The following is a 57,671-nucleotide window of genomic DNA, read 5'->3' as shown; positions in this document are numbered from 1 at the left end:
GAACGGCTGGCCTTCAAGTGAGCGGTTTCATGAACACAGTTGTCATCACCGGAGCGGGGTGTGTGTCACCGTTTGGTGTGGGTCGAGCGCTTCTTTGGGAGGGGTTGGCCACAGGACAATGTGCGATCGCACCAGTGCCTCGTTTGATCGACGTTGTCGGCGGCACATGTAACGCGGGGGCGTTGCCGGGGGATGCACTTGATGGCCTGTTCACGGCCAATGAGTTGTTACTGTTAGACCGCGCGAGTCAGTTTGCACTGCTGTCAGCGGCAGAGGCGCTGGCCATGGCCGGTCTGAACCCGGCAACGGTTGACCCCTACAGGTGCGCGGTCTACATGGGCACCGCCGTGGGTGGCAGCGAGTCGTTGCACAGCGCCTATCTGGATCTCTATCAGGCCGGCAGCGCTACACTCGCGCCGTGGACGGTGCCCCGGGTCATGGCGAATGCCGCAGCCAGTCACATAAGCCTAAAATACGGTTTCAAGGGCCCGGCGCTCACCGTCAGCACCGCGTGTGCCTCTTCCACACAGGCGATTGGCGAGGCTTATCGGTTGTTGCGATGCGGTGATGCAGACCTGGTGATGGCAGGTGGTACTGACGCATGTCTTAACGCACTGGTCTGGAAAGCGTGGGAGGCGTTGCGAGCCATGGCCCCCGATACCTGCCGGCCATTTTCCGTTGGCCGGCGTGGCATGGTGCTGGGCGAGGGGGGCGGTGTATTGGTTCTGGAGACCCTGGCGCATGCCCGAGCGCGCGGCGCACCGATACTGGCTCACGTATTGGGGTATGGGGTCAACAGTGACGCTGGCGACCTACTCAAGCCATCCGTGGAAGGCCCTGCTCAGGCCATGCGCCAGGCCATTGCCGACAGCTGCTTGCCCGTCGAGGCATTCAGTTACATCAACGCCCATGGCACCGGCACTTTACTCAATGACCGGTGCGAAACGGCGGCGATCAAACAAGTATTCGGCGCTCATGCGTCTTCGCTGGGCGTGTCATCCGTCAAGTCCTCGATAGGTCACCTGATGGGCGCTGCGGGCGTGGTCGAGTTGATTGGGGGGCTTATGAGCTCGATACACAATCAGATTCCCGGAACCCTCAATTATCTGGGGCAGGATGCCGAGTGCGACTTGGACTATGTGACTGGGGGCGCGCGCGAGGCCAATGTGAAAGCGTGGCTGAAAAACTCCTTCGCGTTTGGTGGCCTTAATGTTTCCTTGGCTCTGGCTGCGCAGGGCGCTCAATGATTCTGGTCACCGGCGCCAGTGGATGCCTGGGCAGTCATATCGTGCGGGAGCTGCTGGAACAGGGTGAGAACGTGGCAGTGCTGGTCTTGCCGAACGATCCAGCCGCAGCGTTGCAGAGCCTGCGCGAAGGTTTGGTCTGGCGCGAAGGCGATCTTCTGGATCCCGCCAGCCTCGGGTCCGCGCTTGAAGGCGTCACACAGATCTACCATGCCGCCGGTTTGGCGCTGCCTTACGAGTGCGAGCGCAAGCGTATGTTTGCGGTCAACGTGCAGGGAACGGTGAATTTGCTGCGGGCCGCTCGCGACGCGAGGGTCGAGCGCATCTTGCACGTATCGTCCATTGCTGCCGTTGGCTATCCGGCCGAGGAAGCGGACGAGTCAATGATCTATAACGGCGATGCATTTCGGCTGGCCTATATGCACAGCAAGCGTGATGCAGAAGATCAGGTCCGTGGCTTCTGTGCGTCGGGCATGGATATTGTCATTGCGTGTCCCTCTGCGGTCATCGCCTCCAACTGCGATGTGCTGCATGGATGGGGGAAGGTCATGCTTGATCTGCAGCTTCGACGCCTGCCGTTTATCCCACCCGGCGGCATTGCGGTCATCGGCGCGCAAGATCTGGTGAGGGGGCTGCTGGCCGTCATGGCCAAAGGCAAGAGCGGGGAGCGATATATCCTGAATGCTCATAACGTCAGCTATCTCGAATTATTCACCTGCATGGCCGCTGCGATGGCCGTCGAAGCACCGCGCTGGCAGCCTCGCACATTGGGATGGATCGTCGCCCTTTTGCGGCCGTTGGACGTATTGCTCACGAGAATACCCCTTAGGCTCTCGGCCGATGTCGTTGCGTTGCTGGGCAGGCAGGTTCATTACCGAAGTGACAAGGCTCGTCGGCAATTAGGCTTCGCGCCGACACAATCACTGGAGCATATGGTCCATGAGGCTGCAAGCTGGTTGACGAGTCGATAGGAGATTAGTCTTTGAATGCATGGATGATGCTTGATCCTCAAGCACGGCAGGACACGCCTGCTGTGACTGAGTTGAATGCATGGTTGCAGGACTGGGCGAAACGCCTGGACTTTCGCCTCATGGATGAGCGCCGTTGCCTGCCGCCGCACTTGGTGCTGGCAGTCGGGAACCGGGGTTTACTGGGAATGCAGGTGCCCGCCGACTATGGCGGCCGGTTGTGCTTGTCCAACTTCGAATTGCTGCGAGTACAGCGTCAATTGGGCGCCATTGATCTGACCTTGGCTTTTTTTATCGGTCTCAACAACGGGCTGGGTATCCGTCCTATTCAACGCTTCGCGGCGCCAGCCATCAAAGAGCGGTACCTGCCGCAACTGGCGAATGGTCGAATGCTCGCCGCGTTTGCGTTGACTGAGCGGGTGGCGGGCTCCAACCCGTTGGGCATGGCGGCCTGCGCGCAACGTGAAGGCAATGTGTTCAGGCTTGATGGGACTAAGTCCTGGTCAGGTTCGGCTGCATGGGCGGGCGTCATTTCGGTATTCGCCCGGCATATTGATGACCAAGGGCGTGAGCTCGGCTATTTGGGACTCTGTGTAGATGCAGAGCAACAAGGTATGCGCCAGGGTAGCGAAGCGATGACGCTTGGCCTCAAAGGCATGGTGCAGAACCAACTGCATTTTGAAGCTGCGCTGGTCAACCAGGACCGAGTCCTGGGAAGTGCCTATGCAGGCCTGGCTGTGGCCAGCGACACGATGGCGTTCGGCCGGCTGGGAATTGCCGCTACCTGTGTCGGTGGGTTATGGCGGTGTGTTCAGTTGATGATCCGCTATAGCACCCGACGTAGCCTGGGCGGTCACCGTCTTTGGGATCATGAGCATACTCAACGTGTGGTTGATGACGCGCTCTGTGCAGCGACTGCAATTGGTAATTGGGTCGATGACCTGGCGCTACGACTGGATCAGGGCTTACCTGACGCTCCCCCCGAGGTCCTGGCAGCGACGAAGTGGTTGGCCAGCGAGGTGCTTGGGGAGGTCAGTGATAGCGCGCTGCAGATGCTAGGGGCTCGCGGCTATTGCGATAACAATCCCATTGGACAACTCTGGCGCGACGCTCGTATTACGCGTTTATTCGAAGGGCCTTCGGAAACGCTGGCGGCTTTCATCGGCCAGCGCGTGCTGGAACAACCCAGCACGGTCATCGCCTACCTTGACCAGACTGCCCATGGCGAAATTACCCGAGCACGAATCCTGGAGTGGACCGCCGAAGAGGTGTCCGCCTCGCGTTTATCTGCGGGTACGCTCAGGTTGGGGGAATGTGCTGCCTGGTTGATGCTCTCGTCGCAACCGCTGGATGAATTCTGTCGCCGTTGGGTGGACTATCGACTGGAGAGGGCGCTGCACGCGTGGGAAAGAACACGTTTACCTATCAGAAAAACGAATTACTCAAGCGATTGGGCAACGATTGATGCAGGTCTTCAGGATTGCATCCAGCCCGGTGAAGAGCGCGAGATCGACCCTTTGCTTGCCTCACAGGTGAGCCTATGAACGTACCGGCAGTGAAGGTTGGCCTTGCATTAGCAACACTGAGTAATGTCTGTTGCGGCGCCGCTCTCGACGCACTCGATTTCAATGGTCGTCTGGAAACCCGACAGGCGTTGAACCGCGAAGGCGAGTGGGGGCTCAACGAGTACTCCGCATTGTTGGGGGGGAGCTGGCAGGATGCATCTGGCTGGCGCTACAAGTTGCAAGTCAGGGCTTTGCAGGAAAATAAACTGGACGGCGACTATCACGAAGTCGAGCCCCGTGAACTCTTCGCTGAATACCAAGGCGAACGATGTACCTCCACGCTGGGGATACAACAAGTCGTCTGGGGCAGCGCTGACCGGCTCAGGGTCCTGGACGTGATCCATGCGTTTGACCGTCGCGAAGGCTATTTCGGCGACTATGTCCAGCAACGACGCCCATTGGCCATGCTCAACAGTGAATGCTCGGTATTCCAGGATCAATCCTTACAACTGCTGTTGATCCCCCAGACGCGTAAGGACCTCCTTCCCGATAGCGGTGCCCGTTTTGCTGAAACCAGGGTCAGCGATTATTTGGGCAATATCCCTCAAACCGAAGCGGATGGTCCGGATTGGCGTAAACCTTCCGACTGGACACCCGCCTTGCGTTGGAGCGGCAACGCCCATGGGGTGGACTACTCCCTGAATGGCTGGCACGGCTGGCAGACTGAAGAGACCTACTCCGCCCGGCTGACACCCGCTGGCCTGAGTTATCGAGAAGCACTGAAGCGTCGCACACTGCTTGGCGGCTCATTCGCGATGCCGATAGGGCCGGTGGTATTCAAGGGGGAAGCGGCCTTCGTACCTGATGCCTATCGTTACTCCCAGGCACAAACCGGCATCGTTGAGCTGAAGAAGAACCGTGAGAAGCAATTGCTGCTGGGCGTGGATTACTTGAGTGGAGACTGGTTCTTCGGCATGCAGTACTACAACGTCTGGAAGGATGCCGTGGCGCATGCCGTCGATCAGGATCGCACGCAAATGATCAGCTTGGCGGTACGCCGCGAGCTGTGGCAGGGCCGGCTTTACCTCACCGCTTACGTTGCGCAGGACCTGCGCCTGGATGCGCAATATGCTTCTTTGGAAATGCGGTACGACGTTGATGCTCACTGGCAGCTACGTACGGGTGTGGACATATTCGAGGGAAGTCAGCGCAGCTTCGGTTATTTTGATGAACAAAGCCGGTGGATCAATGCTGTGCGTTATTCCTTTTAGCGTGGGCATGCGCTGCGTTAATGTCATTTTTGCGGGCGATGGCGACTCAGTCTGCAAATCCCTGGTGGTTCGATGAGTCGATATGCGAACTACTTAGCCCGCCGAGATGAGACATATGGTGTGACATCTCTGTCTTCTACAGCCTGAAGCTCGAAGAACTGCCCTTTGGCAATTGGTCGGTGTCTGGTAGCTCAGCGGAAAACTTGACCTGGCGTTGGCGTTGAAAGCCTCCGCCACTGGCCGAGCCTATTCGGTTAAATGTGATGTGGGCGAGCAGGACTACTTCCATGGCCTGAACCTTCTATGTGAGTCTTACTTCTTTGTCGTAGGGGGCAGCGTCAAGGCCAAGTGCCCCCCTGGGTTCTTTCTAATTTGCACCCAACAATGATTTACCGATTGCGTTAGGTGCGATAATGATGCGCTTGCCGTGAGGCGTTGGCCACACGAACTGACGGATCTCAAGTGGCGCAAATGTAAATCACCAAAACGCTCTCCTCTTCTGGTGAGGTGGTGGCCAGGAGTGGCAGTGACCCGATGAAGAACGCATAAATCACCTCCCTCGATGCCCGCTGCCAGAATCCAACCTTGTCCTAGGTTTTCAGTAGCAAACGCATGTACCCCATCTGCGCTACTACCGGCTCGGCAAGCAGAAGCGCATCTCCTTGGGCACCTATCCTGAGATTGGTCTGCGTGAAGCACGCACCTTGCGTGATGAAGCCCGGGCGCTCCTCGCGAAGGGTATCAATCCCATGACCGCAAATATGCTGCGGGTGTGAACAACATCTGGGCAAGTGAGCAGGCAAGTAAGCTAGGCTGTTCGCACGACAGGCCGTCGGTATTCGATGGCCTGAAAATAAAGGCGCTATCAATGTCGAAGCATTTGCTGTTGGGCTGGACCCGTTCCTTGTGCGTGCTTGCTGCCTTGAGCGGCGGGGCTACCATGGCAGTTGCTGCCTCGCCTGAAAAAACTGCTACGGCGGAATCGGACACCCAATCGGTGTCCCTGGCAGGCGGCAAGCTGAAGTTCATGTTGAAAGGCGTCGAGGCCCGTACCTTGAACAGCGAGAACGGCGGCACGATGTACTTCGATCCGAAAAGCGAGCAGGCCATCATCGTTACCGAAGGACCGGCGCCGACTGCGGGCACCACCCCGGACGCTGCGTTTCGCCTTGCCGTGGATACCTTGAAGGAAAAGCAGCAAACCGCGTCACCCAACTTTCGCATGACTGGCGAGAAGACCATTCAGGTGAACGGCTTGAAGATGTACCGCCTGGACGGCACCGACGATTTCAACGGCCTGAAACTACTGATGGCCTCGTTGATGACGATGAACGATCAGAAGATCACCATCATCGAAGTGATGTCCAGCGAAAACGACCCGGCCGGCCATACCGCTGCGTTGAAGAACATTCTGGGCAAGTAAACCGCAGGTTTCCGGATAGTCAGCCACATCGCGGCGCGCGCCGCGGGCAATAGTGGACCGAAATTAACAATAACTGATTGTTATAAAACAGGTTTATGGAATTTACTGGAACTCCATTACAAGCTATCGGGGTCCCCGAAGAACATCTGAATCCGCGAACGCAACCAGCGTTCACCCGGATCATTGTCCTGAGAACCCCGCCAAGCCATGTGCAGTTCGAAGCTGCGCACCGGTATGGGCGGGTCTTCGGCGCGTACGCCACCGGCGGCGGTCAGCGCGTCGGCGGTGTAGTCGGGCACGGTGGCGATGATGTCGGTGCCCGACAGCAGGGTGCTCAAGCCATTGAACTGCGGCACGGCCAACACCACATGGCGCTTGCGGTCGAGCTTCGCCAGCTCTTCATCGATGAAACCGCTCAGGTCACCGGCGAAGGAGACCAGGGCGTGGGGGCGGGCGCAGAACTCGTCCAGGGTCAGCCGTCCCGGCGCGGTGTCAGCCCGCAACACTTTGGGCAGGCTGCGCCGCAGGACCTTGCGCTTGGCGTTGGCCGGGAGGTCGTCGGTGTAGCTGACGCCGATGGAGATTTCACCGGACGCCAGCAGGCCCGGCATCAGGATGTAGTTGACCCGGCGCACCACCAGCACAATGCCCGGCGCTTCGGCCCGCAGGCGTTTGAGCAGCATGGGCAGCAGGGCGAATTCGGCGTCGTCCGACAGGCCGATGCGAAACACCGAGGTGCTGGTGGCCGGGTCGAATTCCGCGGCGCGGCTGACTGCCGTGGAAATCGAATCCAGGGCTGGAGAGAGCAGGGCGAAGATCTCGACCGCCCGGGCCGATGGTTCCATGCTGCGGCCGGTGCGCACGAACAGTGGGTCATCGAACAGGCTGCGCAGGCGCGACAGTGCGGCGCTGATGGCTGGCTGGCCAAGAAACAGCTTCTCGGCCGCGCGAGTCACGCTGCGTTCATGCATCAATGTTTCGAATACGATCAACAGGTTCAGATCGACACGCCGCAGGTCATTACGATTCATCTGGGGTCCTGGCAGATTCGGTAAGCTTGACGTGAACGGCCATATGGGAACAATGGCCGGCATGAATCTTACGGGGAAAGGCTGGTACTCTGCACCGGCTAATTGAGTTTTCTCAGGTTAAGTCCTACAGGAGTGGTTGGTTTTTCTTGCTGCGGAATCAATGACAGGCATGTCGACTATTAATAGCCACTGATGGTCTTGGCCACAAAGCCCGGATAGAGTTCGTGGCATTAGAGGTTACTTTGACGAGGTTTGCGATGTCCCGCACGATCCGTTTTCACAAGTTTGGTGGTGCCGAGGTGCTCAAATGCGAAGAGCATGCGGCGGCTCTTCCTGCGCCAGGAGAAGTGCAGGTCCGCGTCGAAGCGATCGGCATCAGTTGGTACGACACCTTGTGGCGCCAGAACCTGGCGTCCTCCCAGGCGCGCCTGCCTTCGGGCCTGGGCCATGAAATGGCCGGGGTGGTCACGGCCGTCGGCGACGGCATCGATGACTTGGCCGTGGGCGACAAGGTTGCCAGTTTTCCGGCCGAAAGCCCGAACGATTATCCGGTGTACGGTGAAGTCATCGTGCTGCCCCGCACCGCGCTGACCCGTTATCCCGACGTGCTCAGCCCGATCGAAGCCGCCGTGCATTACACGCCGCTGCTGATCGCCTATTTCGCCTACATGGACCTGGCGCGGGTCAAACCGGGGCAATTCGCCCTGGTCACCGATGCCAGTCATTGTGCCGGCCCGTCCTTTGTCCAGTTGGGCAAGGCCTTGGGAGTGCGGGTGATTGCGGCCACCAAGACAGCTGACGAGCGTGAATACCTGCTGTCGCTGGGCGCCGAGAAAGTCATCGTCACCGAAGAGCAGGACTTGCTGATGCAAATCAACAAGCTCACCGACAGCCGTGGCGTCGACGTGGTATTCGACGGCCTTGGCGGGCCGCAGATGTCGCTATTGGGCGATGTGCTGGCACCCCGTGGCAGCCTGGTGTTGTATGGCTTGCAGGGCGGCAACCAGACGCCGTTCCCGGCCTGCGCGGCGTTCCAGAAGAACATTCAGTTCTTCGTGCACTGCATCGGCAACTTTACCGGCAAACCGGAACTGGGCATCCTCCAGGACCACGTGGCGCTGCAGCGAGCATTGCGTGATATCAACCAACTGACCGCCGATCGCGTGCTGTTGCCACTCAAGACTCGGGTCTTCCCGTTCTCCGAGTTTGTCGAAGCGCACCGGTACATGGGTGAATGCCCTTGCCGTGAGCGCGTTGCCCTTCAGGTCGTCGACCCCGCCTGATAGCTGTCTTGCGCAAGAGTCATCGCCGGGCTCTTGCGCTGCCTCCGGTTCGATCCCTATCCCTCCTTTCCCACGCACTGGCGCCTGACGGCGGTGCGTTCGTGCCTCGTAAGGCCCCCCAAGCAACCTGTCCCGGTTCTCTTGAAGCAGAAACGGTTTACCGGTTAACAATCTGAACTGGTTTTTGCCCTCAATCTGTATCTTCTAATCATTATTTAAGTCCTGATAATTGAACGCTGATTTCCATATCAAGGAAGAAGTCGTGGTGCGGTGTAACTTTTTCGAAGGCTTTCATCCTTCAAGGCGCATTCAAGGTACAGCGAACGTTAATTGGCACGGGGCTATCTATCGATCCCGGAGAAAACAGGGTGAGGTACAAGGTCAAATAAAGTTCGGTAAGTTCCTTATTTCTCGTACTCATTGTCTGTGGGACGTTGTCGGAATTCTCCTAGGACGTGCCGCCAGCCCGGCAAGGCCCCGTATTTTCAAGGGTTGCAGCGACGGCACCCAGGAGCACGGGATGACTTTTCGCGTATGTATCAAATAATGACGACAAGCAACGCTTGGGCGTATTGCTAATACTCTTTGAGTACTAGAACGATTCATTCAGACCAACACGTCGCGCGGTCACGTTGGTGCGGGTGCGGCGCCGATAGTTGAATTTCAGGTAAATGGCTATGAGTGCAATTCATGAGCAGGCAATGACTCACGTATATCAACAGATACTGCAACGATTGTTGGGTTTTTATTCCCGGGCCGAACGGACCGCGTTGCAGCTTTTGATCCAGCGCTTGATTGTCGCCGCCGGAGGCATCGATCGGATTGGCGATTATCGTGTGTTGACGGTCCAGAACGGGAGCCGGGAGAGCTTTTATGTACTGACCGCCTTGCGGGCCGCCCAGTTGAGCATCGCCGGCCGGCATCCGGTGACCTTCGCCTTGCGCGTCGCCACGCCGCGCTTGAGCGAGACCACCCAGGCGATGCTGGAGAACATCCACCGCTGCTACAGCGCACTGTTTGTCTACGACGATCCCCGGGTCGAATTGCTGATGGCCGATAACCGCGAGGTGTTGCCGTTCAATCACCGCCAGCCCTTGTCGGTGGCGGGGCACGAGGCCAATCGCATGGACCTGCTGGCCTTGGGGCACCTTCGCTCGGTCGACAGTCCCCTGGAAATCGGGAACGACGGTTACCTGGCGATGGCCGAATTCTATCGGCACATGGCCCGCTGGGAGTCTGGCGTGGATTCGATGGTCAGCAGCGATACGCCGCGCCAGCAAAAACAGTTCATTTCAGGCCTGCGTCGCGCGGCCCGAAAAATCGGTCTGCCGACCGACAATATCGGTTGTTTCGACAGCCTCTTCGCGCACCTCGATACCTTGAGCAGCGACCTCTACGAGCATTTCTACGGTCCCGAGCGCCTCGGCGCCTGGAAGCCCGAGGGGCATTTCGAGGCCTGCCGGCGGATGAGCCACATCGGCATCGACGACCTGATCGTCGACCGCCTCGAGGGCACCAACTGGCCGCTTTTCAACGAATTCCTGCGGGTGCAGACCGACGGCCTCATGCCCTCGGCGATTGAAAACGAATACCTCAGCCCATTGCTGTCGGCCCATTTGCATGGCCTGCAGGCCTGCTACGTGCAAGGGCGCAGCTACGAAACGGGATACAGCGACTACGTACAGCGGGCGATCATGATCATGCATCGCAAGCAACTGCCAGAACACGCCTGCGAGCAGGCTCGGGCGTTGTTCGGCTCGCCTTCGGCGATTCCCGAGCGCCGCGCCTACGCCGCCCTCGAAGCGCAAAAGGTCCTGGGGCTCAGCGAAACGCAACTGGTGTGCATGCTGTTCGCGCCATTCGTGGGGCAGGGCGCGGGCCTGGAACACTTCCTGCGCTGTTGCCACCCCGGCATGCTGGTGGCGATGCCGGATCTGCACAAGGCCATGCAGGGCGCGGCGGTCGCCGATCAGATCGCGCAATGGATGATCGACGTCAGTGGCCTGCCCATCGATATCCTTGGCAAGCTGTACCGGGCGAGCGTCACGGTACCGGAACAACCGGAAGCGGTTCCGGAAGCTGATCTGCAGCAGACCCTCGACGACGTTGACACCGAAGGAGCCGGGCAGGCCGCCGACGAGTCGCACGAACGCTCGGCAAGGCACTGAGGAACGAGGTTTGATGGATTCGTCTACCTCGTCCCTGGTCGTGATGCCCGGCGTTGCGGCCTGGCCGACTGCAACCTTTTCGCCTGGTGTGATTCCATGAAAGGTTGCCGGGAGACAGACTTCGCCTACCAGGCGGTTTATCGCTACCTGACCACGTTGATCAACGAACTGGAGGTGGATGCCCGGGTGCGCCTGCCTTCGCTGCGGCAATTGGCCGAGCGTCTGAATGTGTCGATATCGACCATCCAGTACGCTTATTCGTTGCTGGAGAAGGAGGGGCGGGTCTACTCGATCGCCAAGTCCGGCTATTACGCGCTGCCGGCGCCCAGCATGACGACCCTGGAGGGCGGGGACGATTTGCTCGAGAGCCTGTACGTCAATGCCCGGCGGCCCGGCATGCTGGTGCTCAGCGCGGACGAACCGGCGTCGATGCAGCCGTTGGACAGCCCGATGCTGTTGCTCGAGCGCGAGCTGCTGCGCCAGTACCCACGTTCCTCGCAGACGCCCTCGCAACCCTGGGGCGAGCTGGAACTGCGCACGGCGCTGGCGGCCCGCTACACCTCTTCGCCGGCCCGTTGCTGGAATGCCGATGACGTCTACATCGGTGCCGATCTGCAGGGCGTGCTGGAGATCCTGATCGCCGTGCTTGCACTCAGGGGCGCCACAGTACTGATCGAGTCGCCCTGCGACTGGGCGGTGTTGCGCCTGCTGCAGGCAGCCGACATCAAGGTCATTGAGCTGCCTCTGGCCGGCGAGGGGATCGACATCGAGCAGTTGGAGCAGTTGCTGGAGAGCGAAGCGGTACGCCTGGTGGTGCTGTCCTCAGTCCTGAACATGCCAACGGGTTCGCTGGTTCCTGAAGAGAACCGTCGTGCCATCGCCCAATTGCTGGAACGGCATGGCACGTGGGTGCTGGAGAACGACAGTCATACCGACCTGGCGTTCGAGGCCGGGACGACACCTTTTCGGGACTTGCTCGACCCGGACCGGTTGATCGTCTATTCCACGTTCGAGAAGACCATCGGCCCAGAGGCGCCATATGGCTACGTGTTGTCGCGCCAGATGACCCTGCACCTGCAACGACATTTCCTGCTGCGGGCGTTTCGTCTGTCGCCGATTCGCCAGAAAGCCATCGCCCGGCTGTACAGCAACGGTCGGATTGACCAGCATTTGCTGGTGTTGCGGCGCCTGCTGCGCGAAAGCGCGGTTTCGACCGCACAATTGCTGCGCGAGCGGCTGGGCGATAGCCTGCAATGGACGGAACCCCAAGGTGGCGCGACGATCTGGATGCGCTCGACGCGACGGGTTGATTTACGGCGGGTTTTCCATCGGCTGCTGGCCCAGCGAATCGTCATCGCACCGGGGGAGTTGTTCAGCCTTCATGGCCTGTATGGGCAACATATGCGCCTGACCCATGCGCTCAATGGGCCCCAGGACCTGGATGCCGCACTCTGCGCGCTGGCTGACGCCCTGAGGCTCGAACAAGCGTAATTGGCGGCGATGGATCGAACCCGTCGCGCCATGGTCGAACTGTCAGTAAACTGCACCCCATTTCCCGAGCCACTCCACTCAGAGGTTTTGCATGACAGTCAGTCCATTTGCGGGCAAGCCGGCACCGGCAGAGTTGTTGATCGATATCCCGCGACTGGTGACGGCCTACTACACCGGCCGACCCGATGCCTCGGTTGCGACCCAGCGCGTGGCTTTTGGCACCTCCGGCCACCGTGGCAGCTCCTTCGACCTGGGCTTTAACGAGTGGCACGTGTTGGCAATCAGCCAGGCGATCTGCCTGTACCGCGAAGCCCAGGGCATCAACGGGCCGTTGTTCGTCGGTATCGATACCCATGCGCTGTCGACCCCGGCGGGCGCCAGCGCGCTGGAAGTCTTCGCGGCCAACGGTGTGACCGTCATGATCGCCGAGGGGGATGAATACACCCCGACGCCGGCGGTTTCCCACGCCATTCTCTGCTACAACCGTGGCCGCACCTCGGGCCTGGCGGACGGTATCGTCATCACGCCGTCCCACAACCCACCGCAAAGTGGCGGCTACAAGTACAACCCCACCAACGGCGGTCCGGCCGATACCCACATCACCAAGTGGATCGAAGCCAAGGCCAATGAACTGCTGGCCAACCAGCTCGTCGGCGTCAAGCGAGTCAGCTACGAGCAGGCCCTGAAAGCCGATACCACCCACCGTCACGACTATGTCAACACTTACGTGGCGGACCTGGTCAATGTCATCGATTTCGATGCCATCCGCACCGCCGGGTTGCACCTGGGCGTCGATCCGCTGGGCGGCGCAGGCGTGCGCTACTGGCCGGCCATTGCCGAGCATTACCGCCTGGACCTGGACGTGGTGAACACCCACGTGGATTCCACCTTCCGCTTCATGACCGTCGACTGGGATGGGCAGATCCGCATGGACCCATCCTCCAGCCACGCCATGCAAGGGTTGATTGGCCTGAAGGAGCGTTTCGACGTGGCCTTCGCCTGCGACCCGGACCATGACCGCCATGGCATCGTGACGCCGTCCGGCGGCCTGTTGGCGCCGAACAATTACCTGGCGGTGTCCATCGACTACCTGTTCCAGAATCGCCCGCAATGGCGTGCCGATGCCGGCGTGGGCAAGACGGTGGTCAGCAGCGGCCTGATCGATCGCGTCGCCAAGCGCCTGGGGCGCCGTCTCTATGAAGTGCCGGTAGGCTTCAAGTGGTTTGCCGACGGCCTGTTCGATGGTTCCCTGGGCTTTGGCGGTGAAGAAAGCGCCGGTGCTTCGTTCTTGCGCAAGGACGGCGGCGTCTGGAGCACCGACAAGGACGGCCTGATTCCGGCGTTGTTGGCGGCTGAAATGACGGCGCGCACCGGTCGCGACCCGAGCCAGGCCTACCGCGCCTTGACCGACGAACTGGGTGAACCGTTCTCGGTACGCGTCGATGCCAAGGCCAACCCGCAACAGAAGGCACTGCTGAGCAAGCTGTCGCCAGATCAGGTGACCTCTACCGAACTGGCGGGGGAGAAGATCCAGAGCATCCTCAGCCATGCACCGGGTAATGACCAGGCCATCGGTGGCCTGAAGGTCATGACCGAAAACGGCTGGTTCGCGGCGCGTCCGTCCGGCACCGAGGATATCTACAAGATCTACGCCGAAAGCTTCATTGGCGATGCGCACCTCAAGCAACTGGTGGCCGAGGCGCAAACGTTGGTGGATGGGGCGATCACCAGCAAGTGATACCTGTGATGTGAGCTTGTGGCGAGGGAGCTTGCTCCCGCGCCACAAGAGCAGCAGTGCAGCGATGTGGGGTTAGGCGAGGTCCACGAGCACGATTTCGCTGTCATCGATCGCGGTCACCCGCAATATCCGTTCATCTTCAATCGCAACACCGTCTCGAGCTTGTGCACGCAACCCATTGATTTCTATCAATCCTGTCGCTGGCACAAGATACGCTCGTCGTCCGGTGTCCAGCCGGTATTCCGCACTTTCACCCGCCTTGAGATTGGCCGCCACCAGGCGCGCGTCGGCGCGAATGCGCAGGCTCTGGTCGTCGCCGGCCTTGCCACTGGCCAAGGTCACGAAGCCTTCGCGCGAGTCCTTGGGAAACGGTTTGGCGCCCCACGACGGTGCCAGACCTTCTTCATTGGGAATGATCCATATCTGGAAAATGCGTGTGGCCGTCGATTCCAGGTTGTACTCGCTATGGGCGATCCCGGTGCCCGCGCTCATGACTTGTACGTCGCCAGCCTCCGTACGGCCCTTGTTGCCCAGGTTGTCTTGGTGGCTGATCGCGCCTTCGCGCACATAGGTGATGATTTCCATATCCCGGTGCGGGTGCTGGGGAAAACCGCTGCCGGGGGCGATGACATCGTCGTTCCAGACGCGCAGGTTGCCCCAGTGCATGCGTTGCGGGTCGTAATATTCGGCGAACGAAAAATGGTGGTGGGCATCCAGCCAGCCGTGGTTGGCGGCGCCCAAAGTGGCGAAGGGCCTGAGTTCGAGCATGTTGGTGTCCTTTTCGCTGGGAGCGAAAGCAATGGTTGATGGCGCTATTCTCGCGAAGGAAATCATCGACAAAAAGCGTAAAAAACGCGTCAAACCTATCGACTAACCAGATATGAAATCGTGAGCCAACTTTCACTTCATCGCCTAAACCCATGACTTAAAAGCTTTTGGGTGGAACCTGGCAGCAAATACAGACACCATAGCCGGCATGGTTCATGAACACCGGAGTCCCCAGCGTGTCGCAACACACTCCCGATCTTCCCCCCGAGCTCCTGCCCCTGGCCCAGATGCCCTTGCTCAAGCGCCTGGCCGCCCGACTCTTCGGCCATGGCCTGACGCGTCTGCGCGCCCAGCACCGAGCCTCCTGGCTGCACGGCCAGGCCGACGGCTTCCGCAGTGGTCATACCGCCGGTTTCGACTATGGCTACAAGGAAGGCCGAGCCGAAGGGCTCGAGGAGGGCCGCCAGGTCCTGTTGATCCGTGATTCGCGCAGCACAGAGCATCCGGCACCGCAGGTGGATGATTTACTGTTCGATGACTGGCGCCTGCCGCTGACCACCGAGCTGAAGAAACGTATCAAGGCGGACGTCGCCCGATTGTTGCCGGCCCATGCACAACCGAGTGCCGCGCAATGGAAGATGATTTTCAGCGACACGCCGTCTACCTCGGTGGTCGCCGGGGCGGGTGCGGGCAAGTCGACGACCCTGGTGCTGCGGATCGTGTTGCTGTCCCACTACCTGGGCTTCGAACTGGACTCAATGACCGTGGTGACGTTTACCCGGGAATCGCGCAAGGACTTCATTCAGAAATTGATCGAAGTGTTTACCCTGTGGGGGCGAACCGTCAGCCTCAAGCAAGCGCGTGATTTGGTGCGCACCTTCCATTCGCGTATCTTGCCCATGGTTCGCAGTCTGCCCGGGTTCGAGCGGCTCCAGGCCTTCGAGACCCTGAGTCATCGCGCCGAAGCGGACGACGACGCCCAAGGCAATCCCTTTGAATTGCGCATCAACGATGTCCAACGTCAGCAACTCAACGCCTGTTATTACAACCTTTACCAGCGGGACGCGCGTTTCCGTGAGCTGATCCAGCCGTTGTCCCGCCATGCCCTGCAACTCAAGGAGCTGGAGCGCGATCACCCGGATGTGCAAAAACGGGTGGCCGTGACCGAATTGGCGGCCCAGCGCGACGAAGAGTTGTGCGATGCCGTCGAAGACCTGTGGTTTCGCGCCGGTGCCTGGCCAATCAAGGGGATCGAGCCAAAGCGACAAACGTTCGAAATCAATGGTTCGACATTCCACTGCCATGGCTATGCGCCCTCACTGGATGCCTGGGTGATGCTGGGTTTCGATTCGCGGGAAGACGCCCGGCTCAGTCGTCCGGGCGCCAAGCTGAGTATCCGTGCGGAGTGGGCGGTAAAGCGCACCTTGTTTCAAGCTTTCTGTCGTAAACCACTGATATGGCTTGAAAGTTACGAGGCATCAAAGCGTGTGGTGGCATCCCTGGCCGGCGACGCCAGTGCCGGCCCCGGGTTCGACTATAAGGTCAAGGGTGAACTGGGTTCGGCGCCATTGTTGGACTGTTTTGTCGCGGCGGCGGGCTTTATCGAGAACCTTGGCCTGGACGTCCCGGACGCCGTGGGCCGGATGTCCTTTGCCCAGGATGACCCCGATCGGTATTTCTTCGAGGCGCTGAGCCGTTACTGGCGGGCATTCGAAGACCATTTGCTCGATCAATCGCCGCCGATCATGACCTATAACCGTATGTTCGCGCTGTTCAGCGAACACTCACCGGAAAACTTCAAGTTGCTGGCCGATGCCTTGCTCAGGCCGCTTTCGCACCTGATGATCGACGAGTTCCAGGACGTATCGCCGCAGATCGTCTCCTGGCTTCGCGCCAGCCTTCGGGAGGTCCGCAGCCGTGGCCCTGCGCTGCACGTGGGGCGCGGCGCCCAACGTTCTTCCTTGTTGTGTGTCGGGGACGACTGGCAATCGATCTATGGCTGGCGCGGCAGTTCACCGAGCTACTTCATGGCATTCAACAAGCAATTCCCGTCACCGGCGACAACTCGGGTGATGCTCACCGACAACTACCGTAGCCACCAGCACATCATCGACGCGGCCGAGCACATCGTGCGCGCCGCTGCGGCTATCCCAGGCAAAAAAGCCAAGGCCAGTGGCGCGCCCCGATCGCTGAGCCCGGTCAATGTGCTGGATCGAGACGACGAAGGGTTGGCCCAGCGACTGGATGAGCACTATCGCAAAGGCGATTCCATCTTGATGCTGTATCGAAAAAGTAGCGATAAAGTACTGATAGAAAAGCATATTAATCCAACAGTTAATGTCGATTCTAACTTGCCGTACGACGCCCGACGGCTCAGGCAAATGACCTACCACAGTGCCAAAGGGCTCCAGGCGGATGCGGTGTTCTTGTTGGGCGACTGCCAGCACCTGAGCAGTTCGCCCTACAAGAACCAGGTCTATCGAATGGCCGGGCTAGGTCGGGATGGAGATGCCGAACCCTACGACACGGCGCAAAAAGACGAAATCCTGCGCCTGGCGTATGTGGGCATCACGCGCGCGGTGCAGCACTGTTACTGGTACGTCGATGGCCAGGACGGCCAGGCGATCAACGCGCCTAAGGCATCGGATCGTATTGCGGCGGACAAGCCCTTTTTCGCTGACCATCGCCGTGCCCGCAAAGGATGAAGCAAACAGAAACACCGAGTGGCGGGGCAAAAGCGTACCGCAGGCCATAGAAAAACGGCGCCTTCCCTGGAGAGGAAGGCGCCGCTTTCAAATGGTAAGCACTGTTCCCTGTCAGGAAGCGAACCGCCGCAACCCTACCGGTGGCACAAACGCTTCCAGCTCGGCCTCCACGGCCTCGATTATTCGTTCCACATCCGGCGCATTCATTACCGTCGCGCAGGGGATCCCCGCAATGGCGATCATCGTCTCGCCGCTGGCACGGTCAAACAACCGGGCAACCATACTGCCAGGCGCATCCATGCTCGCCTCGAATCCCATGGGATGGAAGTGCCAGCGCATCAACTGGCAAGCGTTGGGGAACGTAACCTTGCTGAAAGATCCTTTATTCATGTGTTGCCCGCCTTCTTCAATCGAGCGCTTCCTTTTGCTCATGTCAGGAAGGAAGAGCCATCATGGCTCTACCAGTGAGAACTAAAAATAGCACCTGAAAATGAACCTCATGTGGATTTTTTCAGTCCGTTTTGCGATTGGTTCACTTTTTTTGATTTGGATCACGACTTAAGCGGTGATGCTCAGAATGCCATCACACCTGGCCAGGCGTGTCCTCGACTTCGTCCAACCGCTCTGGCACGCGGCATTTCAAGGCAATGACCACGGCCAGGACCGCCATCGCCAGGGCGGCGGCGAAGGTGGTGTGCAGTCCGTTCGTCACGGCCTCGGGGCTGGCGTGGGTGATGCCATTCGTCGCCGCTGCGCTCGCAAACACCGCGCCGAGCACGCAGGCTCCAGTGAAGAAACCCAGGTTGCGCGACAGGTTGAGCAGCCCGGCGATGACGCCTCGCCTTTGAGCGGCCACATCGGCCATGACGGCCGTGTTGTTGGCGGTCTGGAAAAACGCATAGCCCAGGGTCGTCACCACGATGGCGCTGATGTAGCCGGCGCTGCCAAGGGCAGGGGGAACCAGTGACAGCATCAGGCAGCCGAGGGCCATGGTCGCCAGGCCGGCGAACCGCATGGGTTGCACACCGAACCGACCCGCCAGGCGTCCGGCAGGCACCCCGGCCAGTGCCGCGACGGCCGGCCCTGTCGCCAGCGCCAACCCGACGAAGGTCGCTGGTAGCCCAAGGGTAATGGATAAGTAAAAAGGCCCGACCAGCAGCGTCGCCATCATGATCGTTGCGACCAGGGCGCTCGTCGCCAGGCCCGAGACCAATGACTTGTCGCGAAACACGGCCAAGGGAATCAGCGGCGACACGGCCCGGGACTGGACCCGAACGAACAGCGCGCCGCCCACGAGCGCGGCCAGTAGCAGTGCAATGTTCAACCCGCCAAAGCTCCCGCGCCCGACGGTCATGGCCAAGGCATAGGCGGCGAGCGTCAACGCCAAGAACACCGTGCCGGTGATATCGAAGCGAATCGTTTGCGCCTTCGGCGGCACTTGCCGCACCGGTAGCGAGTACCACGCCAGCCATAACGTCAGCAGGCCGAGGGGGATGTTGACCAGGAACAAGGCCTGCCAGCCGACCCCACTGATCAGCAGCCCGCCAAAGGACGGCCCGAGGGCCGTGCCCACCGCCGACAGCGTTGCCAGCAGCCCCATGGCGCTGGCGGTTTTTTCCTGGACGACTGTTTCGCCGACCAAGGCCAGGGTCAACGTCATCATGACAGCGGCCCCCAGGCCTTGCAGCGCCCGACCTGCAATCAGCAGCCAGAGCGAGGGGGCGAGGCCGCAAAGCAGCGAGGCCAAGGTGAACAAGGCGATGCCGACCAACAGCAGCTTGCGACGGCCCATCAGGTCACCCAAGCGGCCGACGCTGACAATCAGCGTGGTCATGGCGAGCAGATAGGCCAGCACCACCCATTGGACCTGCTGGAAGGAGGTATCGAGGGCCTGGGCCAGCGTCGGCAGCGCCACGGCGGCCACACTGGCGCCCAGGGAGGCCAACAGCGTCGAGAGTGCAAGGCTGGCCAGGGCCCAACGAGGTGAAGAGAACCGGCTCGCGGGTGCGGTTGCCGGCCGGCTGGGTTGCGTGTGGATGGGTTTCATCGTCTCACCTGTATCCGTGGCGCTCGAAATGGCGCTGTCAGAACGTTACAACCCGGCATAACATGGCGGAAGACGCAGCGTTTGCAGGTTATAGCTGCGCCAGACGCCATCTATTGAATCGAGACTTCTCCATGCCTTCGCCTGATCTCAATCTACTCGTCACCCTCGATGTGCTGCTCTCGGAAGGCAGTGTGGCCGGCGCCGCACGGCGGCTGCGGCTCAGCCCGTCGGCCATGAGCCGGGCACTGGCGCGGTTGCGGGAAACCACCGGTGACCCGCTGCTGGTTCGGGCCGGGCGAGGGTTGGTGCCGACACCCCGTGCGCTGGAGTTGCGTGAACAGGTCAGTCAGTTGGTGCAGCAGGCCCAGGCGGTACTTCGCCCGGTGACGACGCCGGATCTCGGGCGCTTGAGCCGTACCTTCACGCTGCGCACCCGCGAGGGGTTCGTGGAAAACTTTGCCATCGACCTGATCGCCCGTATTCACGAGCAAGCGCCGGGCGTGCGGTTGCGCTTCATGGAAAAGACTGACCGGGACAGCACGGCGCTTCGCGAAGGCACCGTGGATCTGGAGACCGCTGTCGTGGACAAGGACACCAGCCCGGAGTTGCGAACCCAGGCGCTGTTCAGCGACCGTTTGATTGGCGTGGTGCGCATGGGTCACCCACTGAGCCACGCGACGGTGAGCGCCGCCGGCTATGCGGCGGGTGGGCATGTCGGGGTCTCGATGCGTGGGTTGGACCATGGCCTTATCGACCAGGCCCTGGCGGCGCTGAACCTGTCCCGGGAAATCGTCACCACCGTGCCGGGTTTTTCCTCGGCGCTGGGGCTGGTCCGCGCCAGCGACCTGATCGCCAGCGTGCCTGAGCGCTACACCACCAGCCTGCGGGTCGGTCTGCACAGTTTCGCGTTGCCGTTCCCGGTGCCTGGGTTCACGATCGCCATGCTCTGGCATCCGCGAATGGATGCCGACCCCGTGCATCGCTGGTTTCGAGGCTGTTTGCGGGAAGTGTGCGCAAGTAAAGCGTAGAGGCTTAGTAGATATTCATTAATAGCACTTCACTGGCATTTAGTTGGTGAAAGTGCGACGTCGTCAGCAAATGGCTAGTTATCGCTATTTAATATTTAAATAGAGTTTTGTCCGACAATCTGCAACTCGGGCAGTTGAGTGCGCGCACTAGCTAGGCAGAAACCTATTGTTTATGGGCGTTAAGGGGCAGGGCGTGAAATTGAACAAAAAAAATGACTAGACGTTTGATTTCCAATTGTGTCAGGTTTCTTGCGTCCTCATTGGGCGAGTGATAGGACGATCTCGCCAGAGATCGCCTGTCTGACTAAATTGTTCCATTTGCAAACAAGGAAGTGTGTTTATGTCGAAAGTCAAAAACAGCGCTATCGATTCTGCCGAACAACTGCTCTGGGCGCCGCAACTGGCGGCTCCCAGTAATGCGTTCAACCAGATCAATAGCTTCAGCCACCAATACGACCGCGGCGGTAACCTGACCGTCAACGGTAAACCGTCGTACTCCGTCGACGAGGCGGCCGCGCAGTTGCTGCGTGACGGCGCGGCTTACCAGGACCGGGACGGCAGCGGCAAGATCGAGCTGACCTATACCTTCCTGACGTCTGCCTCTTCCAGCACCATGAACAAACATGGGATCAGCGGTTTCAGCCAGTTCAGCGCCCAGCAGAAAGGCCAGGCCGCCCTGGCGATGCAATCCTGGGCGGACGTGGCCAATGTCACCTTCACCGAGAAAGCCAGCGGTGGCGATGCCCACATGACCTTCGGCAACTACAGCGGCGGCCAGGATGGCGCGGCGGCATTCGCTTATCTGCCGGGGACCGGCGCCGGTTATGACGGGACGTCCTGGTATTTGATCAACAGCAGCTACACCCAGAACAAGACCCCGGACCTGAACAACTACGGTCGCCAGACCCTGACCCACGAAATCGGTCACACCCTCGGCCTGGCCCACCCGGGTGACTACAACGCCGGCGAAGGCAGCCCGACCTACGATGACGCCACCTATGGCCAGGACACCCGTGGCTACAGCGTCATGAGCTACTGGAGCGAAAGCAATACCAACCAGAACTTCAGCAAGGGCGGCGTCGAAGCCTATGCCTCGGGTCCGCTGATGGATGACATCGCGGCCATCCAGAAACTCTACGGCGCCAACACCTCGACCCGTACCGGCGACTCGACCTACGGTTTCAACTCCAACACCGGGCGCGATTTTCTCAGTGCCGCTTCGTCGTCGGACAAAGTGGTGTTTTCGGTATGGGACGCGGGCGGCCGCGATACCCTGGATTTCTCCGGGTTCACCCAGAACCAGAAGATCAACCTCAATGATGCCTCGTTCTCTGACGTGGGTGGCATGGTGGGTAACGTGTCCATCGCCAAGGGCGCCGTCATCGAAAATGCCATCGGCGGCTCGGGCAGCGACCTGTTGATCGGCAACTCGGTGGCCAACGAGCTCAAGGGCGGTGCCGGCAACGATATCCTGTGGGGCGCCGGTGGTGCGGACAAGCTCTGGGGTGGCTCGGGTTCGGACACCTTCGTGTTCGCCGCCAGTTCCGATTCGCGGCCGGGGGCAACCGACCAGATCCTCGATTTCGTCAGCGGCCTGGACAAGATCGACCTGACCGGCATCACCAAGGGCGCGGGCCTGCATTTCGTCAACGCCTTCACCGGTGCGGCGGGCGATGCGGTGCTATCGACATCAGGTGGCAACAGCCTGCTGTCGGTGGACTTCTCCGGGCACGGCGTGGCTGACTTCCTGGTCAGCACCGTCGGCCAGGCGGCGGCCTCGGATATCGTGGCGTAATGCTGAACCCCCTGTAGGAACTGCCGTAGGCTGCGATCTTTCAAGTGGTAGGAGAAAGATCGCAGCCTCGCTTCGCTCGACAGCGCCTGCAGGTCCCCGGCCAGGATCAAGCGAATGCGTAGAAAATCGATGCCCTGTAGCGTTCAGGCAACCGCCGGGTTGCTCGCTACGCTGATGATGTTTTGTGGAGAAGTCGCCATGGCGCGCAGCCTGTTGTTAGCAGAACCCTCGCAGTTGGCCGGTCAATGGCTGGCTGTTTTGTCGAGCCCGCAGGACACCGCGCAAAGCCAGGCGATACAGGACAAACCGTCCAACACTTGCCTTGTCGAGCTCAAGGCGGACCAGACCCTCGGTGGGCAAACCGAGTGCCTGGGGCACTGGTTGGGGGATGAGCCGGTTCATTGGTTTACCGAGCCCGACGGGCTTTCCCTGATCGGCAAGCAAGACTCCAGGACGCATCTGGGGTTGCGCCAGGAACATCATTATCAAATGACCCTTAAGTCCGGTTTGATACTTAGGCTTGAACGGAATAAGTCTCAGAGCGCTCATTAACGAGTTCGTACAGTTGAAACACGCTTGTTCAAACGGGCGTGCGTGTCGGTGTGGACCGAATAAAGAATCAAAGATTGGTCAGTTGAACTAACGGCCAGTTCGCTGGCAAAGCCAACAACAAGGAAGGTTCATGAACAAGGCAAGGAGCGCTGCCTCGGCGCCGCTGTTTAAAGCGCTGGGCGATTATAAAAGTATTCTGATCAGTGTCGGCTGTTTTACCGCGCTGATTAACGTCTTGATGCTCGCGCCTTCGATTTATATGCTGCAAGTGTATGACCGCGGGCTGTCATCACAGAACGAAACCACCCTGGTGATGTTGTCGCTGATGGTGGTGGGTTTCTTCGTGTTTATCGGGCTGCTGGAAATGGTGCGCAGCTTCGTGGTCATCCGCATCGGCAGCCAGTTGGAAAGACGCTTCAACCTTCAGGTTTACCGGGCCGCGTTCGAGCGCAATCTGCGCCAGGGCGAAGGCAACGCCGGGCAATCCCTGGGCGACCTCACGCATATTCGCCAATTCCTCACCGGCCCGGCGCTGTTCGCGTTCTTCGACGCGCCCTGGTTTCCCGTCTATCTGCTGGTGATCTACCTGTTCAACGTGTGGCTCGGCGTGTTCGCATCCGTCGGCACGCTGTTGTTGATCGGCTTGGCGTGCCTGAACGAGGCCATGACCAAGAAAGCCTTGGGGCAGGCCAGTATCTACTCGCAACAGTCCAGCCAATTGGCCACCAGCCATTTGCACAACGCCGAAACGATCCAGGCCATGGGCATGCTCGCGGCGCTGCGCAGCCGCTGGTTTGCCGTGCACTCACGCTTTCTCGGCCTGCAAAACCAGGCCAGCGATACCGGCGCGGTGATCAGTTCCCTGAGCAAGACCCTGCGCCTGTGCCTGCAATCACTGGTGCTGGGCCTGGGCGCATTGCTGGTGATCAAGGGCGACATGACCGCCGGGATGATGATTGCCGGGTCGATCCTGATGGGACGGGTGTTGAGCCCCATCGACCAATTGATTGCCGTGTGGAAGCAGTGGAGCGGCGCCAAGTTGGCTTACCGCCGTCTCGATGCGCTGTTGCAGGCGTTTGCGCCCCAGGACGACGGCATGACACTGCCAGCGCCCAAGGGCCAAGTGAGCTTTGAACACGTTAGCGCCGGCCCACCGGGGCAACGCAACGCGACACTGCAGCAGGTCAGCTTCAGCCTGGCCGCCGGGGACGTACTGGGCGTGCTGGGGGCGTCCGGTTCCGGCAAGTCCACCCTGGCCCGGGTATTGGTGGGCGTGTGGCCGACCCTCGCCGGGACGGTGCGCCTCGACGGGGCTGACATTCATCGCTGGAATCGCGACCAGCTCGGCCCACACATCGGCTATCTGCCCCAAGACATCGAACTGTTCAGCGGCAGCATCGCCGAGAACATCGCCCGGTTTCGTGAGGCCGATCCGCAGAAAGTCGTCGCCGCCGCGCAACAGGCCGGGGTTCATGAGCTGATTCTGCGCCTGCCCCAGGGCTATGACACGGTACTGGGGGAGGACGGCGGCGGTTTGTCCGGCGGGCAGAAGCAACGGGTTGCGCTGGCCCGGGCGATGTACGACCGACCGAGCCTGGTGGTGCTCGATGAGCCCAACTCCAATCTCGACACGGTTGGCGAAGCCGCGCTCGCCGGTGCCATTGCGCAGATGAAGGCCCAGGGCACCAGCGTCGTGCTGGTGACCCATCGCTCCTCGGCGCTGGCCCAGGCCGACAAACTGCTGGTGCTCAACGAAGGCCGGCTCCAGGCTTTCGGGCCTAGCCAGGAAGTACTGCGGGCGCTGTCCGGCCAATCGGAGACACCACAACGGGACCGTCCCCAGGCAACCCCCAACGGGCTGAGCATGAGTCGCCAGTACCAAGCTGCCAGCAAACCGGGTGGCGCATGAGCAAGGAATGCCAGATGAACCTCGAACAGGCTCAAGACGTTGAACGCCCGGAGCGCGACGCCCGTTTCTTCACCCGTATGGGCTGGGTGCTGGCGCTGGTGGGTGCCGGCAGTTTTTTCACCTGGGCCAGCCTGGCGCCGTTGGACCAAGGCATCCCCGTGCAAGGCACCGTGGTGGTTTCAGGCAAGCGCAAGGCCGTGCAATCGATGAGCAGCGGCGTGGTCAGCCGGATCCTGGTGCGCGAAGGCGAGGCGGTGAAGCAGGGCCAGCCGCTGTTCCGCCTGGACCAGACCCAAGCCGCCGCCGATGTGCAATCGCTGCAGGCGCAGTACCGGATGACCTGGGCCAGCCTGGCGCGCTGGCAAAGCGAGCGGGACAACCTGTTGCAGGTGAGTTTCCCGGCTGAGCTGAGTCGCGATCCCGATCCACGCCTGGCCCTGGTGCTCGAAGGCCAGCGGCAACTGTTCAGCAGTCGCCGCGAAGCCTTCGCCCGGGAGCAGGCGGGGTTGCGTGCCAGCATCGAGGGCGCCACGGCGCAATTGGCCGGCATGCGTCGGGCCCGCGGCGACTTGACTGCCCAGGCCGAATCCCTGCGTCTGCAACTGGGCAACCTGCAGCCCTTGGCGGACAACGGCTACATCCCGCGCAACCGCCTGCTGGACTATCAGCGCCAGTTGTCGCAGGTGCAGCAGGAACTGGCGCAGAACAGCGGAGAAAGCGGGCGGGTCGAGCAAGGGATCGTCGAGTCGCGCCTGAAGTTGCAGCAGCACAACGAGGAATACCAGAAAGAAGTGCGCAGTCAGCTGGCCGACGCCCAGCTCAAGAGCGAAACCCTGCAACAGCAACTGAAATCCGCGGGGTTCGAGTTGCAACACAGCGAAATCCTCGCCACCGCCGACGGCATCGCCGTGAACCTGGGTGTGCACACCGAAGGCGCAGTGGTGCGCCAGGGCGACACCTTGCTGGAAATCGTCCCCCAGGGCACGCGGCTGGAGGTGGAAGGGCACCTGCCGGTGCACCTGATCGACAAGGTCGGCCCGCATTTGCCGGTGGACATTCTGTTTACCGCCTTCAACCAGAACCGTACGCCGCGGGTGCCGGGGGAAGTCAGCCTGATTTCCGCCGACCAGATGCTCGATGAGAAGACCGGCACGCCGTATTACGTGCTACGCAGCAGCGTCAGCGACGTGGCGATGGACAAGCTCAACGGTCTGGTGATCAAGCCCGGCATGCCGGCCGAAATGTTCGTACGTACCGGCGAGCGCTCGTTGCTCAACTACCTGTTCAAACCGCTGCTCGACCGAGCCGGCTCTGCGTTGACCGAAGAATAAGGATGTCTGGCGGTATGAAGCGTTTCTATTGGATGGCCGTGCTGGCCGTTTCCGTGTGCGGCAACGCCTGGGCCATGGGGCCCTTCGAGTTCTACGAACAGGCCCTGCGCAATGACCCGGTCTACCTGGGCGCGATCAAGGAGCGCGAGGCGGGCCTGGAGAACCGCGCCATCGGCCGTGCCGGGCTGTTGCCGCACTTGGGCTACAGCTACAACAAGGGCCGCAACCAATCCAAGGTCACCTACCTCAATGACCGTGGCGCCAGCCAGCATGACGATCGCAACTACAGCAGCTACGGCTCCAGCCTGACGCTGCAACAACCCTTGCTGGACTACGAAGCGTACGCGGCCTACCGAAAGGGCGTGGCCCAGGCATTGTTCGCCGACGAAAGTTTTCGGGACAAGAGCCAGGCGCTGTTGGTGCGGGTGCTGAGTCAGTACACCCAGGCGTTGTTCGCCCAGGATCAGATCGACATTGCCCAGGCCAAGAAAAAGGCGTTCGAGCAGCAATTCCAGCAGAACCAACAGTTGTTTCGCCAGGGCGAAGGCACGCGCACCGACATCCTCGAGGCGCAGGCGCGCTATGAGCTGGCAATCGCCGAAGAAATCGAGGCGCGGGACGAGCAGGACGCCGCCTTGCGTGAACTCGGCTCGCTGATAGGCGTCCCGACCCTGGATATCGGCGACCTGGCGCCTTTGCACGACACCTTCCAGACCTTTGCCTTGCAGCCGGCCAGTTTCGACACCTGGCACGAACTGGCGGTGAGCAACAACCCCAGCCTGGCGTCCCAGCGCCAGGCGGTGGATGTGGCGCGCTTCGAGGTCGAACGCAACCGCGCCGGACACCTGCCCAAGGTCAATGCCTACGCAACAATGCGCCAGAACGAATCGGAAAGTGGCAACACCTACAACCAACGCTACGACACCAACACCATCGGCCTGGAAGTCAGCGTGCCGCTGTATGCCGGCGGCGGTGTCTCGGCGTCGACCCGCCAGGCCAGTCGCAACATGGAACAGGCCGAATACGAGTTGGAGGCCAAGACCCGCGAGACGCTGATCGAACTGCGCCGTCAGTTCAGCGCCTGCGTGTCGGGGATGAACAAACTGCGCGCCTATCAGAAAGCCCTCAGCTCCGCCGAAGCGCTGGTGGTCTCGACCCGGCAAAGCATCCTCGGCGGCGAGCGGGTCAACCTCGACGCGCTCAATGCCGAGCAACAGCTCTACACCACTCGCCGCGACCTGGCCCAGGCCCGCTACGACTACCTCATGGCCTGGACCAAGCTGCATTACTACGCCGGCACCCTCGGCCCGCAGGACCTGGCGAAGGTGGATGAGGCGTTTGTGTCCCGGGCGCCCATTCAATGACCCGTGGCGAGGGGATTTATCCCCGCTGGGCTGCGAAGCGGCCCCACCCCAAACACCGTGTTCTTCCAGACAGACCTCGGGCCCTCAGGCGACTGCTTCACAGTCGAGCGGGGATAAATCCCCTCGCTACAGAAGGGATTTACAACAATTGATAAAGCGCTACTAAGGATGGTTCGTGATGAAAATCGATAACAAAAAACACCCCAGGCCGGCAGGTCGCCTGTTCCTGCTCAAGGCCCTCAACCACGCCATGCTCTGCGCACTGGCGACCTTGGGCACGGCCCAGGCGGCGCCTTATGTCGAGAGCGGTAGGGCGGGTGACCCGGACAGCTGGCGCAGCGGCGAATTCAACGCCGAATGGGGGCTGGGTGCGATCAACGCGCAGCAGGCCTACGCCGCCGGATACACCGGCAAGGGCGTCAAGCTGGGGATCTTCGACCAGCCGGTCTACGCGGCCCACCCGGAGTTCTCCGGCACCGGCAAAGTCGTGACCTTGGTCACCAGCGGCATTCGTGAATACACCGACCCCTACATCCCGGTGAAGGCCGGCGATCCGTTCCGCTACGACGGTTCACCCACCGTCGGCTCGGACGGTAAGCTGGGGTCCCATGGCACCCATGTCGGCGGGATCGCCGCCGGCAGTCGCGACGGCAGCCCGATGCACGGCGTGGCGTTCGATGCGCAGATCATCAGCGCTGACAACGGCGACCCAGGGCCCGAAGACGGCATCATCCGCGGCAACGATGGCGCCGTGTACAAAGCCGGCTGGGACGCGTTGATCGCCAGCGGCGCACGGATCATCAACAACAGCTGGGGCATTGGTATCACCGACCGTTTCGACCAGGGTGGCCGCGATCCGGCGTTCCCGCACTTCACCGTGCGGGATGCGCAACTGCAATTCGATCAGATCAAACCGCTGTTGGGCACCAAGCCCGGCGGCGCCTACGAGGGGGCCATCGCGGCGGCGCGCAGCGGGATCGTGACGATCTTCGCTGCGGGCAACGACTACAACCTCAATAACCCCGATGCCATCGCGGGCCTGGCGTATTTCGTCCCGGACATCGCGCCGAACTGGCTCACCGTGGCGGCGCTGCAGGTCAGCCCGGACACCGCCAGCGCCAATCCATACACCATCAGTACCTTTTCCTCGCGCTGCGGCTACACCGCCAGTTTCTGCGTGTCGGCACCGGGCACCCGGGTCTACAGCGCCGTGATCGGCGGCACCCGTGCCGACGACCTGACCGTGGGCTACGCCAACAAGAGCGGCACGTCCATGGCCGCGCCCCATGTCGCTGGCAGCGTGGCGGTATTGATGGAGCGTTTCCCCTACATGACCGGCGCCCAGGTCGCGAGCGTGCTGCGTACCACCGCCACCGACATGGGCGCGCCGGGCGTCGATTCGTTGTACGGCTGGGGCATGATCAACCTCGGCAAGGCCATCGACGGTCCATCGATGCTGGTGACCGAACAGGACATCCCGGCGGAGTTTCGCATCGATGGCGCCTATGGTTCCGGTCAGTTCGTGGCGGACTTGCCGGGCATCGGCGCGATCATCGATGCTGGCAAACCCACGGAACGGGTGTGCAGTGGCATCCAATGTGGCCTGGACGTTTGGCGCAACGACATCGGCGGTCACGGCGGGCTGACCAAGGAAGGCATCGGCACCCTGGTACTCACCGGCGAAAACACCTACAGCGGGCCGACCCTGGTCAATCAAGGGCGACTGGCGATCAATGGCTCGCTGGCGTCGGCGGTTATCGTCAACGACGGCGGCATCCTCGGCGGCAACGGGCGCATCGCCAGCCTGACCGCCAGCCGCGGCGGCAGCGTGGCGCCGGGCAACTCCATCGGCACCTTGCAAGTAGCCGGCGACGTGACCTTCCAACCCGGTTCGAACTACGCGGTGGAAGTCTCGCCCACCTCCAGCGACCTGATCGTGGCGGGCGGCAAGGCGTCCATTGACGGGGCGACGGTGTCGCTGTCCTTGGAAAACAGCCCGACGCTGCTGACGGCTGGCGAAGTGAAGAGCTTGCTGGGCAGGCAGTTCAATATCTTGCAGGCCGCCGGTGGCATTGATGGGCGTTTCGCTGAAGTCTTGCCCAACTACGCGTTTCTGGGGGGTGACCTGGCGTACAGCGCCAGCGGCATTCAACTGGCGGTCGAGCGTAACGACGCGTCATTTGCCAGCCTCGGCTTGACGCCCAACCAGCGCTCCGTGGCCACTGCCGCCGAGCAATTGGGCGCTGGCAACGGGTTGTACGAGGCCTTGCTGCTGGCGCCCAGCGCCGCCGTGGCACAGCAGGCGTTCCAGCAGTTGTCTGGTGAAATCCATCCGGCCATCGGCACGCTGCTGATCAATGACAGCCGTCAATTGCGCGACGCCGTGGGTGATCGCCTGCGCCAAGGCGCGCTTTACGACGCCGGTACGCCGACCGACGCCAGCAGCAATGCCTGGTTCAAAGTGCTGGGCGCTTGGGGCAAGAACGAGGGTGGACACGATCAAGCCAGTACCACCCGCTCCATCGGTGGGTTGCTGGCCGGTGTCGATGGCCTGATCGGCGACCAGACACGCCTGGGCTTCGTCACCGGCTACAGCGACAGTTCGTTGAGCATGGGCGATGGCACCCATTCCTCGGCCAAGGCCGACAGCTATCACCTGGGTGTCTATGTGGGGCATGAGATCGACGCGCTGCGCCTGACCGCCGGCGGCGCCCACAGCTGGCATCGCATCGACGTCAAGCGTGACCTGCAATGGGGCGACGTCAGTGGCCGGGAGAAAACCAAGCGCGATGCCCGGACCACCCAGCTCTTCACCGAAGCGGCGTATCGCCTGGACGGGCAAGCGGTGGCCCTGGAACCGTTCGCCAACCTGGCCTATGTGCACCTGGACGGCGACAGCTTCCATGAGAAAGGCGACAACGCGGCCCTGCACGGTGGCGACGACCGTCGCGATGCCGTGCTCTCGACCCTGGGCGTGCGGGCCAGCCACACCCTGGCGCTGTCGGATCAACAGCAACTGCAGCTGTCCGGCTCCCTCGGCTGGCAGCACAACCTGAGCCATACCACGTCCGAACAGGATCTGGCCTTCGCCGGCAGCAGCAACACCTTCGCGGTGCAGAGCGTGTCCATGGACCGTAACGCCGCCGTGGTCGGCGCCCGTGCCGGGCTCGCGGTCGCCAAGGATGTGCGGGTCAACCTCGACTACAACGGCCTGATCGGCTCCCGGGATAAAACCCACGGCGTGGGCCTGACCCTGGATTGGCAGTTCTGACCAAGGAACTCAACACACACTTCTGTGGGTTCAAGAGCTGCGCAGGAGGCATGTAGGAGCCATGTAGGAGCTGTCGAGTGCAACGAGGCTGCGATCTTTCCCAGGACACTTGAATCTCAAGCGAAAGATCAAAAGATCGCAGCCTTCGGCAGCTCCTACGGGCCGCAGGCCACCCGGTTCTAGCATTCCAACAACAAAAAGAGAGCAACAACCATGGGTATCTACGACTACAAGAACCTCGGCACCGCCGAATCCAAGGCATTGGTCAGCGACGCAATGGCGATCATGCTGTACGCCTATCACAACCTCGACCACGGCTTTGCCGCCGGGTACCAGCACAACGGCTTCGGTGCCGGCCTGCCGGCGACCCTGGCCACCGCGCTGCTGGGGGGCACCGATTCCCAAGGGGTGATTCCCGGCGTGCCGTGGAACCCGGACTCGGAAAAACTGGCCCTGGAGGCGGTGCAGAAGGCTGGCTGGACGCCCATCAGCGCCACGCAGCTGGGCTACGCCGGCAAGGTGGATGGCCGCGGGACGTTTTTTGGTGAAAAAGCCGGTTACACCACCGCGCAGGTCGAGATCCTCGGCAAGTACGACACCGCGGGTCACCTGCAGGAAATCGGTGTGTCGTTTCGCGGCACCAGCGGCCCTCGGGAAAACCTGATTGGCGATTCCATTGGCGACGTGATCAACGACCTGATGGCCGCCCTGGGGCCCAAGGACTTTGCGAAAAACTACGCCGGCGAAGCCTTTGGCAACCTGCTGGGGGACGTCGCGAAGTTTGCCCAGGCCCATGGCCTGACGGGCGCGGACGTGCTGGTCAGCGGCCACAGCCTGGGCGGGTTGGCGGTCAACAGCCTGGCGGACTTGAGCGCCAGCCAATGGTCGGGGTTCTACGCCGATGCCAACTACATCGCCTACGCCTCGCCGACCCAGAGCAGCACCGACAAGGTCTTGAACATCGGTTACGAGAACGATCCGGTGTTCCGCGCCCTGGACGGCTCGACGTTCAACCTCGCGTCGCTGGGCGTGCACGATGGGCCACAGGAGTCCGCCACCAACAACATCGTCAGCTTCAACGACCACTACGCTTCGGCGGCATGGAACGTCTTGCCGTTTTCCATCCTCAACATCCCCACCTGGATTTCCCACCTGCCCAGCGGCTACAGCGATGGCATGGGCCGGATCATGGGCTCGGCGTTCTACGACCTCACCGAAAAAGACTCCACCGTTATCGTCGCCAACCTCTCAGACCCTGCCCGGGCCAATACCTGGGTGCAGGACCTCAACCGCAGCGCTGAAACCCATACCGGCAGCACATTCATCATCGGCAGCGACAGTAACGACCTGATCCAGGGCGGCCAGGGCAACGATTACCTGGAAGGCCGCGCCGGCAACGACACCTTTCGCGATGGCGGTGGCTACAACGTGATACTGGGCGGGCAGGGCAGCAACAGCCTGCAACTGCAGCAGTCGGTGACGGATTTCAGTTTCGCACATGACGGGGCAGGGACGCTGTACCTGCGCGATGCCCATGGCGGGATCAGCATCACCCGCGACATCGGCACGCTGGTCAGTAAGGAATCCGGATTGTTCTGGGGGCTGCTCAAGGATGAGGTGAGCCACGGCGTCACCGTCAATGGCCTGGTGGCGGGCGGCAACCTGACGGCGTATGCGTCTTCGGTCAAGGGCAGTGCGGCCAACGACACCCTGGTGGCGAGCGCGAAGGGTGACTGGCTGTTCGGCCAGGACGGCAACGACGTGCTGGTGGGCGGTGCGGGTAACGACACCTTCGTCGGCGGTGCGGGCAATGACCTGATGCAATCGGGCGGTGGCAGCGACACCTTTCTTTTCAATGGTGCGTTCGGCCAGGATCGGATCAGCGGTTACAAGGCAGGGGACAAGCTGGTGTTCCTCGGTGTACCCGGCGCCGGGGCGGGTCATGACTACAGTGAGCACCTGTCACAAGTGGGCAATGACACGCTGCTCAAGGTCGGTGACAGTTCCGTGACCCTGGTGGGGGTGAATATTGGTCAGGTTGGCGGCGAAGGGATCGTGTTCGCCTGAGTTCGCTATCGCGAGCAAGCTCCGCTCCCACAGTGGTTCACAGGATGTGTGTTCACCACCGGACCCTGTGGGAGCGAGCTTGCTCGCGATGGCTGCCTAGAGGCCTGGAAATCAGTCTTCCTTGCGAATGGTTGCCACATCATCGGCGCGGACCCGGACTTTCCTGCCGGAAATATCCTCGAACTCGTAGAAACCGTCGGCGGTGCGGGTGTTAGGGGTGTCCTTGGTCAAATACTGGGTACCGTTTTGCAAGGTTACTACCGTGGGCGACGCGCAGCCAGCCAGAGCCATAAATGCCACGGCGACCAGGGGTACGCCCAGAAACCTGATGTTCATAACCATAACCTCTCAATCAAAAGGACACGGAGCAACTGATTCGACCGCGCCATCACATTAGCCAACCGCCATTGGTCTCGCTTGCCGTAGGAAAGTTCATCGCTAGCTGAAGGATTTCACGTTAAATATAGGAGACCGTTCATCTTTTGCGGTTGCTTGAGTGGTTTACAGCTGTTATCTGTATGCATAACCAGTACCTCCGACACACTTGGCGTTTCTTCCCGTGGCAACCCGTTCTCTCGACGATCCGTATTACTACCTGAACAACTTCCAGCAGGTGCTCGCGTGGTTGAGCCAGCGTTATGCGGATGTGCTCAGCCACGAAGAGCAGCGCTTCATCGACGATTTCGCAGCGCTGCCCCGTGCTTCCCAAGGCTTGTTGGTGCGGATGGTGATGCGCAAGGGGCTGCGGTTTCGTCATAGCAAGCTGAGTTACCCGGAAATCGGCGACATTGGCGCCGCCGTCGCGCCGCTATTGGCCTTGGGATGGGTCGAGGAACAAGCCCCCATCGGGCTCCTTGAACTGTTCGACGTGCTGCTCAAGGCGGAAATCCTTCTGTGCCTGGGCCACCTGATCGAACAGCCCAAGGCGAAAAAGGCCGAATGGCTCCAGGCCCTGGATAATCACCCCAGCCCGCTCCAGCCTTTTCGTACCTGGTGTCCGCAGCTTGACGACCGCCTGTACAGCCTGACGATCATGCCTCTGTGCGACAGGCTGCGCTTGATGTTCTTTGGCAACCTCTACCAGGATTGGTCGGAATTCGTCCTGGCGGACCTGGGCATTTTCACCTACGAAACCGTTGAGTTCAGCGCCGAGTCACGGGGCTTGCGCAGTCGCGACGACGTCGATGCCTGTCTGTTCCTGCACGACTGCCAGCAACGCTTCGAAGCTGGCGAGCCCCCGGACGATATCGTCGCCCAGGTCAACGAACTGTCCCTGGATAATCCGTGGCTGGAGCGACGCCGGGGCAAGTTGTTGTTCCAGATCGGCCAGCATGGCGAGCGTATCGGCGATTTCGCCTTGGCCTTGTGTATCTATCGCGATTGCACCTACCCGGGCGCGCGGCTGCGGATGATCCGGGTATTGGAGCGAGTCGGCGAGTATGCCCTGGCCCTTGAATTGGGCGAGGCGGCGGCGCAGACACCGCAAAGCGCTGCCGAAACCCAGGCCTTGCTTCGGATCGTGCCTCGCCTGCGGCGCAAGCTGGGCGGCCCGCCGGTGCCACGGGTCATGGCCAGGGAAATGGAGCGCCTTGACCTGCATCTGCCGCGCGTCGATCCGGACTTGTCGGTGGAATACCACGTCCAGGCCCACTTGCACGATGAAACCGCACCGGTGCATTACGTCGAGAACAGCCTGATCAATTCACTGTTCGGCCTGCTGTGCTGGCCGGCGATCTTCGCGCCGTTGCCGGGCGCGTTTTTCCACCCGTTCCAGCGCGGGCCGGTCGACCTGCTCAATGAGGACTTCCATGCACGCCGCGCCGAGTTGTTCGCAGCCTGCCTGGCAGAGTTGGACGATGGCCGCTATCGGCAGACCATCGGTCGTCGTTACGTTGAGAAGTGGGGCGTGCAATCGCCTTTCGTGTTCTGGGGCGCGTTGTCCGAGCCCTTGCTGGAACAGGCCCTCGATTGCCTGCCGGCCGAGCACCTCAAGCACTGGTTCCAGCGCCTGCTGCTGGACATCAAGGCCAACCGCGCCGGCATGCCGGACCTGATCCAGTTCTGGCCGCAGCACAAGACTTACCGCATGATCGAAGTCAAAGGCCCCGGTGATCGCCTGCAAGACAACCAGCTGCGTTGGCTGGAGTTCTGTCACGAGCACCAGATGCCCGTCGCCGTTTGCTATGTGCAATGGGCAGCGTCTGTCATCGCGAGCGAGCTCGCTCCCACAGAAGACGAACCACCGCAGAATACCTGTGGAAGTGAGCAACCACCCCAGATCATCTGTGGGAGCGAGCTCGCTCGCGATGGGCGCACATGAGCCCGACACCCAGCTATAGCATCGCCGTGCGGGCGCTGTGTGAGTTCACCGCCAAGGTGGGCGACCTTGACCTGCGCTTCACTCCCTCGCCGACGGCCCTGGAAGGCATCGCCGGCCATCGCACCGTTGCTTCGCGGCGCACCGAGGGTTATCAGGCTGAAGTGGCCCTCGAAGGTCACTGGCAAACATTGACGGTCAAAGGCCGGGCCGACGGCTACGACCCGGTCCGCCAGTGCCTTGAAGAGGTGAAGACCTATCGGGGCGACTTGGGCAAGCAGCCGGCCAACCATCGCCAGCTGCATTGGGCCCAGGCGAAAATCTATGGCTGGTTGATGTGCCAAAAGTTGCAGTTGCCGCACATCGACGTGGCCCTGGTGTATTTCGACATCGTCAGCGAAAAGGAAACCTGCCTCACCCAACGCTTCGAGGCGGCTCAGCTGCAAGCCTTCTTCGAAGCACAATGCGCGCTGTTCCTGGCCTGGGCCGAGCAGGAAATGGCCCATCGGCAGGCGCGTAACCTCGGCGCGCAGGCGCTGGTCTTTCCCCATGCGGGCTTCAGGCCCGGGCAACGGCACTTGGCCGAATCGGTGTTCAAGGCAATCAGTACCGGCCGCTGCCTGATGGCCCAGGCGCCCACTGGCATCGGCAAAACCGTCGGCACCTTGTTCCCGATGCTCAAGGCGTTGGCACCGCAACAACTGGACAAGGTGTACTTTCTCACGGCGAAAACCCCGGGGCGCAAGCTGGCCCTGGATGCGGCGCGGGTGATTACCCACAGCGCGCCCTCGATGCCGTTGCGGGTGCTGGAAATGATCGCCCGGGACAAAGCCTGCGAGTACCCGGACAACGCCTGCCATGGCGAGTCCTGCCCGCTGGCCCGTGGTTTCTATGACCGCCTGCCGGGCGCCCGGGCTGCGGCAAGCCAGGTCTGCTTGCTGGATCAGGCGGCATTGCGCGACATTGCATTGGCCCATGAGGTGTGCCCGTATTACCTCAGCCAGGAAATGGCCCGTTGGGCTGACGTGGTGGTGGCCGACTACAACTATTACTTCGACTTCAGCGCCTTGCTCTTTGGCCTGGCCCAGGCCAATGGCTGGACGGTCGCGACCCTGGTGGACGAGGCTCATAACCTGGTGGAGCGCGGACGGCAGATGTACAGCGCGGCCCTTGACCAAGCCACGTTGAGCAGCGTGCGCAAAACCGCCCCCGAACCGCTGAAAAAATCCCTGGAGCGGGTCAATCGCCAGTGGAACGCCTTGCATACGCCCCAGGTGGCGGCCTATCAGGCCTATGAAAAACTGCCGGAAAAGCTGCTCCAGGCCTTGGCCACCTGCACCACCGCCATCGGCGATTACCTCAACGATCACCCCCAGGGCCTGGACAGCGGCTTGCAGGCGTTCTACTTCGACGCCTTGCAGTTCGGCCGGGTGGCGGAAGCCTTCGACGAGCACTTTCTGTTCGACATCCACAAGCGCGAACTCGGTCGCCAGCGCAGCCTGTCGACGCTGTGCCTGCGCAACGTGGTGCCGGCCGCGTTCCTGCGGCCCAGGCTGACGGCGGCCCGCAGCACCGTGCTGTTTTCGGCGACCCTGAGCCCTCGACATTACTACGCGGACTTGCTGGGAACGCCGGGCGACACGGTGTGGATCGATGTCGAATCGCCGTTCAAGGCCGAGCAGTTGGACGTACAGGTGGTCAGCCGCATCTCCACACGCTTTGTCCATCGCCAGGCGTCCCTGGAACCGATTGTCACGTTGATGGCCCGCCAGTTCAGCGAGCGCCCGGGCAACTACCTGGCCTTTTTCAGCAGTTTCGATTACTTGCAGCAAGTGGCCGGGCTGTTTGCCGAGCGGCACCCGCAGATCGCCCTCTGGACGCAATCGCGGGGCATGGGCGAAGCGCCCCGGCAGGCGTTTCTCGAACGATTCATGGAACACAGCCAAGGCATTGGCTTTGCGGTGCTGGGGGGCGCGTTCGGCGAGGGCATCGACTTGCCGGGTTCACGCCTGATCGGTGCGTTCATCGCCACCTTGGGGCTGGCGCAGTTCAACCCGGTCAATGAGCAGATGAAGCAACGCATGGCGGCGATCTTCGGCGATGGCTATGACTACACTTACCTGTATCCCGGCTTGCAGAAAGTCGTACAGGCGGCAGGCCGCGTGATCCGCACCCAACAGGATCGCGGGGTGGTGATACTGATCGATGATCGGTTCGGCGAGACCAGGGTGCAGCACCTATTGCCGCGCTGGTGGTCAGTTACCCAAGAGGCCCAATCCCCTTGTGGGAGCGAGCTTGCTCGCGATGGCAGACTGTCAGCCAGCATTGATGCAAACTGACCCACCGCTATCGCGAGCAAGCTCGCTCCCACAGGATGGAAGGCTTGAGGATTTTTCCTGACACCCGACTTGCTCCATAATCTGCAAAAAATCCACACGGATGCCCCGGCCAGATGCTCGAGAATGCCCCCAAGACCCCGCTCATGAACGAAGAACAGCGCTTCCGCCTGCTCATCGACGCGGTGGTCGACTACGCCATCTACATGACCGACCCTTCGGGCATCATCACCAGTTGGAACTCCGGGGCCAGGCGTTTCAAAGGTTACGAGGAGTCCGAGATCCTCGGCCAGCATTTCTCCCGTTTCTATACCGATCAGGACCGCGCCGCCGGCCTGCCGCAACGGGCGCTGGACACGGCCCTGCATGAGGGGCGTTTCGAAGGCGAGGGCTGGCGGGTGCGCAAGGACGGCACGCTGTTCTGGTCCCATGTGGTGATCGATCCGATCATCGACAGCCAGAGTGGTACCTTGCTCGGCTTCGCCAAGATCACCCGCGACCTGACCGACCGCAAGATGGCCGAGGAAACCCTCAAGCAAAGCGAGCAGCAGTTTCGCCTGCTGGTGCAAAGCGTCACCGACTACGCCATCTACATGCTCGACCCGCAAGGTCAGGTCACCAACTGGAACCTGGGGGCGCAGCGGATCAAGGGCTACCTTCCGGTGGAAGCCATCGGCCGGCATTTCTCGATGTTCTACACCCCCGAAGATCGTGATGCCGGCGAGCCGCAGCGCGCGTTGAGCATCGCCGCCAGCGAAGGGCGTTTCGAGAAAAAGGGCTGGCGCATGCGCAAGGATGGCACGCGCTTCATGGCCCACGTGGTCATCGATGCGATTCGCAGCGATACCGGTGCGCTGCTGGGGTTTGCCAAGATCACCCGCGACATTACCGATGCCACCCAGGCCCAGCAGGCCCTTGAACAGGCTCGCGAGGCGTTGTTTCAATCCCAGAAACTGCAAGCCATCGGTCAGCTCACCGGCGGTATTGCCCATGATTTCAATAACCTGTTGACGGTCATCCTTGGCAACCTGGAGATCGTGCGCAAGCGCATGGCCAACGAACCGAAACTCACTCAATTGCTGGACAATGCGACCCAGGGCGCGCTGCGCGGGGTTTCGCTGACCCAGCGCATGCTGGCGTTTGCCCGTCGGCAGAAATTGACCTACGAATCGGTCGAGCTGTCGGCCTTGGTGCAGGGCATCAGCGGCCTGCTGCAAAGCTCCCTGGGTCCGTCGATACACATCCAGACCCGTTTCGCCGAGGCGCTGCCGCCGGTGCTGGCCGATGTCAATCAACTGGAACTGGCGATTCTCAACCTGGCGACCAATGCCCGGGACGCCATGCCCCATGGCGGCCAGATCCTCATTGCAGCCGAGGAACGGCGAGGGGCTGATGCCGGGCCGGACAAGCCAATGGCCCCCGGGCACTACATCTGCCTGGCGATGACCGATGAAGGCGAGGGCATGGACGACGCCACGCTGGCCTCGGCCGTGGACCCGTTCTTCACCACCAAGGGCGTCGGCAAGGGCACGGGCCTGGGGCTGTCCATGGTGCATGGCCTGGCGGAACAGCTCGGTGGCCGCCTGATACTCAAAAGCCAGAAAGGCCTGGGGACCACCGCCGAACTGTGGTTGCCGGTGGCCGGCGATACGGCCCCTGGCAAAGCGGAGATCGAAGAGGCGGCGCCGCCGGTCCACGAGTTGAAAGTGCTGGTGGTCGACGATGACAGCCTGGTGTTGACCAGTACTCGCTTGTTGATCGAAGACCTGGGGCATCGAGTCCTTTGCGCCCCATCGGGGGTTCAGGCGCTGGAGCTGTACGAGCGCAACCCGGACATCGACCTGGTGATCACCGACATGGCCATGCCGCAGATGGACGGTGCGCAGTTGGCAAAACTGTTGCGCGACCGCCAACCGACCTTGCCCATCATCCTGGCCACCGGCTATGCCGAACGCCTGGAGGGTTTCGCCACGCAACTGCCTCGGTTGATCAAGCCATTCAAGCAAATCGACCTGATGCAGGTCATTGGGCAGACGATGAAGTAAACAGGAATGCAAGGCCCGGCTCCTGTGGCAACGGAGCTGCGTAGGAGCTATGTAGGAGCTGTCGAGTGCAACGAGGCTGCGATCTTTCCCCAGACACTTGAGTCCCAAGCGAAAGATCAAAAGATCGCAGCCTTCGGCAGCTCCTACAGCACAAGAGCAGGCGTTTATTCAGTGTTCTTCTTGAACCCACGCAAATTCATCGCACACAAGCAAAACTGCAACACGATCAATGCATACGCATGGGTATGCAGCCCCCAGACCACCCACAGAATATTGCTCGCGATAAAACAACTGAATCCGGCCACCCTGCGGCGGGGTTGGCGTGAGCCGATCAACCAGGCGGCCAGCACCGTGACGAGCATCGCCGGCCATTGCACCCATCCAAGATAATCCACACAACCGTCCTCTTGTTCTTACACAGTAGAGACCTTGGCGGTCGGGTAGCGTTTCCTCGGACTTCGCTGCACCTGTGGTCCATTGACTTGAACTTGCCGCGCGCCGGGTTCTTCTAATGAGTCCGAATCCTCACCGAGGCACCGCCTGCGCAATGCCCAGAATACTCACCGGGCCCACCCCGGAAGAAGAACTGACGGAACACAACGCCAAACTGTTCGGCTCGCCCAAGGAGCGACTGGACTTCTATCGCCGGGAGATCCAATACGAAACCAGCATCCTGGCCAATCGAACCGATGCTTACCTGGCCGCCCAGTCCTTCCTGGTGATCGCCTTTGCCTCCTGCATGGCCAACCTGAACCCGGAGTGGGGCAAGTTATTCACGCTGATCGTGCCGCCATTCCTGGCCTTGCTGGGTTTCCTCAGCTCGCTCAATGCCTGGCCGGGCATCAAGGCGGCCTACGAGATCATCGATCACTGGCATTTCAAGCAGAGCGAACTGTTGCGCGCCGAACCCTTGATGGGCCTGGCCTATGACGAATCGCCGCTGTTCAGCGAGCGGGAGTCGACCCACAAGGGCTACCGCAAGTCGTTGCTGTTTTCGTTGCGTACCCCTTGGATCTTCGCCACCTTCTGGGTATTGCTGGGGGCGTACTCGGTCTATATCCAGCTGAGCAACCCAGGCGGTTGAGGCACACTCGCCTCAACTCGACCGCTTACGGCGCTCATACCATGCCAACGTGGGCTGGGTGGTGACGCCATGCACCAGAATGCTCAGGGCCACCACCGACAACGTGAGGTCGATGCACAGTTGCGCCACCGCTGGCGGCAGATCGTGGTTCAAGGCGAAGAACAGATAAAACAGGCTGCCGATCCCGCGAATGCCAAACCAGCCGATCAGCAGCCGTTGCGGTCCGTCGAGCGATCGTCGCCAGGGCACCACCAGCACACTCAATGGGCGAATCACGAAAAACAGCAGGGCACCGATCGCCACGGCTCGCCAGTCCCAATGGCTGGCCAGCACGACCCCCAGCAGGGTCACCAGGAACACTTCCATCGACCGCTCCACCAAGCTACCGAACGCCAGCATGTCGCTCATCATCACCCCAGCGGCCAATTGTCCATCGTCCAGCGTCTCGGTATCGCCCACGACGGCCTGTTGGGGATCGACGGTTTCGTGGCCCACCACCGGTTGCACCAGGTGTTCCGCCGGTGGCGCCCCTTCATCGGTGGATTGGACCTCGGCCTGACGCAACCCCAGGCCGGCGGCGAACACCGAGAGAAAGCCATAGCCCTGGATCCACTCGGCCACGACGTAGGCCAGGGCAATCAGCGCCAGGGCCAGGTAATCATTGGGCGACAAAGTGCTGTCGGCATTCCTGATGCGCATCGACAAGGTCAGCTTGCCGATGCCGCGGCCCATCCAGTAACCGACCAGCAACCCGGCCGGCACGGCCCACAGGACGTTGCGCAGCAGCCACTCACCGAGAAAATCGCTGCCGTCCTCACGCAGCATCAACAGGCCGAGGATCACGAAGGGAAACGCCGTACCGTCGTTCAGTCCCGCTTCGCCCGACAGGCCGAACCGCACCCGGTCGTCATCCCGGGCATCGTTGACCTGCACCAGCGCCGCCAGTACCGGGTCGGTGGGCGCCAGCAGCGCGCCGATCAGCATCGACACGCCCCAACCCAGGCCCAACAGCGAGTGCAACGCCAGGCACAGGCCGGCGATGCACAGGATCATCACCGGTCCAGCCAGCCCATAGGCCACGCGCCAGGTACGGTCCTTGAGCGGCAGGCGCAACTTGAGACCGCTGACGAACAGCGAAAACACCACGGCGACTTCCGTGAGGTGTTCCATCCAGACCGACGAGTCGCTGACGTCGAGCTTCAGCACGTCCAGCCCCAGCGGCCCGATGGCGACACCCAGCACCAGGCACATCGCCGAGGTGGTGACCGGCATCCAGCGCAGATAAGAGGAGGTCAGGGCCAGGGTCAGCAATACCGCACCGAGCACCGCTACCCATACTGTGAACGTCATCGTTGCTCCTTGGATAGCGCCTGGAGGGTCTCAGTATTCGAGGCCCGGAGCGAAGCGAGGGTTCCCACCAAAGCAGCAGGTCCCGTTTATCCGCCTGCCATTCAATCCAACGGAATTTTTCGCCGTTCCCCGCGCTCTGCAACAGAAGAGACGTTCTGACTCAGCGTCCGCCAAGAACCCGAGAGGCCCTTATGACTGCGCTGACACCCCTCCAATCCCAGCCGGCCACCGTGCACCCCGTCATCCATAACGGACAGGTGCGCCAATGCTATGAACGGCTGTTCCAGGGCCCCGACGATGCCGACAAGCAAGCCGTCGCCCAAGCGTTCCTCCAGCAATGCATCGCCAAAGCCGAGGCGCTCCCCCAGGCGATGCCCTCTGATCCCATGGCGCTGCAGGCCTGGGTCGAACAACACAGCGCCGGCGTGGCCCGGCAATACGCTGATTACCTGGAGCGGCGCCAGAACGGCGGCCCACGGGAGTTCTTCAGCGGCAAGGCCCATGCCCTGTACTTCCTCCAAGCCGTGGCCCCGACCAAACGGGTGGACGGCGCCTGGCTGTATGGCGTGGTCAAGCACTGGCACGACCACCGTTTCGAAGGGTTGCTGTGCACCTATCTGGAAGAACTGGGGGACGGTCATCCCGCGCAAAATCATGTGGTGCTCTATCGCAAGTTGCTCGCCGAATACGACCTGTCGGACGCCCCGGACATCGACGACGATCTGTATCTGCAAGGCGCCGTGCAATTGGCCCTTGGCTATGCCGGCGACGAGTACCTGCCGGAGGTCATCGGCTACAACCTGGGCTACGAGCAATTGCCCCTGCATCTGTTGATCAGCGCCTATGAGCTGAGCGAACTGGACATCGATCCGTACTATTTCACCCTCCACGTCACCATCGACAACGCCAGCACCGGCCACGCCCACAAAGCCGTGCAAGCGCTGCTGCAACTGATGCCGATGGAAGCGGACCGTGGGGCTTTCTGGCAGCGGGTCACGCTGGGCTATCGCCTCAATGACCTGGGGCAGGGCAGCCAGGCCATCATCGGCTCGTTCGACCTGGATCGCGAAGTGCTGGACATGCTCGAACGCAAACGCCCGTTCGGTCAGCACATGCATTCCGATTACTGCAAATTCGAAGGCAAGACCGTCAACCAGTGGCTCTCGGCACCGGGCCAGCTGGAAGGGTTCCTGACGGCCATGCAGAACAAAGGTTGGATCAAGCGCCATGAAGACCCGCAAAACAGTCGTTTCTGGACGCTGATCGACGGGGCAGGCGCGGCCATGTTCGGGGTCTTCAGCCCCTACGAAAAACAGCTGCTGCATGACTGGATTGCCGGTGACTGGCTGGACGAGGGCGTGAAGTCCGGCGCCCGGCGTGCTCCGGTTGCGGCTTGCGCCCCCGCGACGCCGATGGACGATCCCGATGTGCAAAACCTGCAACAGGCGCTGCAAGGCCGCACGCCGGACGAGCAGATGCAAGTCCTGATGCCCTGGCTCGGTGCCCGCTGCCATAGCCATCCGGCTGGGCTGCTGGCGACTCGCCAGTTCATCGAACTCAAATCCGCACTTCGCTAGGGAGCCCTGCATGAATGAGGAACAACGCCTGTCCGAGCCGGACCTTGCGCTGCTGCAACTGGGCCGACGCCTGCAAGCCGACGGCTATCGTTTCATCACCCCGACCCCGTTGACCCATGAACGGGTCAACCAGCGTCCCGGCAATGAGCGCGCCAAGACCTTGCGGGACGTGTTCGGCTGGTCGCGGCCGTTTGCACCGGGACTGATCAGCACCGACGAACAGCGGCAACTGCAAGACGCCCAGGTGCTGGAAGCACACGACGGTTTGTTGCGTAGCCGGGTGCGCTGGTCGAGCCTGGATGGCTTGCTGTTTGCCCATTCGCAGTTTCCCACGCAAGCCAGCGATGCGGTGTTCTTCGGCCCTGACAGCTATCGTTTCGCCCAACTGATCCATACTCACCTGCAACAGAACTTCACGGCTGTGCAGCGCGCCGTGGACATCGGTTGCGGCGCGGGTGTCGGGGCCATCGTGATTGCCCGCGCCCGTCGTGAAGCGCAAGTGCTGGCCGTGGACATCAATCCCCAGGCCCTGCGCCTGAGCGCTGTGAACGCCGCGCTGGCAGAGGTGGCCAACGTCGAGGTCGCCCACAGTGACGTGTTGCAGGACGTGCCAGGGCAGTTCGACCTGATCGTCGCCAACCCGCCGTACATGGCCGATCCCTCCGAGCGCGCCTATCGCCATGGCGGCGGCACACTGGGCGCCGGGCTGTCGCTGCGCATCGTCGAGCAGGCCTTGCCCCGGCTCACACCTGGCGGCTCGCTGGTGCTCTACACCGGCGTGGCCATGGTGGATGGGCGCGATCCGTTCCTCGAAGCGCTGGGGCAATGGCGTGACTCGGCGGATTTCGGCTGGACCTACAAGGAATTGGACCCGGACGTGTTCGGTGAAGAACTGCTCACGCCGGGCTATCAGGACGTGGAAAGGATCGCCGTGGTGGCGTTGGTTGTAACCCGCATTGGCGCAGGTCTGGGCGGGCCTATCGGAGGGACTATCGATGAACAGGCGCATGAAATTCGGCGTTGAAGAGGAGTATTTCATCACTGACCTGAACACCCGGTGCATGCCGGGTGAACCCCCTGCGGAGGCGATCGCCGCATGCCAGGCTGAACTGGGCAAGCATTTCGCCCATGAGATGTTCCAATGCCAAGTGGAAATGGCTTCGCCCATCTTTCGCAGCCTGCCCGAGGCTGCCGATTACCTGAACCAAGTGCGTACGGGCCTGAACCAGCGCCTGGCACCTTATGGACTGGGCCTGCTCAGTGCCGGCTCACACCCGATGGCCACCCAGGTGCTGCAACCCACCGACGAGCTGCACTTCCAGCAACTGTTCGATGATTACCAGCGGGTGGCGCGGCGCAGCGTGCTGTCGGGCCTGCATGTACACGTGGAAGTCCCGGCCACGCAGGATCGGGTGCGGATCATGAATGAGGTCCTGCCGTGGTTGCCGATGTTCCTGGCCCTGAGCGCGTCATCGCCATTCTGGAACGGTGGCTACAGCGGCTTCAGCAGCTATCGACAAGTGGCCTGCGATGAATGGCCGCGCATGGGGGTGCCGGAGTATTTCGAAGATGAGTCGGCGTTCGGCGGTTATGTCGACATGCTCATGCGCACCGGGTCCATTCGCCAGGCCAGCGATTGCTGGTGGGTGATACGGCCTTCCTCGCGTTATCCCACGTTGGAGCTGCGCATTTGCGATGCCTGCCCGCGAGCGGACGACGTCCTTTGCCTGGTCTCGCTGTTTCGCCTGATGGTGGCCCATGCCGTGACGCAGCGCCGGCCCGGCGCCCACTACAGCCAGATGTCCCAGTGGATCCTCAAGGAAAACCGCTGGCGGGCCAAGCGCCACGGGATTCTCGCGGAGTTTATCGTCGAGGGACAGGAACAGCCGATGCTGATCGGTGAGTGGCTGACCCTGGCAGAGCAGACTTTCGGTGAAACCGCGGCCAACCTGGGCGTCCAGGACGTGTTCAAGCAGGCCCGCCGGATCGTCCAGGAAGGCACCAGCGCCGATCGGCAAATCGTGCTCTACGAACAAGGCCTGCTGCTGGGCGATTCGGTTGAACAGGCCTTGAGCCGGGTGGTCGATCAGCTGCTCGCGGAAACCGCGGGGATGCCGGTAGCCGACCCAGCCTTGCAACAGGTGGCAGGTGGTCCATGAGCAGCAAGACCCTGGATGACTACAACCGCATGCGAGATTTCGCCGCCACCCCGGAGCCGGCGGCGAAACGCTCGCGCAAGTCGGCAAAAACCGCCCACGCCTTGCAGTTCTGCATTCAAAAGCACGATGCCTCGCGGCTGCATTACGACTTCCGGCTGGAGCTGGACGGTGCGCTCAAGAGCTGGGCGGTGCCCAAGGGCCCCTCCCTGGACCCCAAAGCCAAACGCCTGGCCGTGCATGTCGAAGATCATCCACTGGATTACGCCACGTTCGAGGGCAACATTCCTGAAGGCCACTACGGCGCCGGTGACGTGATCGTCTGGGACCGGGGCGTCTGGATTCCCCAGGGGGATCCCCATGAGGCCTACGAAAAAGGCCGGCTCAAGTTCGAGCTGCAAGGGGAAAAGCTCAGCGGCCTGTGGAACCTGGTACGCACCCATATGCCCGGCAAGCAGGAGCAGTGGTTCCTGATCAAGCATCAGGACCAGGCCGCCCGCCCCGAAAGCGAATACGACGTGGTCCAGGCCGAGCCGGACAGCGTGCTCAGCGATCGCACCCTCGTGCCCAAGCGTCGAGGCAAGGCTGCCGCCAAAGCGGTGAAGCAACCGGAAAAAGCCGCGCAGCCGAAATCGCCGAAACGCGCCTCGAAAGGCACCCTCAGCGGTGCGGTCGCCGGGCCGCTGCCAGAAACCCTCAAGCCGGAACTGGCGACGCTGGTGGAAAGTGCGCCCGATGGCGAATGGCTCTATGAGATCAAGTTCGACGGTTACCGAGTCATGACGCGAATCGAAAACGGCGACGTCAGGCTACTCACCCGCAACGGCCATGACTGGACCCACAAATTGCCAAGGCAGGCCGAGGCCTTGGCCACGCTGGGGTTGGAATCGGCCTGGCTCGACGGCGAGATGGTGGTCGCCAACGAGCAGGGGGTGCCGGACTTCCAGGCTTTGCAAAACGCCTTCGAGGCCGGCAGCAGCGGCAAGATCGCCTATTACCTGTTCGACGTGCCTTATCTCAATGGCATGGATTTGCGCAACGTGCCGGTGCAAGAGCGCCGGGCCGCCTTGGCCGCCGTGCTGGAACCGAACGAAAGCCCCTTGCTGCGCTTTTCCGATGCCTTCGAAGAAACCCCAGACGCGCTGCTCAACAGCGCCTGCCAGATGCAGATGGAAGGACTGATCGGCAAGCGCGTCGGCAGCACCTATGTGTCCAGGCGCAGCAACGACTGGATCAAGCTCAAATGCAAGAATCGCCAGGAGTTCGTGGTGGTGGGCTTCAGCGATCCGAAAGGCGCCCGCAGTGCCTTCGGTGCCTTGCTGCTGGGGCTGCATGATGCCGACAGCGGCCAGTTGCGCTACGCCGGTAAGGTCGGCACCGGGTTCAACGAAACCACCCTTAAGAGTATCTACCAGCAATTGCTGCCCCTGGAGACGAAAAAGGCCGCCGTGGTGAACCCGCCCACCGGCTACGAAGCCAAGGGCGTGCACTGGCTGGAACCGACGCTGCTGGCCGAAGTGGCCTTTGCCGAAATGACCAAGGAAGGCTCGGTGCGCCATGCGGTCTTCCATGGCTTGCGTAACGACAAGCCGGCCAAGGACATCACTCAGGAGCTTGCCAAACCCGTGAAAAAAACCACTGCGGCGAAAAAAACCAGCACCCAGGACGAACCTGACGCGAAACCGCACAAGGCAAAGACCAGGACAAAAGCCAAGGCCCCGGCCATGGACGGCAAGGTCCGCATCACTCACCCGGAGCGGGTCATCGACGCCAGCAGTGGCACCACCAAGCTGCAGTTGGCCGAGTATTATGCCAGCGTTGCCGAATTCATCCTGCCGGAACTGGAAGACCGCCCGGTCGCCTTGGTCCGGGCGCCGGATGGCATCGCCGGTGAGCTGTTTTTCCAGAAAAACCCCGAGCGCCTGGCGATTCCCGGTATCACCAGCCTGGACAAGGAACTGACCGGACAGCCAGTGATGATCATCAACAACGCCGAGGCGCTGATCGGCGCGGTGCAGATGAGCACGGTGGAACTGCACACCTGGAATGCCACGTCTGTCGACCTGGACAAGCCCGACCGCTTCGTCCTCGACCTCGACCCGGACCCGGCGCTGCCCTGGAAAAGCATGGTCGAGGCGACGCAGCTCACCTTGTCGGTGCTCGATGAACTAGGCCTCAAGGCGTTCCTGAAGACCAGCGGCGGCAAGGGCATTCATGTGGTGGTGCCGTTGACGCGCAAGTTGGGCTGGGACGAGGTCAAGGGCTTCAGTCATGCGATTGTCAGTCACATGGCCAAGCTGCTGCCGGACCGTTTTTCGGCGGTGTCCGGGCCGAAGAACCGGGTAGGGCGGATCTTCATCGATTACCTGCGCAATGGGTTGGGCTCCACGACCATCTGTGCCTACGCCGCCCGGACCCGGGAGGGGTTGCCGGTGTCGGTGCCGATATTTCGTGAGGAGGTGGCTGAGCTCAAGGGAGCGAACCTGTGGAATGTGCACAATGTTCATGAGCGTCTGGCGGAGGTGGGGCATGAGCCTTGGGCTGGGCTGAAGAAGACTCGGCAGAGTATTACGGCTGAGATGCGCAGGCGTATCGGCATGAAGAAAGCTTAAGGTGTAGCGGCTATACGCCGCAGTCCTTCGTGGGAGCGAGCTTGCTCGCGAAGAAGCCAGCAAGCTCACTATCCATGTCACTGAACCACCGCCATCGCGAGCAACCTCGCTCCCACAGGATGAACCCGATCATCCAAAAGGCTGCCTCATAGGCTGGAAAAATGCGGCCCTCCCCCAAAAAAGGCAGCCCAGGCTCAGTTCACCTGCGAACGCAACAACTGCTCGATCGTGTCGATCAGTTCGTCATAGGACACCGGCTTGCCAATGTGCTGATCGAACCCCGATTGCCGGGACTTCTGCATGTCGGCAGACGCCCCGTACCCCGTCAACGCAATGGCCGGGATGTGCTTGGCATGGGGCAGTTCGCGCAATGCCTGCACCAACTCATGGCCATTCATCACGGGCATGCCCAGGTCGGAAATCACCACATCGAAACGGGCATCCCGGGCTCTTTGCAGCGCTTCTTGCGGCAGCTCGAAGGCGAGCACGCGGGCGTCCTCCATCTCCAGCAACAGCTTGAGGGTATCCAACACTTCGGGGGAGTCATCCACCAGCAGAACGGTCAGGCCGCTGAGACGGCCGGATGGCTCGCCGCTGGGCGCTTGTTGGGCCAGTGGTTCGCCAGTCTTGCTCAAGGGCAGGCGGACAGTGAACGTGCAGCCCTTGCCCAACCCGTCGGACTTGACCTCCACGCTGCCGCCATGGGCCTCGGTCAACTGCCGCACCAGGGACAGGCCGATGCCCAGCCCTTCGCGTTGGTGGGTCGCATGCTGGGTTTCGGCCTGGCCGAACAGGTCGAACACTTCGTTCAAGTGCTCGGCTTCGATGCCCACGCCGGAATCCTTGACATCCAGCCGCGCCATGCCGCCGTCCTGGCTGGCGATCAACTGCACGCGCCCACCGTTGGGGGTGAATTTCAGGGCATTGTTCACCAGGTTCCAGATGACCTGCTCCAACCGGGTCGGGTCAGCGTTGACGATCAGTTCGCCAGGCCCTTCGGGCAGTTCCAGGGAGACCTTGTTCGGGTGGTTGTCATTGATCACCACCGTGTAGATGTCCTGGAGGACGCGGCCCAGGTCCACAGCCTGGCGCTTGAGCTTGAGCTTGCCGGTGCGTACCCGTGCCACGTCCAGCAAATCGTCGATGATTCGCGCCTGGCTGGCCACCGCGTCACAGATGGTGTTGACGGCCTTGGCCGCCGCGCTGACGGTCTTGGTCACGGGCAAGCGACGTAACAATTCGGCGTTGAGCTGGATCAGGTTCAACGGGTGCTTGAGTTCGTGGGACATGACCGCGAAAAACTCGTCCTTCAGGTGACTGCTGTTCTGGGTTTCCATCAGTCGTTGGGTCTGTTCTTCGTGCAGGCGCTTGTGGCCGGTCAGGTCGCGGGCGATTTTCACGTAGCCGTGCAGGTGATCGCCTTGCAACAAGGTGACCTCGCCACTGCAAAAGAAGCGGCTGCCGTCCTTGCGCAGGTGCCAGCGCTCGTCCTCGCTGCGTCCGTTGTCCCGGGCCAGGCGCAACTCGTTTTCCGGCGCGCCGTCGGCGCGGTCCTGGGGCGAAAAGATGAAATCGTAGTAAGCGCCCTCGGCTTCGGCCTTGGAATAGCCAAAGATCAATTCGGCACCGGTGTTCCAGCGGGTGATCACGCCATGTTCGTCCAACAGGATGATCGCGTAGTCGCGGGTGCCCTCGGCGACCAAACGCATGCGTTCTTCGCCCAGGCGCAACTCTTCCTCGGCCGCCCGGCGCTTGCTGATGTCGATGAAGGTCAATACCGTGCCGTCGATGTGGTCCTCGCTGGAACGGTACGGCAGTAGCCGGGCGATATACCAGCGACCGTCGTTGCTGCTGACTTCACGTTCGATCATGTTCAAGGACTCGAACACTTGCGTGGCGTCCGCCGCCATGTCGGCGTAATCCAGGCGATGGGTGATGTCCAGCAGCGAACGTCCGGTGTCCACCGGCAGCATGCTGAAGATTTCCGTCGCCCGGGGCGTGAACCACTTGATGCGTACGCTGCGGTCGACAAACACCGTGGCGATATCGGTGGAGGCGATCAGGTTGGTGAGGTAGTCATTGATCTTGTCGGTCTCTTCGACCTTGGTCTTGAGCTCATAGTTGACCGTCAGCAATTCCTCATTGATCGACTGCAACTCTTCCTTGCTGGTCTCCAACTCTTCAGTGGCCGAGCGCAGTTCTTCGTTGATCGCCTGCATTTCCTCATTGGAGGCCTTGAGCTCCTCGCTGGAGACCTCGGCCTGCTCGATGGTGTCCTGCAAATGCAGTTTGGTGCGTTGCAGTTCCCGTTCCAGATTGGAGAGGACCTGGTTTTCAGTCTGGTTGGCGTTGGCTTCCAGCTGTTCGGCCGCGTCGATTTCCCGCTCTTCGAACACCACCAGCACAAACTCACCATCGGACAGGTCGTCGCGATAGGGCTGGGCCAGCAGATCCACCAGGAACCGCCGCCCATCCCGTTCGAGGTTGACCTGGCGGGACTTGACCGCTTGGCCGCTTTGATTGACCTGGAACAGCGTGGTGCGGATTTCCAGGCGCAACTGCGGGTTGATCAGCGTCAGCAAGTTGCGTGACATCTCGCCGCCGACATGACGCAGGAAGCGGCCGGCGCTTTCGGCCATATGCAGGATATCGGCATTGGCATCGACGATCATGCTTGGCGGTGCGGAACGCTCGATGGCGCGCAGGTGGATGTCGGCAAACGATACCTTGCGTGCCGGCGGTGCCAGGGACTCCGCCGGAGAAGACGTCGCGCGCACGTAACCGCCCCGGGGCATGGTGGGTGTGCGGCGGCTGCTGGCGGTGCCGTATTTGCTGCGGAAGATCCGGTTGCGCTTGTCCACCGGCGTGAACAGATCCTGGCAAGCATCGGCCGACTCCGACGAACCGAGAAACAGATACCCCCCCGGGCGCAGGGCGAAATGGAACATCTGCAGGATCTCCCGCTGCACCTCACGGTCGAGGTAGATCAGCAGGTTACGGCAGACAATCAGGTCGATCTGGGAAAAGGGCGGGTCCGACAGCAAGTTGTGCTTGGCGAACAGTACCCGCTCGCGGATCTCCTTGCGCACCCGGTAACTGGCGCCGTCCTTGAGAAAATACTGGCGCAACCGGGTCGGTGGCACATCGGTGATGATCGCCTGCGGATAGGCGCCGCTGCGGCCCACGGCGATGGCGCGTTCGTCGATGTCGGTGGCAAACACCTGCAGCTTGGCGGGGCTGGCGTCGTGTACCAATTGATCGCTGGCCAGCATCGCCAGGGTGTAGGCCTCTTCGCCGGTGGAGCAGCCCGCGGACCATATGCGTATTTCCTCTGGCGGCACACTGCCGGCTTCGACGGGCTTGAGCAGGTTGGGCAATACATCCCGTTCCAGGGCTTCGAAGGCCTCACGGTCACGGAAGAAATTGGTCACACCGATCAGCAAATCACCGAGCAGGGCTTTGGTTTCTTCCGGGTTGTTTTGCAGGTAGGCGTAGTAGGAGGGCAGATCCACCTGGGCGGTGACCTGCATTCGCCGTTCGATACGTCGCAGCACCGTGGCACGTTTGTAATGCTTGAAGTCGTGACCGGTACCGACACGCAGCTGAACCAGGATATCCAGCAGCGACTGTTCAGCCGCGGTGGCCTCGCGCTCGGATGAGGGCGGTTGGGTGCTTACTTCCGGATCGTTGACGGTCGGCAGGCGGATCGCCTGGGCGTTGCTCCACAGTTCCAGCAACTTTTGCGGCATTTCCGCCACCGGTAGCACCAGATCGACCATCTGGGTATCGATGGCGGCCCGGGGCATGCCATCGAACTCAGCCTCTTCGGGGGCTTGGGCGATTGTCACGCCGCCTTGCTCCTTGATCCGCGACAGGCCTACGGCGCCATCGGAGCCGGTGCCCGAGAGAACCAGGCAAAAGGCCCTTTCCTTGTGCACATCCGCCAAGTCGCGGAAAAACAGGTCGATGGCCACGTGGGCGCCCTGGCGGGGTTCGGCGGGGGTGACGTGCAGATAGCCGTCATTCATGTGCAGGCTTTGGGCGGGGGCAATCACATAGACGTGGTTCTTGTCGATCGGCACGGCTTCGGTGACTTGCAGCACCGGCATCCGGGTGGTTTCCTGGATGATCTTGCACACCAGGCTCTGATGATCGGGCGCCAGGTGCATGACAATGACGAACGCCATGCCGTTGTCCCTGGGCATGTGCTCGAAGAACTGCTTGACGGCCTGCAAACCGCCCGCCGAAGCGCCGATTCCCACCACTGGGAAGTCCAGGTCACTGGGGCTCAGCTCTCGTCGCTGTGGCACGTTGGGAGAGCGTTTGCTTTTCGATGACATAAATTCTTGGCCTTAAAGGGCGGGATAGTCCAGTCCCGCCACATCGAATCAGGGGGCAAAAACCCGCAGGATAGTCCGGTTGCGCGAAGATTGCGAAACCGAGCGCGGCCCAAGCCGCTGTCATCGGCATTGTGCACCCCGAAAACGCGTTCAGCCCACCGGGACACGCAAATATTCCGGCTGCAGGTAGTTGAACCAGAGCAGGATCATTTCCACCAGGATCGTCACCAGGACCAGCAGGCCCACGCCCCAGACACTTGCCGAATACAGCAGGCCCTGTTCCTTCTTGAGGCCCATGAACTTGGGCAGCCCGACGAACAGCAGGAATGTCGAGTAGGCCGACGCCAGCAACAGCACCGCCACGGCCAGCCAGCGGCTCGGGTAAAGCCCGAAGATTCCGGCCAGGAAATACGGCGTTGCGGTATAGGCGGCGAAACCGATGCATTGATTGACCGTCGGGCGCGCTTCGAAAGTGCGGGACATCCAGCGGATGAACAGCCCCATCAACGTGACGCCGACGACGCTGGTCAGGTACAGCAGCACGCACAGTTGAAGGGCGCTGGCACTGCTGAGCCGTACCGTTTCGTTTTCGGCCAGGCTCCATCCGGTCCAGGTGGTGCCGATGAACAGGCATGCCGCGGGGATCAGCGCGAGCAGCAGCAAATGAGCCAGGTAGTGGCGTGGATGTGCCTGTTCTTGCTCGCGTATGTCGGCCCAGGCGAATTCGGGCTGCGTGAACAGTTTGACGAAAGGTGCGGACATGACGACCTCCTGATCAGGACGGCCTCTGCATGAGGCCCTTATTGGGTTTGAGGCACAGAAAAACACCCGGGTTTCATTTATTTGCTGGTCCTGGCCGACGGGGCGATAAAGGGAATGAATCAAGACGGCAAAGGTCAACCCATCAGCCCCCTGAAGGACCATCTGCCATGACTGTTGCCCAAATTCTGGTTGATTATTTGCGCGATCATGATCTGCGCCTGACCACGGCCGAGTCCTGCACCGCCGGAAAGATCGTCACATTGCTGGCCGAGGTGCCCGGCAGTGGGGCACTGATCGAAAGCGGTTATGTGGTGTATTCCCCGGAGGCCAAGCAGCGCTTGCTCGGTGTCAGCCCACGCACCATCGAGACGTTCAATCTCACCAGCCGCGAAGTCGCCGAGGAGATGGCCCTCGGTGCCTTGCACGATGCCGATGCCAACGCGGCGGTGGCCACCACCGGCCTGCTCGGGCCAGACGACAAGGACGGAATACCCGCCGGCACCGTCTGCTTTGCCTGGGCGTTCGATGTGAACGGTCAGCGAGCACTGTTCAGTCGTTGCGTGCGGTTCTTCGGCAGTCGCGGTCAGGTGCAATTGCGGGCCGCCGAATACGTGTTGCAACAACTGCCCGGCTTTCACCAGCGCGCCGTGGCCGGCGAGCGGCGATAGGAGGGCGGGCCGTGAGCGACCCCTACGAGCAGGACGACCACCGGAGCCGCCAGTTTCCGGTACGCGAAGACATGGCGTTCCAGCACAAGGTCTGGCGTTTCGAGCGAGTTGGCTGGTACGTGTTGGTGTTGTTGGTGGTCCTGGCCTTGCTGGGACTGTTTTCCCGTGGCCCGCTGAGCAGCCGGGAGCTGCACAGCGACGACGGCAGCCTTGGCGTCGAGTACCAGGCCTTCCACCGCAACGGCTCCAGCAACGTCCTGGTCATCCGTCTCAAGGGCCAGCCCAACGCCGTGTTGGCAGTCGAGTTGGGCGGCGATTGGCTGGAAGGTTTCGAGGTGCAGGCGTTGCAACCTGCACCGATGCGCTCGGCGGGTGCGGGGCAGGGCATGACCCTCTGGGTACAGGCCGATGAACGAGGGCAGGCCAGCCTGCACCTGTCATTGCTCGGCGACGGTTTCGGGACCTATCACAGCCGCATCGCAACCCCCGGCGGTGCCTCGGTGAGTTTCAATCAGTTCATTTTTCCTTAGGTGACCTATGGACTCGGTGCTGCGAGCTGCCGTGATGTATGCGGCGTTGATGGTGTTGTTCAAGATCGCCGGGCGACGTTCGCTGGCAGAACTCACCACCTTTGACTTCGTGTTACTGATGATCATCGGCGAGGCCACTCAACAGGCGCTGCTGGGGGATGATTTCTCGATGACCAACGCGCTGATGGTCATCGTGACGCTGATTGCCATTGATGTCGGTTTTTCATTGCTTAAACTGCGCTCCCAATGGGTGTCGCGGCTGATCGACGGTGGCCCGACCATCATCGTCGAGGACGGGCGAATCCTGCGCGGGCGGATGCGTCATGCGCGCCTGGTGGAGGCGGACATCATGGAAGCGGCGCGCTCCAGCCAGGGGATCGAGACCCTCGAGCAGATCAAGTTTGCCATCATCGAGCGCAACGGGAAGATATCGGTGATTGCCAAGGAGCCGTCCTGAGCACTGTCGCCGGTACGTTGTGCCAAGGGCACTGCTGTTCCGATCGACTGGCTGGGCACAATCCACTGTGGGAGCGAGCTTGCTCGCGATAGGGTCAGATCAGGCAACATCAATGGTGGCTGGTTCACCGCTATCGCGAGCAAGCTCGCTCCCACAGGTAAAACACTGCGCCATGCTCAAAGCATCGGCTTGCCCCCGGTAACTCCATAACGGGCCCCGGAGATGTAGCTGCCTTCGTCCGAGGCCAGCAGCACATAGATCGGCGCCACTTCAACCGGCTGGCCAGGGCGGCCAAGGGGGGTCTGGGAGCCGAAATTCTGCACTTCTTCCTCGGGCATGGTCGCCACGATCAGCGGCGTCCAGATCGGTCCCGGCGCCACGCTGTTCACGCGGATGCCCTTGGGCCCGAGCATCTGCGCCAGGCCACCGGTGAAGTTGGCGATGGCGCCTTTGGTGGTGGCATAGGCCAGCAGCGTCGGCTTGGGCATGTCGGAATTGACCGAGCTGGTATTGATGATCGAGCCACCAGGCTTCATGTGCGGCACGGCAGCCTGGCAGATCCTGAACATCGCCGTGATATTGATATCGAAGGTACGCACCCATTCTTCGTCGGGAATGTCCTCCAGGTTTTCGTGGGTCATCTGGAACGCGGCGTTGTTGACCAGGACGTCGATACGGCCGAAGCGGGCGACGGTTTCATCGACGATCTTGCGGCACAGGCCTTTGTCCGCCAGATCACCTGGCAACAACAGGCACTGACGTCCGGCCTGCTCGACCCAACGTGCGGTTTCTCTGGCGTCTTCATGCTCGTCCAGATAGGCAATCGCCACATCCGCACCTTCACGGGCGAAGGCAATGGCGACAGCGCGACCGATGCCGCTGTCGGCGCCGGTGATCAGGGCGATCTTGTTCGCCAATCGTCCGGAGCCGGTGTAGCTCTGTTCGCCGCAGTCCGGGTAAGGGTCCATTTTGCGCTGGGTGCCGGGCACCGGCTGGCTTTGTTTAGGGAAAGGCGGGAAAGGGTAGTCGACCATCGTCGTTCTCCAGGTGGGGTGCGATGGAGGGTGGACTTTGGGTTTTCGGGCAGAGTTCGGTCGGATTGTCCGGCCGGTCGATGAGCGTGATAAGGAGCGTTTCGTCGGCGAATAGAGGGGCCTGGCGAACATTGGACGAGCCTGTATTCTCCAATGTCAGTAAGGGTGTCGATTAAGGAGCAGGGCAATGTTCAGCCACATACAGATCGGCGCGCGCGACCTGCCGACAATGGTCGCTTTTTATGACGCAGTCCTCGGCTGCCTGGGGCTGGAGCGCATCGAGGGCGAAAACGATTCGGGCCCGCCGGGAGAAGGCTGGCGTCAGCCCGGCAAGCATTGGCCGCAGGTTTTTGTCCAGTTGCCTTTCAATGGCCTGCCCGCGACCTGGGGCAATGGCATGCAAGTGAGCTTCGCCGCCGATTCCCCGCAAACCGTCCGCGCTGCCTGGGAGCAGGCGATGGCCATGGGCGGTACCGACGAAGGTCCACCGGGTCCGCGGCCGCAGTATTGCGAAGGCTATTTCGGCGCGTATTGCCGCGACCCGGAGGGGAACAAGCTGTGCTTTGTCCATGCGCCGGATATGCACGAATAAAACGATCGTGTCAGATGACTATTGTGGCGAGGGGATTTATCCCCGCTGGGCTGCGAAGCGGCCCTAAAAACAGATCACTCGTTGTGTCAGGTTTACTTCGTATGCTGTTTATTGGGGCTGCTTCGCAGCCCAACGGGGATAAATCCCCTCGCCACAGGGGGCATTGGCAGTTGCATCAGCCCCTGGCTTTCAGGCTGCGCTCCATGCGCGCGATGCCTTCCTCCAGCAACGCCCGCGGGCAGCCGAAGTTCAGGCGCACGAACTGCCCGGCATCGTCACCAAAATCCAGGCCGGCACTCAGCCCGACCTTGGCTTCATTCAAGAAGAACCCTTGCGGGTTATCCAGCCCCAGCCCGGAGCAGTCCAGCCAGGCCAGGTAGGTGCCCTGGGGCACGGTCATGGTGATGCCCGGCAGACGGGTGCTCACCGCCTCGACCAGGTAATCGCGGTTGGCTTGCAGATAAGCTTTCAAGGCCTCCAGCCATGGGCCGGCTTCGCTGTAGGCCGCGCGGGTCGCTTCCAGGCCCAGGGCATTGACGCTGTCGACCATGCCGGCCCGCGCGTTGTTGACCCGCTCGCGCAGCTTGGCGTCCTGGATAATGGCGAACGATGTTTTCAGCCCCGCGATGTTGTAGGCCTTGCTGGCGGACATCAGGGTGATGGTGCGCTCGGCAATCTCCGGGCCGAGGGAGGCGGTCGGAATGTGCACCCGGCCGTCAAAGCACAATTCGGCATGGATTTCGTCGGAGATGATCCAGGCGTCCTGCGCCAGGCAAATGTCCGCCACGGCCTTGAGCTCTTCGCGGCCAAACACCTTGCCCAGCGGGTTGTGGGGGTTGCTCAGCAACAGGG

Annotated in this window: 42 protein-coding genes and 1 pseudogene (2 of these 43 running past the window's edge); 32 read left to right on the top strand and 11 right to left on the bottom strand. The window is 61.5% G+C overall.

Going from position 1 to position 57,671, the window contains the following annotated elements:
* The 7 genes and pseudogenes from BLQ55_RS09590 to BLQ55_RS09560 form a co-directional block, all read left to right on the top strand.
* Positions 1 to 21: the 3' end of an acyl carrier protein gene (locus BLQ55_RS09590; protein ID WP_176814198.1), read on the top strand. It extends 225 nt beyond the left edge of the window; 21 of the gene's 246 nt are visible here — the last part of the coding sequence; the start codon falls outside the window, past its left edge; the stop codon is at positions 19 to 21.
* Between the two features lie 8 nt (positions 22 to 29).
* The gene (locus BLQ55_RS09585) at positions 30 to 1,247 is read left to right on the top strand and encodes a beta-ketoacyl-[acyl-carrier-protein] synthase family protein (protein ID WP_092253588.1); all 1,218 of its coding nucleotides are present in this window, start codon (positions 30 to 32) and stop codon (positions 1,245 to 1,247) included.
* Complete coding sequence (locus BLQ55_RS09580) at positions 1,244 to 2,215, top strand: SDR family NAD(P)-dependent oxidoreductase (RefSeq protein WP_092253586.1); 972 nt, start codon at positions 1,244 to 1,246, stop codon at positions 2,213 to 2,215. Before BLQ55_RS09585 ends, BLQ55_RS09580 begins: the two co-directional genes overlap by 4 nt.
* Before the next feature lie 11 nt (positions 2,216 to 2,226).
* Entirely contained in the window at positions 2,227 to 3,756 is a 1,530-nt protein-coding gene (locus BLQ55_RS09575) for an acyl-CoA dehydrogenase family protein (RefSeq protein ID WP_143011713.1), read from the top strand.
* Complete coding sequence (locus BLQ55_RS09570) at positions 3,753 to 4,988, top strand: hypothetical protein (RefSeq protein ID WP_143011712.1); 1,236 nt, start codon at positions 3,753 to 3,755, stop codon at positions 4,986 to 4,988. The genes BLQ55_RS09575 and BLQ55_RS09570 overlap by 4 nt, the downstream gene beginning before the upstream one ends.
* Positions 4,989 to 5,608: 620 nt before the next feature.
* A pseudogene (locus tag BLQ55_RS09565) lies at positions 5,609 to 5,743 on the top strand (Arm DNA-binding domain-containing protein); the annotation flags it as partial.
* A 113-nt stretch (positions 5,744 to 5,856) separates the two neighbouring features.
* Complete coding sequence (locus BLQ55_RS09560) at positions 5,857 to 6,411, top strand: DcrB/PsbP domain-containing protein (RefSeq protein ID WP_092253641.1); 555 nt, start codon at positions 5,857 to 5,859, stop codon at positions 6,409 to 6,411.
* Between the two features lie 116 nt (positions 6,412 to 6,527).
* Here BLQ55_RS09560 and BLQ55_RS09555 read toward each other — a convergent pair whose 3' ends face one another.
* Positions 6,528 to 7,442 carry a LysR family transcriptional regulator gene (locus tag BLQ55_RS09555; RefSeq protein ID WP_069970812.1) on the bottom strand — a complete coding sequence of 305 codons (915 nt, stop codon included), beginning with the start codon at positions 7,440 to 7,442 and terminating at the stop codon, positions 6,528 to 6,530.
* Between the two features lie 257 nt (positions 7,443 to 7,699).
* On the opposite strand from BLQ55_RS09555, the gene BLQ55_RS09550 reads away from it, so the two are divergent.
* The 4 genes from BLQ55_RS09550 (at position 7,700) to pgm (ending at position 14,122) form a co-directional block, all read left to right on the top strand.
* The gene (locus BLQ55_RS09550; RefSeq protein WP_092199908.1) at positions 7,700 to 8,725 is read left to right on the top strand and encodes a zinc-dependent alcohol dehydrogenase family protein; all 1,026 of its coding nucleotides are present in this window, start codon (positions 7,700 to 7,702) and stop codon (positions 8,723 to 8,725) included.
* 677 nt (positions 8,726 to 9,402) lie between these two features.
* Positions 9,403 to 10,893, top strand: coding sequence for a hypothetical protein (locus BLQ55_RS09545; protein WP_092253582.1), 1,491 nt, complete (start codon positions 9,403 to 9,405; stop codon positions 10,891 to 10,893).
* 96 nt (positions 10,894 to 10,989) lie between these two features.
* Complete coding sequence (locus BLQ55_RS09540; RefSeq protein ID WP_092199902.1) at positions 10,990 to 12,384, top strand: aminotransferase-like domain-containing protein; 1,395 nt, start codon at positions 10,990 to 10,992, stop codon at positions 12,382 to 12,384.
* A gap of 91 nt (positions 12,385 to 12,475) precedes the next feature.
* Positions 12,476 to 14,122: a phosphoglucomutase (alpha-D-glucose-1,6-bisphosphate-dependent) gene (gene pgm, locus BLQ55_RS09535; protein ID WP_092199899.1), complete on the top strand. Its 1,647-nt coding sequence runs from the start codon at positions 12,476 to 12,478 to the stop codon at positions 14,120 to 14,122.
* 72 nt (positions 14,123 to 14,194) lie between these two features.
* Here pgm and BLQ55_RS09530 read toward each other — a convergent pair whose 3' ends face one another.
* Positions 14,195 to 14,890: a pirin family protein gene (locus BLQ55_RS09530; RefSeq protein ID WP_092199896.1), complete on the bottom strand. Its 696-nt coding sequence runs from the start codon at positions 14,888 to 14,890 to the stop codon at positions 14,195 to 14,197.
* Positions 14,891 to 15,126: 236 nt separating this feature from the next.
* On the opposite strand from BLQ55_RS09530, the gene BLQ55_RS09525 reads away from it, so the two are divergent.
* Positions 15,127 to 17,595, top strand: a complete 2,469-nt coding sequence (locus BLQ55_RS09525) for a UvrD-helicase domain-containing protein (protein WP_092253580.1) — start codon at positions 15,127 to 15,129, stop codon at positions 17,593 to 17,595.
* Positions 17,596 to 17,706: 111 nt separating this feature from the next.
* Here BLQ55_RS09525 and BLQ55_RS09520 read toward each other — a convergent pair whose 3' ends face one another.
* On the bottom strand, positions 17,707 to 17,985 hold the full coding sequence (locus BLQ55_RS09520) for a DUF1652 domain-containing protein (protein ID WP_003201764.1): 279 nt from the start codon (positions 17,983 to 17,985) through the stop codon (positions 17,707 to 17,709).
* A gap of 193 nt (positions 17,986 to 18,178) precedes the next feature.
* Entirely contained in the window at positions 18,179 to 19,642 is a 1,464-nt protein-coding gene (locus BLQ55_RS09515) for an MFS transporter (protein ID WP_092253578.1), read from the bottom strand.
* A 131-nt stretch (positions 19,643 to 19,773) separates the two neighbouring features.
* On the opposite strand from BLQ55_RS09515, the gene BLQ55_RS09510 reads away from it, so the two are divergent.
* From BLQ55_RS09510 to BLQ55_RS09475, 8 genes are all read left to right on the top strand, one after another.
* Positions 19,774 to 20,670, top strand: coding sequence for a LysR family transcriptional regulator (locus tag BLQ55_RS09510; protein ID WP_092253576.1), 897 nt, complete (start codon positions 19,774 to 19,776; stop codon positions 20,668 to 20,670).
* 340 nt (positions 20,671 to 21,010) lie between these two features.
* Complete coding sequence (locus BLQ55_RS09505; RefSeq protein ID WP_092199884.1) at positions 21,011 to 22,465, top strand: serralysin family metalloprotease; 1,455 nt, start codon at positions 21,011 to 21,013, stop codon at positions 22,463 to 22,465.
* Positions 22,466 to 22,579: 114 nt separating this feature from the next.
* Positions 22,580 to 23,017, top strand: a complete 438-nt coding sequence (locus BLQ55_RS09500; RefSeq protein WP_256326555.1) for an AprI/Inh family metalloprotease inhibitor — start codon at positions 22,580 to 22,582, stop codon at positions 23,015 to 23,017.
* Between the two features lie 130 nt (positions 23,018 to 23,147).
* Positions 23,148 to 24,926: a type I secretion system permease/ATPase gene (locus BLQ55_RS09495; RefSeq protein WP_092253574.1), complete on the top strand. Its 1,779-nt coding sequence runs from the start codon at positions 23,148 to 23,150 to the stop codon at positions 24,924 to 24,926.
* Positions 24,923 to 26,257: an HlyD family type I secretion periplasmic adaptor subunit gene (locus BLQ55_RS09490; protein WP_092253572.1), complete on the top strand. Its 1,335-nt coding sequence runs from the start codon at positions 24,923 to 24,925 to the stop codon at positions 26,255 to 26,257. The genes BLQ55_RS09495 and BLQ55_RS09490 overlap by 4 nt, the downstream gene beginning before the upstream one ends.
* A 14-nt stretch (positions 26,258 to 26,271) precedes the next feature.
* Positions 26,272 to 27,621 (top strand): TolC family outer membrane protein, encoded by a 1,350-nt coding sequence (locus BLQ55_RS09485; RefSeq protein WP_092253570.1) that lies wholly within the window; start codon positions 26,272 to 26,274, stop codon positions 27,619 to 27,621.
* A gap of 250 nt (positions 27,622 to 27,871) precedes the next feature.
* Complete coding sequence (locus tag BLQ55_RS09480; RefSeq protein ID WP_371128525.1) at positions 27,872 to 30,892, top strand: autotransporter domain-containing protein; 3,021 nt, start codon at positions 27,872 to 27,874, stop codon at positions 30,890 to 30,892.
* Between the two features lie 213 nt (positions 30,893 to 31,105).
* A complete protein-coding gene (locus BLQ55_RS09475) occupies positions 31,106 to 32,959 on the top strand; it encodes a polyurethane esterase (RefSeq protein WP_092253566.1) in 1,854 nt (617 codons plus the stop codon).
* Between the two features lie 111 nt (positions 32,960 to 33,070).
* On the opposite strand, the gene BLQ55_RS09470 is transcribed toward BLQ55_RS09475, so the two are convergent.
* Positions 33,071 to 33,295, bottom strand: coding sequence for a YgdI/YgdR family lipoprotein (locus BLQ55_RS09470; protein ID WP_060743223.1), 225 nt, complete (start codon positions 33,293 to 33,295; stop codon positions 33,071 to 33,073).
* Positions 33,296 to 33,518: 223 nt separating this feature from the next.
* Between BLQ55_RS09470 and BLQ55_RS09465 the strand changes: the two genes are divergently transcribed.
* The 3 genes from BLQ55_RS09465 (at position 33,519) to BLQ55_RS09455 (ending at position 39,657) form a co-directional block, all read left to right on the top strand.
* Positions 33,519 to 35,279, top strand: coding sequence for a VRR-NUC domain-containing protein (locus tag BLQ55_RS09465; protein ID WP_092253564.1), 1,761 nt, complete (start codon positions 33,519 to 33,521; stop codon positions 35,277 to 35,279).
* Complete coding sequence (locus BLQ55_RS09460; RefSeq protein ID WP_092253563.1) at positions 35,276 to 37,615, top strand: ATP-dependent DNA helicase; 2,340 nt, start codon at positions 35,276 to 35,278, stop codon at positions 37,613 to 37,615. The genes BLQ55_RS09465 and BLQ55_RS09460 overlap by 4 nt, the downstream gene beginning before the upstream one ends.
* Positions 37,616 to 37,728: 113 nt before the next feature.
* Positions 37,729 to 39,657 (top strand): hybrid sensor histidine kinase/response regulator, encoded by a 1,929-nt coding sequence (locus tag BLQ55_RS09455; RefSeq protein ID WP_092253561.1) that lies wholly within the window; start codon positions 37,729 to 37,731, stop codon positions 39,655 to 39,657.
* 164 nt (positions 39,658 to 39,821) lie between these two features.
* On the opposite strand, the gene BLQ55_RS09450 is transcribed toward BLQ55_RS09455, so the two are convergent.
* Positions 39,822 to 40,052, bottom strand: a complete 231-nt coding sequence (locus tag BLQ55_RS09450; protein WP_060742403.1) for a hypothetical protein — start codon at positions 40,050 to 40,052, stop codon at positions 39,822 to 39,824.
* Positions 40,053 to 40,204: 152 nt separating this feature from the next.
* Here BLQ55_RS09450 and BLQ55_RS09445 point away from each other — a divergent pair, with 152 nt between their 5' ends.
* Positions 40,205 to 40,741 (top strand): hypothetical protein, encoded by a 537-nt coding sequence (locus BLQ55_RS09445; RefSeq protein ID WP_092199857.1) that lies wholly within the window; start codon positions 40,205 to 40,207, stop codon positions 40,739 to 40,741.
* Between the two features lie 12 nt (positions 40,742 to 40,753).
* On the opposite strand, the gene BLQ55_RS09440 is transcribed toward BLQ55_RS09445, so the two are convergent.
* Positions 40,754 to 42,091: a cation:proton antiporter gene (locus tag BLQ55_RS09440; RefSeq protein WP_092253559.1), complete on the bottom strand. Its 1,338-nt coding sequence runs from the start codon at positions 42,089 to 42,091 to the stop codon at positions 40,754 to 40,756.
* 191 nt (positions 42,092 to 42,282) lie between these two features.
* Between BLQ55_RS09440 and BLQ55_RS09435 the strand changes: the two genes are divergently transcribed.
* The 4 genes from BLQ55_RS09435 to ligD are packed head-to-tail and all read left to right on the top strand — an operon-like array spanning position 42,283 to position 48,436.
* Positions 42,283 to 43,668: an iron-containing redox enzyme family protein gene (locus BLQ55_RS09435; protein WP_092253558.1), complete on the top strand. Its 1,386-nt coding sequence runs from the start codon at positions 42,283 to 42,285 to the stop codon at positions 43,666 to 43,668.
* A 10-nt stretch (positions 43,669 to 43,678) separates the two neighbouring features.
* On the top strand, positions 43,679 to 44,692 hold the full coding sequence (locus tag BLQ55_RS09430) for a methyltransferase (protein WP_092199849.1): 1,014 nt from the start codon (positions 43,679 to 43,681) through the stop codon (positions 44,690 to 44,692).
* Positions 44,664 to 45,827, top strand: a complete 1,164-nt coding sequence (locus BLQ55_RS09425) for a carboxylate-amine ligase (protein ID WP_092253556.1) — start codon at positions 44,664 to 44,666, stop codon at positions 45,825 to 45,827. The genes BLQ55_RS09430 and BLQ55_RS09425 overlap by 29 nt, the downstream gene beginning before the upstream one ends.
* Positions 45,824 to 48,436, top strand: a complete 2,613-nt coding sequence (gene ligD / locus BLQ55_RS09420; protein WP_092253554.1) for a DNA ligase D — start codon at positions 45,824 to 45,826, stop codon at positions 48,434 to 48,436. Before BLQ55_RS09425 ends, ligD begins: the two co-directional genes overlap by 4 nt.
* Before the next feature lie 194 nt (positions 48,437 to 48,630).
* On the opposite strand, the gene BLQ55_RS09415 is transcribed toward ligD, so the two are convergent.
* Together BLQ55_RS09415 and BLQ55_RS09410 are read right to left on the bottom strand one after the other, a co-directional pair.
* Positions 48,631 to 52,776, bottom strand: a complete 4,146-nt coding sequence (locus tag BLQ55_RS09415; protein ID WP_092253552.1) for a CheR family methyltransferase — start codon at positions 52,774 to 52,776, stop codon at positions 48,631 to 48,633.
* Positions 52,777 to 52,926: 150 nt separating this feature from the next.
* Complete coding sequence (locus tag BLQ55_RS09410) at positions 52,927 to 53,538, bottom strand: Yip1 family protein (RefSeq protein ID WP_092199836.1); 612 nt, start codon at positions 53,536 to 53,538, stop codon at positions 52,927 to 52,929.
* Between the two features lie 167 nt (positions 53,539 to 53,705).
* Here BLQ55_RS09410 and BLQ55_RS09405 point away from each other — a divergent pair, with 167 nt between their 5' ends.
* Genes BLQ55_RS09405 through BLQ55_RS09395 form a run of 3 tightly spaced genes read left to right on the top strand, consistent with a single transcriptional unit; the run spans position 53,706 to position 55,193 of the window.
* Complete coding sequence (locus BLQ55_RS09405; RefSeq protein ID WP_092253550.1) at positions 53,706 to 54,206, top strand: CinA family protein; 501 nt, start codon at positions 53,706 to 53,708, stop codon at positions 54,204 to 54,206.
* 11 nt (positions 54,207 to 54,217) lie between these two features.
* Complete coding sequence (locus tag BLQ55_RS09400; protein WP_092253548.1) at positions 54,218 to 54,736, top strand: hypothetical protein; 519 nt, start codon at positions 54,218 to 54,220, stop codon at positions 54,734 to 54,736.
* Positions 54,737 to 54,743: 7 nt separating this feature from the next.
* Entirely contained in the window at positions 54,744 to 55,193 is a 450-nt protein-coding gene (locus BLQ55_RS09395) for a DUF421 domain-containing protein (protein WP_072405547.1), read from the top strand.
* A 176-nt stretch (positions 55,194 to 55,369) separates the two neighbouring features.
* On the opposite strand, the gene BLQ55_RS09390 is transcribed toward BLQ55_RS09395, so the two are convergent.
* Complete coding sequence (locus tag BLQ55_RS09390; protein ID WP_092199827.1) at positions 55,370 to 56,227, bottom strand: SDR family oxidoreductase; 858 nt, start codon at positions 56,225 to 56,227, stop codon at positions 55,370 to 55,372.
* A 187-nt stretch (positions 56,228 to 56,414) separates the two neighbouring features.
* On the opposite strand from BLQ55_RS09390, the gene BLQ55_RS09385 reads away from it, so the two are divergent.
* A complete protein-coding gene (locus tag BLQ55_RS09385) occupies positions 56,415 to 56,819 on the top strand; it encodes a VOC family protein (RefSeq protein ID WP_072405549.1) in 405 nt (134 codons plus the stop codon).
* Between the two features lie 175 nt (positions 56,820 to 56,994).
* On the opposite strand, the gene BLQ55_RS09380 is transcribed toward BLQ55_RS09385, so the two are convergent.
* Positions 56,995 to 57,671 carry the 3' portion of a MalY/PatB family protein gene (locus BLQ55_RS09380; protein WP_092253546.1) on the bottom strand. Its footprint extends 472 nt past the window's final position, so 677 of the gene's 1,149 nt are visible here — the last part of the coding sequence; its start codon lies beyond the right edge, outside the window; it ends in the stop codon at positions 56,995 to 56,997.

The organism is Pseudomonas sp. NFACC13-1, from assembly GCF_900104425.1.
GTDB lineage: Bacteria > Pseudomonadota > Gammaproteobacteria > Pseudomonadales > Pseudomonadaceae > Aquipseudomonas > Aquipseudomonas fluorescens_AA.
Note: the sequence above shows the minus strand (reverse complement) of the source record. Positions and strands in the feature narration are given on the sequence as shown.

Coding starts and splice junctions, on each gene's coding strand:
- pgm (WP_092199899.1), top strand. CDS start 12,476: ATGACAGTCAGTCCATTTGCGGGCAAGCCGGCACCGGCAGAGTTGTTG.
- BLQ55_RS09415 (WP_092253552.1), bottom strand. CDS start 52,776: ATGTCATCGAAAAGCAAACGCTCTCCCAACGTGCCACAGCGACGAGAG.
- BLQ55_RS09560 (WP_092253641.1), top strand. CDS start 5,857: ATGTCGAAGCATTTGCTGTTGGGCTGGACCCGTTCCTTGTGCGTGCTT.
- BLQ55_RS09455 (WP_092253561.1), top strand. CDS start 37,729: ATGCTCGAGAATGCCCCCAAGACCCCGCTCATGAACGAAGAACAGCGC.
- BLQ55_RS09500 (WP_256326555.1), top strand. CDS start 22,580: ATGCGTAGAAAATCGATGCCCTGTAGCGTTCAGGCAACCGCCGGGTTG.
- BLQ55_RS09480 (WP_371128525.1), top strand. CDS start 27,872: ATGCTCTGCGCACTGGCGACCTTGGGCACGGCCCAGGCGGCGCCTTAT.
- BLQ55_RS09585 (WP_092253588.1), top strand. CDS start 30: ATGAACACAGTTGTCATCACCGGAGCGGGGTGTGTGTCACCGTTTGGT.
- BLQ55_RS09460 (WP_092253563.1), top strand. CDS start 35,276: ATGAGCCCGACACCCAGCTATAGCATCGCCGTGCGGGCGCTGTGTGAG.
- BLQ55_RS09530 (WP_092199896.1), bottom strand. CDS start 14,890: ATGCTCGAACTCAGGCCCTTCGCCACTTTGGGCGCCGCCAACCACGGC.
- BLQ55_RS09395 (WP_072405547.1), top strand. CDS start 54,744: ATGGACTCGGTGCTGCGAGCTGCCGTGATGTATGCGGCGTTGATGGTG.
- BLQ55_RS09540 (WP_092199902.1), top strand. CDS start 10,990: ATGAAAGGTTGCCGGGAGACAGACTTCGCCTACCAGGCGGTTTATCGC.
- BLQ55_RS09410 (WP_092199836.1), bottom strand. CDS start 53,538: ATGTCCGCACCTTTCGTCAAACTGTTCACGCAGCCCGAATTCGCCTGG.
- BLQ55_RS09520 (WP_003201764.1), bottom strand. CDS start 17,985: ATGAATAAAGGATCTTTCAGCAAGGTTACGTTCCCCAACGCTTGCCAG.
- BLQ55_RS09475 (WP_092253566.1), top strand. CDS start 31,106: ATGGGTATCTACGACTACAAGAACCTCGGCACCGCCGAATCCAAGGCA.
- BLQ55_RS09430 (WP_092199849.1), top strand. CDS start 43,679: ATGAATGAGGAACAACGCCTGTCCGAGCCGGACCTTGCGCTGCTGCAA.
- BLQ55_RS09405 (WP_092253550.1), top strand. CDS start 53,706: ATGACTGTTGCCCAAATTCTGGTTGATTATTTGCGCGATCATGATCTG.
- BLQ55_RS09445 (WP_092199857.1), top strand. CDS start 40,205: ATGCCCAGAATACTCACCGGGCCCACCCCGGAAGAAGAACTGACGGAA.
- BLQ55_RS09505 (WP_092199884.1), top strand. CDS start 21,011: ATGTCGAAAGTCAAAAACAGCGCTATCGATTCTGCCGAACAACTGCTC.
- BLQ55_RS09515 (WP_092253578.1), bottom strand. CDS start 19,642: ATGAAACCCATCCACACGCAACCCAGCCGGCCGGCAACCGCACCCGCG.
- BLQ55_RS09435 (WP_092253558.1), top strand. CDS start 42,283: ATGACTGCGCTGACACCCCTCCAATCCCAGCCGGCCACCGTGCACCCC.
- BLQ55_RS09510 (WP_092253576.1), top strand. CDS start 19,774: ATGCCTTCGCCTGATCTCAATCTACTCGTCACCCTCGATGTGCTGCTC.
- BLQ55_RS09495 (WP_092253574.1), top strand. CDS start 23,148: ATGAACAAGGCAAGGAGCGCTGCCTCGGCGCCGCTGTTTAAAGCGCTG.
- BLQ55_RS09390 (WP_092199827.1), bottom strand. CDS start 56,227: ATGGTCGACTACCCTTTCCCGCCTTTCCCTAAACAAAGCCAGCCGGTG.
- ligD (WP_092253554.1), top strand. CDS start 45,824: ATGAGCAGCAAGACCCTGGATGACTACAACCGCATGCGAGATTTCGCC.
- BLQ55_RS09570 (WP_143011712.1), top strand. CDS start 3,753: ATGAACGTACCGGCAGTGAAGGTTGGCCTTGCATTAGCAACACTGAGT.
- BLQ55_RS09555 (WP_069970812.1), bottom strand. CDS start 7,442: ATGAATCGTAATGACCTGCGGCGTGTCGATCTGAACCTGTTGATCGTA.
- BLQ55_RS09470 (WP_060743223.1), bottom strand. CDS start 33,295: ATGAACATCAGGTTTCTGGGCGTACCCCTGGTCGCCGTGGCATTTATG.
- BLQ55_RS09485 (WP_092253570.1), top strand. CDS start 26,272: ATGAAGCGTTTCTATTGGATGGCCGTGCTGGCCGTTTCCGTGTGCGGC.
- BLQ55_RS09425 (WP_092253556.1), top strand. CDS start 44,664: ATGAACAGGCGCATGAAATTCGGCGTTGAAGAGGAGTATTTCATCACT.
- BLQ55_RS09490 (WP_092253572.1), top strand. CDS start 24,923: ATGAGCAAGGAATGCCAGATGAACCTCGAACAGGCTCAAGACGTTGAA.
- BLQ55_RS09550 (WP_092199908.1), top strand. CDS start 7,700: ATGTCCCGCACGATCCGTTTTCACAAGTTTGGTGGTGCCGAGGTGCTC.
- BLQ55_RS09385 (WP_072405549.1), top strand. CDS start 56,415: ATGTTCAGCCACATACAGATCGGCGCGCGCGACCTGCCGACAATGGTC.
- BLQ55_RS09440 (WP_092253559.1), bottom strand. CDS start 42,091: ATGACGTTCACAGTATGGGTAGCGGTGCTCGGTGCGGTATTGCTGACC.
- BLQ55_RS09545 (WP_092253582.1), top strand. CDS start 9,403: ATGAGTGCAATTCATGAGCAGGCAATGACTCACGTATATCAACAGATA.
- BLQ55_RS09580 (WP_092253586.1), top strand. CDS start 1,244: ATGATTCTGGTCACCGGCGCCAGTGGATGCCTGGGCAGTCATATCGTG.